The 55,918-nt window shown below is 71.4% G+C and carries 45 protein-coding genes and 1 tRNA gene (1 of these 46 running past the window's edge); 16 read left to right on the top strand and 30 right to left on the bottom strand.

Features of this window, described 5'->3' with window-relative positions; genetic code table 11:
- The 4 genes from GVV76_RS03750 to GVV76_RS10575 all read right to left on the bottom strand — a co-directional run.
- Window positions 1–170 carry the 5' end (the start) of an ABC transporter permease gene (locus tag GVV76_RS03750; protein WP_159625041.1) on the bottom strand. It extends 997 nt beyond the left edge of the window, so the window shows 170 of its 1,167 coding nt (coding positions 1–170); its start codon is at window positions 168–170; the stop codon falls past the left edge of the window.
- Window positions 171–173: 3 nt separating this feature from the next.
- The gene (locus GVV76_RS03755; RefSeq protein ID WP_159625043.1) at window positions 174–1,568 is read right to left on the bottom strand and encodes an ABC transporter permease; all 1,395 of its coding nucleotides are present in this window, start codon (window positions 1,566–1,568) and stop codon (window positions 174–176) included.
- Between the two features lie 381 nt (window positions 1,569–1,949).
- Window positions 1,950–3,062 (bottom strand): redox-regulated ATPase YchF, encoded by a 1,113-nt coding sequence (gene ychF, locus GVV76_RS03760; protein ID WP_159625045.1) that lies wholly within the window; start codon window positions 3,060–3,062, stop codon window positions 1,950–1,952.
- A gap of 132 nt (window positions 3,063–3,194) precedes the next feature.
- Window positions 3,195–5,105, bottom strand: coding sequence for an alpha/beta hydrolase (locus GVV76_RS10575; RefSeq protein WP_159625047.1), 1,911 nt, complete (start codon window positions 5,103–5,105; stop codon window positions 3,195–3,197).
- An 87-nt stretch (window positions 5,106–5,192) separates the two neighbouring features.
- On the opposite strand from GVV76_RS10575, the gene rmuC reads away from it, so the two are divergent.
- Window positions 5,193–6,488, top strand: coding sequence for a DNA recombination protein RmuC (rmuC, locus tag GVV76_RS03770; protein WP_159625049.1), 1,296 nt, complete (start codon window positions 5,193–5,195; stop codon window positions 6,486–6,488).
- A gap of 52 nt (window positions 6,489–6,540) precedes the next feature.
- On the opposite strand, the gene GVV76_RS03775 is transcribed toward rmuC, so the two are convergent.
- On the bottom strand, window positions 6,541–7,596 hold the full coding sequence (locus tag GVV76_RS03775; protein ID WP_236263192.1) for a 4-hydroxy-3-methylbut-2-enyl diphosphate reductase: 1,056 nt from the start codon (window positions 7,594–7,596) through the stop codon (window positions 6,541–6,543).
- A gap of 52 nt (window positions 7,597–7,648) precedes the next feature.
- Between GVV76_RS03775 and xseA the strand changes: the two genes are divergently transcribed.
- The 3 genes from xseA to GVV76_RS03790 all read left to right on the top strand — a co-directional run bounded on the left by xseA (window position 7,649) and on the right by GVV76_RS03790 (window position 10,358).
- Window positions 7,649–8,959: an exodeoxyribonuclease VII large subunit gene (gene xseA, locus GVV76_RS03780; protein WP_201292188.1), complete on the top strand. Its 1,311-nt coding sequence runs from the start codon at window positions 7,649–7,651 to the stop codon at window positions 8,957–8,959.
- Window positions 8,960–9,089: 130 nt separating this feature from the next.
- Window positions 9,090–9,329, top strand: a complete 240-nt coding sequence (locus tag GVV76_RS03785; RefSeq protein WP_159522035.1) for an exodeoxyribonuclease VII small subunit — start codon at window positions 9,090–9,092, stop codon at window positions 9,327–9,329.
- A gap of 45 nt (window positions 9,330–9,374) precedes the next feature.
- Window positions 9,375–10,358 carry a PfkB family carbohydrate kinase gene (locus GVV76_RS03790; RefSeq protein WP_159625052.1) on the top strand — a complete coding sequence of 328 codons (984 nt, stop codon included), beginning with the start codon at window positions 9,375–9,377 and terminating at the stop codon, window positions 10,356–10,358.
- A 63-nt stretch (window positions 10,359–10,421) separates the two neighbouring features.
- On the opposite strand, the gene GVV76_RS03795 is transcribed toward GVV76_RS03790, so the two are convergent.
- The gene (locus tag GVV76_RS03795; RefSeq protein ID WP_159625054.1) at window positions 10,422–11,210 is read right to left on the bottom strand and encodes an isoprenyl transferase; all 789 of its coding nucleotides are present in this window, start codon (window positions 11,208–11,210) and stop codon (window positions 10,422–10,424) included.
- Between the two features lie 179 nt (window positions 11,211–11,389).
- Between GVV76_RS03795 and trhA the strand changes: the two genes are divergently transcribed.
- The 3 genes from trhA (at window position 11,390) to msrA (ending at window position 13,745) form a co-directional block, all read left to right on the top strand.
- The gene (gene trhA, locus GVV76_RS03800; protein ID WP_159625056.1) at window positions 11,390–12,127 is read left to right on the top strand and encodes a PAQR family membrane homeostasis protein TrhA; all 738 of its coding nucleotides are present in this window, start codon (window positions 11,390–11,392) and stop codon (window positions 12,125–12,127) included.
- 335 nt (window positions 12,128–12,462) lie between these two features.
- Window positions 12,463–12,954: a GreA/GreB family elongation factor gene (locus tag GVV76_RS03805; RefSeq protein ID WP_159522029.1), complete on the top strand. Its 492-nt coding sequence runs from the start codon at window positions 12,463–12,465 to the stop codon at window positions 12,952–12,954.
- A 92-nt stretch (window positions 12,955–13,046) separates the two neighbouring features.
- Window positions 13,047–13,745, top strand: a complete 699-nt coding sequence (gene msrA, locus GVV76_RS03810) for a peptide-methionine (S)-S-oxide reductase MsrA (RefSeq protein WP_159522027.1) — start codon at window positions 13,047–13,049, stop codon at window positions 13,743–13,745.
- 163 nt (window positions 13,746–13,908) lie between these two features.
- Here the strand turns inward: msrA and GVV76_RS03815 are convergent, their stop codons facing one another.
- Window positions 13,909–14,523, bottom strand: coding sequence for a LysE/ArgO family amino acid transporter (locus tag GVV76_RS03815; RefSeq protein ID WP_201292189.1), 615 nt, complete (start codon window positions 14,521–14,523; stop codon window positions 13,909–13,911).
- 116 nt (window positions 14,524–14,639) lie between these two features.
- On the opposite strand from GVV76_RS03815, the gene GVV76_RS03820 reads away from it, so the two are divergent.
- Window positions 14,640–16,463 (top strand): ABC-ATPase domain-containing protein, encoded by a 1,824-nt coding sequence (locus tag GVV76_RS03820; RefSeq protein ID WP_159625060.1) that lies wholly within the window; start codon window positions 14,640–14,642, stop codon window positions 16,461–16,463.
- Window positions 16,464–16,594: 131 nt separating this feature from the next.
- Here the strand turns inward: GVV76_RS03820 and GVV76_RS03825 are convergent, their stop codons facing one another.
- Window positions 16,595–17,149, bottom strand: a complete 555-nt coding sequence (locus tag GVV76_RS03825) for an NADPH-dependent FMN reductase (RefSeq protein WP_159522021.1) — start codon at window positions 17,147–17,149, stop codon at window positions 16,595–16,597.
- A gap of 329 nt (window positions 17,150–17,478) precedes the next feature.
- Complete coding sequence (locus tag GVV76_RS03830; RefSeq protein ID WP_159625062.1) at window positions 17,479–18,018, bottom strand: NADPH-dependent FMN reductase; 540 nt, start codon at window positions 18,016–18,018, stop codon at window positions 17,479–17,481.
- A gap of 236 nt (window positions 18,019–18,254) precedes the next feature.
- On the opposite strand from GVV76_RS03830, the gene GVV76_RS03835 reads away from it, so the two are divergent.
- A complete protein-coding gene (locus GVV76_RS03835; protein WP_159625065.1) occupies window positions 18,255–19,334 on the top strand; it encodes a hypothetical protein in 1,080 nt (359 codons plus the stop codon).
- Between the two features lie 206 nt (window positions 19,335–19,540).
- Here the strand turns inward: GVV76_RS03835 and ilvA are convergent, their stop codons facing one another.
- From ilvA to GVV76_RS03855, 4 genes are all read right to left on the bottom strand, one after another.
- Window positions 19,541–21,127, bottom strand: coding sequence for a threonine ammonia-lyase, biosynthetic (ilvA, locus tag GVV76_RS03840; protein ID WP_159625067.1), 1,587 nt, complete (start codon window positions 21,125–21,127; stop codon window positions 19,541–19,543).
- A 203-nt stretch (window positions 21,128–21,330) separates the two neighbouring features.
- Window positions 21,331–23,214, bottom strand: a complete 1,884-nt coding sequence (gene ilvD, locus GVV76_RS03845; RefSeq protein WP_159625070.1) for a dihydroxy-acid dehydratase — start codon at window positions 23,212–23,214, stop codon at window positions 21,331–21,333.
- Window positions 23,215–23,943: 729 nt separating this feature from the next.
- The gene (locus GVV76_RS03850) at window positions 23,944–24,351 is read right to left on the bottom strand and encodes an FKBP-type peptidyl-prolyl cis-trans isomerase (protein WP_159524416.1); all 408 of its coding nucleotides are present in this window, start codon (window positions 24,349–24,351) and stop codon (window positions 23,944–23,946) included.
- A gap of 138 nt (window positions 24,352–24,489) precedes the next feature.
- Window positions 24,490–25,473, bottom strand: a complete 984-nt coding sequence (locus GVV76_RS03855) for a Bax inhibitor-1/YccA family protein (protein WP_159524417.1) — start codon at window positions 25,471–25,473, stop codon at window positions 24,490–24,492.
- A 466-nt stretch (window positions 25,474–25,939) separates the two neighbouring features.
- Between GVV76_RS03855 and GVV76_RS03860 the strand changes: the two genes are divergently transcribed.
- From GVV76_RS03860 to GVV76_RS03875, 4 genes are read left to right on the top strand one after another with little or no spacing between them, the layout of a single operon-like run.
- Window positions 25,940–26,887 (top strand): ABC transporter ATP-binding protein, encoded by a 948-nt coding sequence (locus tag GVV76_RS03860; protein WP_159625072.1) that lies wholly within the window; start codon window positions 25,940–25,942, stop codon window positions 26,885–26,887.
- A gap of 26 nt (window positions 26,888–26,913) precedes the next feature.
- A complete protein-coding gene (locus tag GVV76_RS03865; protein WP_159625074.1) occupies window positions 26,914–27,750 on the top strand; it encodes an ABC transporter permease subunit in 837 nt (278 codons plus the stop codon).
- A gap of 10 nt (window positions 27,751–27,760) precedes the next feature.
- On the top strand, window positions 27,761–29,395 hold the full coding sequence (locus GVV76_RS10365; protein ID WP_236263195.1) for a sensor histidine kinase: 1,635 nt from the start codon (window positions 27,761–27,763) through the stop codon (window positions 29,393–29,395).
- Window positions 29,377–30,126 (top strand): response regulator, encoded by a 750-nt coding sequence (locus tag GVV76_RS03875; RefSeq protein WP_268891766.1) that lies wholly within the window; start codon window positions 29,377–29,379, stop codon window positions 30,124–30,126. The genes GVV76_RS10365 and GVV76_RS03875 overlap by 19 nt, the downstream gene beginning before the upstream one ends.
- 57 nt (window positions 30,127–30,183) lie before the next feature.
- On the opposite strand, the gene pth is transcribed toward GVV76_RS03875, so the two are convergent.
- The 15 genes from pth to GVV76_RS03950 form a co-directional block, all read right to left on the bottom strand.
- Window positions 30,184–30,780: an aminoacyl-tRNA hydrolase gene (gene pth / locus GVV76_RS03880; protein ID WP_159625076.1), complete on the bottom strand. Its 597-nt coding sequence runs from the start codon at window positions 30,778–30,780 to the stop codon at window positions 30,184–30,186.
- 23 nt (window positions 30,781–30,803) lie between these two features.
- Window positions 30,804–31,409 carry a 50S ribosomal protein L25/general stress protein Ctc gene (locus tag GVV76_RS03885; RefSeq protein WP_159524421.1) on the bottom strand — a complete coding sequence of 202 codons (606 nt, stop codon included), beginning with the start codon at window positions 31,407–31,409 and terminating at the stop codon, window positions 30,804–30,806.
- 213 nt (window positions 31,410–31,622) lie between these two features.
- Window positions 31,623–32,570, bottom strand: a complete 948-nt coding sequence (gene aroD / locus GVV76_RS03890) for a type I 3-dehydroquinate dehydratase (RefSeq protein ID WP_159625078.1) — start codon at window positions 32,568–32,570, stop codon at window positions 31,623–31,625.
- Entirely contained in the window at window positions 32,563–33,543 is a 981-nt protein-coding gene (locus GVV76_RS03895; protein ID WP_159625080.1) for a Ppx/GppA phosphatase family protein, read from the bottom strand. Before GVV76_RS03895 ends, aroD begins: the two co-directional genes overlap by 8 nt.
- 26 nt (window positions 33,544–33,569) lie before the next feature.
- Entirely contained in the window at window positions 33,570–34,148 is a 579-nt protein-coding gene (locus GVV76_RS03900) for a DUF501 domain-containing protein (protein ID WP_159625082.1), read from the bottom strand.
- Window positions 34,145–34,855, bottom strand: a complete 711-nt coding sequence (locus tag GVV76_RS10655; protein ID WP_159625084.1) for an FtsB family cell division protein — start codon at window positions 34,853–34,855, stop codon at window positions 34,145–34,147. The genes GVV76_RS03900 and GVV76_RS10655 overlap by 4 nt, the downstream gene beginning before the upstream one ends.
- 219 nt (window positions 34,856–35,074) lie before the next feature.
- A complete protein-coding gene (gene eno, locus GVV76_RS03910; RefSeq protein WP_159524426.1) occupies window positions 35,075–36,361 on the bottom strand; it encodes a phosphopyruvate hydratase in 1,287 nt (428 codons plus the stop codon).
- Window positions 36,362–36,620: 259 nt separating this feature from the next.
- Entirely contained in the window at window positions 36,621–37,208 is a 588-nt protein-coding gene (locus tag GVV76_RS03915; protein WP_159625086.1) for a hypothetical protein, read from the bottom strand.
- Between the two features lie 911 nt (window positions 37,209–38,119).
- Window positions 38,120–41,803, bottom strand: a complete 3,684-nt coding sequence (gene mfd / locus GVV76_RS03920; protein ID WP_159625088.1) for a transcription-repair coupling factor — start codon at window positions 41,801–41,803, stop codon at window positions 38,120–38,122.
- A 94-nt stretch (window positions 41,804–41,897) separates the two neighbouring features.
- Entirely contained in the window at window positions 41,898–43,292 is a 1,395-nt protein-coding gene (locus tag GVV76_RS03925) for a hypothetical protein (RefSeq protein ID WP_159625090.1), read from the bottom strand.
- 109 nt (window positions 43,293–43,401) lie between these two features.
- The gene (locus GVV76_RS03930) at window positions 43,402–44,058 is read right to left on the bottom strand and encodes a DUF4352 domain-containing protein (RefSeq protein ID WP_159625092.1); all 657 of its coding nucleotides are present in this window, start codon (window positions 44,056–44,058) and stop codon (window positions 43,402–43,404) included.
- A 103-nt stretch (window positions 44,059–44,161) separates the two neighbouring features.
- Window positions 44,162–47,413 (bottom strand): PKD domain-containing protein, encoded by a 3,252-nt coding sequence (locus tag GVV76_RS10580; protein WP_159625094.1) that lies wholly within the window; start codon window positions 47,411–47,413, stop codon window positions 44,162–44,164.
- A gap of 351 nt (window positions 47,414–47,764) precedes the next feature.
- A complete protein-coding gene (locus GVV76_RS03940; protein ID WP_159524432.1) occupies window positions 47,765–48,748 on the bottom strand; it encodes a ribose-phosphate diphosphokinase in 984 nt (327 codons plus the stop codon).
- 58 nt (window positions 48,749–48,806) lie between these two features.
- Window positions 48,807–49,826, bottom strand: a complete 1,020-nt coding sequence (locus GVV76_RS03945; protein WP_159625096.1) for a bifunctional UDP-N-acetylglucosamine diphosphorylase/glucosamine-1-phosphate N-acetyltransferase GlmU — start codon at window positions 49,824–49,826, stop codon at window positions 48,807–48,809.
- 109 nt (window positions 49,827–49,935) lie between these two features.
- Window positions 49,936–50,007: transfer RNA gene (locus GVV76_RS03950), tRNA-Gln, on the bottom strand.
- A 221-nt stretch (window positions 50,008–50,228) separates the two neighbouring features.
- On the opposite strand from GVV76_RS03950, the gene GVV76_RS03955 reads away from it, so the two are divergent.
- A complete protein-coding gene (locus GVV76_RS03955; RefSeq protein ID WP_159625098.1) occupies window positions 50,229–51,527 on the top strand; it encodes an acyltransferase family protein in 1,299 nt (432 codons plus the stop codon).
- A 111-nt stretch (window positions 51,528–51,638) separates the two neighbouring features.
- The gene (locus tag GVV76_RS03960; RefSeq protein WP_159625100.1) at window positions 51,639–52,442 is read left to right on the top strand and encodes a YveK family protein; all 804 of its coding nucleotides are present in this window, start codon (window positions 51,639–51,641) and stop codon (window positions 52,440–52,442) included.
- 141 nt (window positions 52,443–52,583) lie between these two features.
- Here GVV76_RS03960 and GVV76_RS03965 read toward each other — a convergent pair whose 3' ends face one another.
- Window positions 52,584–53,624 carry a glycosyltransferase family 2 protein gene (locus GVV76_RS03965; protein ID WP_159625102.1) on the bottom strand — a complete coding sequence of 347 codons (1,041 nt, stop codon included), beginning with the start codon at window positions 53,622–53,624 and terminating at the stop codon, window positions 52,584–52,586.
- A gap of 11 nt (window positions 53,625–53,635) precedes the next feature.
- Window positions 53,636–54,664, bottom strand: coding sequence for a glycosyltransferase family 2 protein (locus GVV76_RS03970; protein ID WP_159625104.1), 1,029 nt, complete (start codon window positions 54,662–54,664; stop codon window positions 53,636–53,638).
- Between the two features lie 165 nt (window positions 54,665–54,829).
- Between GVV76_RS03970 and GVV76_RS03975 the strand changes: the two genes are divergently transcribed.
- On the top strand, window positions 54,830–55,846 hold the full coding sequence (locus GVV76_RS03975; protein WP_159625106.1) for a glycosyltransferase family 2 protein: 1,017 nt from the start codon (window positions 54,830–54,832) through the stop codon (window positions 55,844–55,846).
- The last annotated feature ends 72 nt before the right edge of the window (window positions 55,847–55,918 follow it).

Raw genomic sequence — 55,918 nt, forward strand, 5'->3', positions numbered from 1 at the left:
AAACCGGGCGTGACCTGGTTTTCAGCGACGGCGGTGACGGTGCTCAGGGTGCTCGTGATAACTCCTTGCAACACGAACACAGCCGAGATCAGCGTAATGATGAGAGCAAGGACGAGGCTCTTCGTGCGTCGCCGAGCGATGGCGAAGCGTGCTTGTTGCCAGAACGTCATTGACTATCCAATCTGCGTGAGGAGCCGCTTGGGCTTCTTCATCAGCATCGGGAAGGACGCGATGAGAGTGGCCACAATGATGAGTACGACGCCGGCAATGCCGATCGTGATGAGGTGACTCGGCTCGATGGTCACCGTCACGTGATCGATCGTCTTCTGGAAGGTCGACGTGGTGTAGTCGGCCCCCAGGTTGTAGCCCCCACGTATACGGCTGGCAGCTTGAGATGATGCCCTCGACACGATGTTGTTCCCCAAGGCCTGCGCGACCAAGTGGGCAGCGCCAAATGAGGTCCCCAGGGCTAGGACGAATACTATGAGGTTCTCAGTGACATACTGGGCGAAGATCTTCGTCTTGCTCACGCCGACCGAAAGCAAGATCCCTGTCTCCTTGCGGCGCTCATTGAGCCACAGGAAAAGCACAAGGGCAAGCGCGGCGACTGCGAAGATGGACGTGCCAATAAAGGTGGCTCGCAGCAACGAGTTGATACCGGTCAGTGCAGCGCCGATGCCACCGAAGATGTCGGAGTTCTTGTGGACCAGATAGCGGTTCCAATCAAAAGGAAGTTCCCGCACCTGCTTGATCACCTTATCAAGGTCGCCGACGCTCTTCACGAAGAAGACGGCATCGTGGTAGTACTCGTTCTCCGGCGTCAAACCGAAGAGCGAGCGAGCGGTATCGAGATCGGTGAAGAGAGCGTTCTGGTAGAGCTCCGTGCGCGAAGTCGCCCTGCCGTTCCCCTCACCAGTGAACAGCCCCACGATCTCAGATTCGACGGTGGCATTTGAGTGGAAACGATTCTCCGCGTCGTGCTCGTTAGCCTTGAACGTGACCTTGTCACCGATCTTGAAACCGTTCTTCTCCGCGAACTCCTTGTGCACAAGGATCTTGTGGTGATCATCCTCTTTGAGGTGACGGCCCTCAACGAGCGTGAACGTGCCCGCACGGAAAGCGTTGTCCAGGTCAGAACGGTTGACAGGATTGAGGGGGAGCGCCTTGCCGAATTGCTCCTCGTTCTTCTTGGAGTAGTCATTGGCCTGGCCAGGGAGACGGAAAATCTCAGCGTTGACCACGTCAGCGACCGCGGAGTTCATGTTCACCACATATGAGGTGATCCCCTCCAGCTTGGCGACCTGCTCAACCATCGCGCGCGTGACCGTGCCGCCGCCGCGCGCTGTACCCAGGTTCGTCGCCCGATTGTTCTCAAGCAGGAACCCCGAAAGCACCTGGGAGTTGAGCTCATCACCCGTCTTAGCAACCGATTCACGCACCGCGAATGTCGACAGAAGCAGGGTGGACGCGGTGAGGAGAACCAAAAAAATGGTTAACGATTTCACCAGCTTACGAGTGGCGTGAAGCCATGCTCGTCTAAGAAACGACACCAGAAATGTACCTTCCACAACTAGTTCCGATATTGATCGGCCTCATTATAAGGTACAAGTCTATGAACCACCTATGAGCGGGCAATGATCTGCCATAGAAATAAGCGATCACAGTGTGCGCCGGAACACGTGAAGTATTTCTTCAACCCCGAGCTCCGCACTTACACGAGGTGGCGTCATGCACACCACAAAGGCGTCATCCTTATCATGCGACAAAGCATCGAGATCGTCAATAATGGCGTCACGGATACGCCCCTGCGCCCCGATCGTGATGCCACTGCCCGTCAGAGGGCATTGAATCGTCACATGCGAGGCGCGGCGGCACCGCCGAACTGAGTCCTCTCCACGCCCATCGATGGCGCGCGGCCGTGAACCATATCCTCACGGCCTTTCATCGGCCTACTTCTTAGACGTGAGCCCGCTGCGGAACTCGACGACATCGCCGTCGGCCATGATGTAGTCCTTGCCCTCCATCCGGACCCTGCCGGCGGCGCGGGCATCGGCCACGGAGCCGTACTCCATGAGGTCTTCGAAGGAGACGATCTCCGCCTTGATGAAGCCGCGCTCGAAGTCCGTGTGGATGACGCCGGCAGCCTGGGGCGCCGTCGCTCCCTTGCGGATCGTCCAGGCGCGGGCCTCCTTCGGCCCCGCCGTCAAATATGTTTGCAGGCCCAGGGTGTCGAAGCCGACCCGCGCCAACTTGTCCAGGCCGGACTCCTCCTGCCCATTTTCACGCAGCATTTCCGCGGCCTCCTCGGGTTCCAATTCCACGAGTTCGGCCTCGAACTGGGCATCGAGGAAGATTGCCTCGGCGGGCGCCACCATCGCCCGCAGCTCAGCCTGGCGGACCTCGTCCGCCAGCCCGGCATCATCCATGTTGAACACGTAGATGACCGGCTTGGTCGTCATGAGTTGGAAGGAACGAAGCGCCTCCTCATCCACACCCGCCTTTTCCGCGGCGCCTGAGACCACGGCGGCGGACAGCATTGTCCCCTCCTCCAGGATCGTCAGCGCTGCCTTCGCCGTCTCCAGCACCACCGGATCTGTCTTCCTGCCGCGCACCTCCTTCTCCAGGCGCGGGACCGCCTTCTCAAGGGTCTGGAGATCGGCCAGCACGAGTTCGGTAGCGATCGTCTCGATGTCCGAGGCCGGGTCCACCCTGCCATCCACGTGCACGACGTCCGGGTCATCGAAGGCCCGCGTCACCATGCAGATTGCGTCCGCCTCACGGATATTGGCCAGGAACTGGTTGCCCAGCCCCTCGCCTTCGCTCGCGCCGCGCACGATCCCTGCGATGTCCACGAAGGAGACCGTCGCAGGGACCTCCCGCTCGCTGTGGAAGAGCCCCGCCAGGCGCCCCAGCCGCTCATCGGGCAGGGGGACGACGCCGACATTCGGCTCGATCGTCGCGAAGGGGTAGTTGGCGGCCAGGACGGTCGCGCGGGTCAGGGCGTTGAACAGGGTGGACTTGCCGACGTTGGGCAGTCCGACGATTCCGATAGTGAGTGCCACGAGCCGAGTCTAAACGCGCCCACTGACACGCTCGCGCCACTGGCGCCCAACCCGCGGCTCGCCGTCCCCGTCCCGCGCCGCCGACGACGACGTCGCGAGCCTCGCCGAGGCCCGGAGGAGCGGCGCCTCCCCTCAGGCCAGCGCGAGCGCGAGGTCCTGGATGGCGATCGACCACGTCGGGAAGAAGCCGCCGATCCGGTTGCTCACCAGGGCGATCGCGAGCGTCCCCGCCACGCAGGCCAGCGCGAGCACGACCAAGCGCGCGCCCACCGGGCGGGCGCCCCGCAGGAGGGCGCGGGCCTTCTTCAGGCGACCGGGGTCGGGCGAGGCCACCGGCGCGCTGCCCTCAGCATCCTCCGGCGCCTCCAGCGAGGCTCGCGATTCCCGCGCGCCCCGGGGCTCCGCCGCCGTCTCCGCCGCCGCCTCCGCGGGCTTATCTACCGACTCCGCCTCCGCCAGCTCATTCGCCTCCGCCGTCTCCACCGGCTCATCCGCCTCAGCCGAGCGCGCGCGGCCCGGCAGCAGGCCACCCAGGCCCCGCAAGCGGCGCAGCGGCCCCGGGAAGCCTCCCCCGCGCCACGGGGCGATCGCCGCCACGCTCAGCGCCAACGCCACAATGCACATGAGGATGATCACCCCGATCCCCCGGATGCCGGTGAACACCTCCCGGAAGCTCCCCCAGGCACCCGTATCGGCCCCGTCTCCGGCACCCGTCGCGGACTCCCCTCCGGACAGCCCGTGCGTCTGCCGGGCGGAGGAGGGCTCCTCAGCGGTCGGCTCCGACAGCGGCGCATCAGCGGCCACCGGGGACTTCAGCTGCTCGCCCCACCAGGACAGCGCCGTCGGGAAGGTCTGGCGCCACAGGGTGGCTGAGTGCCCGCCGGTCTGCGGGGTCACCATCTCCAGGGTGTCCGTGGACGGCACCGCCGAGGGCAGATCCCTGCGCAGGTCCGCGGTGCCCGTGTCATCCTTCGCGGCCATCTGCCACATCCGCAGGCGCTGGTGGGCGCGGGTGCGCAGGAGGGTGCTCAGGGTGTTGGCGCTTTTGAGTTCACGGTTTGTGGACATCGCCCCGGTGAAGGGGACGTCGAAGCCGGACATGGCGACCACGTAGCCGAAGGCGTCCGAGCGCATGATCGCCGTCCAGGTCGCGCAGAAGGCCCCTGAGGACACGCCGCCGATCGCCCAGCCCGAGCGATCCGGGCTCACGTTGGGGAAGGAAGCGCGCACGACAGCGGGAATATCGTCCTGGACCCACGTGCCCACCTGGGCGTGCCCGACGACATCGGCGCAGTCGGGCATCGCGGTCTGGCGGCTGTCGGCGCTCAGATTCGGCATGACGAGGATCGCGGGGGGCATCTTGCCAGAGTCGATCGCCGCCTGCATCGCCGAGGCCGCCTTGAGGGCGGTGGTGACGCCGTCGGGACTCCCGGGATCACCGTGGAGCATCATGAGCACGGGGTAGGTCCGGCCGTCATTCGGCGAGTACCCGCGCGGCGTCCATGCCCAGACCTCCTGGGTGACGCCGCTGCGCCGCCCCGTCACGGTGGCCTTCGAGAAGCCCGTGTAGTCCGAGCCGCCCTTGATCGGCGTGAAGGCGGCGGCGTCGGCGGGCATGGGCGAGGGCTGGCTGGTGGGGATCGACGTCGGCTCCTCGGGGAGGGAGAGCACGGCCGGCCCACCGGCGAAGGAGCCCGATCCTCTGACCTGGGCGAGAACGTCCCCAATGGTCCGCACGAAGCCGAGGTGCGCGTTGGCCCGCGCGCTGACGGCGCCGACCACGAGAACCTGGGTGAGGACGACGGCAAGCAGCGCTCCGAGGAGCGAGGCGCGGGGGAAGCGGCGCCGCCCCGGGCGGATCCGCGCCCAGAGGAGAACGGCGGTGGCGAGCATGACGATGACGGCGACGATGCCGATTCCCTGCACGAACGAGGGGGCCACGACGCTGATCTCGGAGATCCCCACACGTTCCAGGCGCGTGGCGGCGGGGCCATTCAGGGATGCGGCCAGCGGTGCGGATACGACGAGAGGAAGATCAGGCACGGGGCACATGATGCAACACCCGCACCGCGACGAAGGGGGACCTTACGGCCTCTCATTGGTGTCAGATCCCTGTGGTGCCATAGGTCCATGACCGATACCCTCCCCCACCTGGCAGCCCTCATTGTCGCCCTCATCGTTGGCCTCATCGTGGGGTTGATCACTGGGGTCGCGCTCGGCAGTGCCCGGGCGCAGGCCCGCTCCGCCACCCTCGCCAATGGCGATGACACCACCTCCCGGCTGCGCGCCGAGGCCGCCGGATGGCGCGCCCGCGCCGAGGAACTGGAGTCCCGCGCCCAGATCGCCGAGGAGCGCTCTGATCGGGACGCCTCCGTTCTACGGGCCCTGGCACCGGTGAGGGCCCAGCTCGAGCGGGTCGGGGCGAGGGTGGAGGAGATGGAGCGCCAGCGCGCCGCCCAGCACGCCACCCTCACCGAGCAACTGCGGGCCGGCGCCGCCTCCGAGAGGGAGCTGCGCCGGGCCACCACCGCCCTGGAGGGGGCGCTGCGCTCCCGCAGCGCCCGGGGCCTGTGGGGCGAGGTGGAGCTCTCCCGCGTCCTGGAGGCCTCGGGGATGATGCGGCATGTCGACTTCTCCGAGCAGCGCGGTCTGACCGGCCTGGCCCCTGCCGGGGCGCGCGGCGCCGGGGGCGGTGCCACCGGCCGGCCCGACGTCGTCGTCCACCTGCCAGGGAAGGCGCACGTGGCAGTGGATGCGAAGGTGCCGCTCGATTCCTACCTGCGAGCCTGCGGCCTGGACGGCTCGCGGCGCGCCGCGGCTAAGACCGTGGATTCCTCGCGGGCCGAGGATGGGGCGGGCGAGGCGCGCGGCATCTCGCCGGATGAGCGCGGCCGCCTCCTGCAAGCCCACGCCAAGGCCCTGCGCTCGCATATTGACGCCCTGGCCGGCCGCCACTACGACCGCTCACTCGAGGGCTCGCCCGAGATGGTCGTGCTCTTCATCCCCGCTGAGCCGATCCTGTCCGCCGCGCTCGACGCCGATCCCACGCTCATGGACCACGCCCTCGATCGCGGCGTCGCCCTGACCACACCGGCCTCCCTCCTGGCCCTGCTACGCACCTGCGCCCTGGCGTGGGCGCACACGGCGGTCAATGAGGAGGCCGGCGAACTCCTGACCCTGGGGCGCGTCCTCTACCAGCGTCTGGAAACGGTCGCCGATCACCTCACCGCCCTCGGCAAAGCGCTGACCCGCTCGGTGTCCGCCTACAACAGGGTGGTGGGCTCCGTGGAGTCCCGTCTGCTCGTGACCGCCCGCGGCTTCGAGTCCCTGGGTGAGGGCCTTCCCAGTCCCTCCCCCATCGGCTTGGAGGACGCCCAGGTGCGCTCCTTCAGCGCCCCCGAACTCACGGGCGGGCAGGATGAGTAGGGCCCTGCGCCCCGCTCCCCCTCACCGGCCCACTGGGGAGCGTTGCCGGGCGTCAGCAGGTGTGGTTGGCGACGGGCTCGCGCCGGCGGTGCTCCGGCGCGGAGTCCCCGGCAGCGGCCTTGAGGTCGGCGCGCAGGTTCTTGGGAAGGGAGAAGGTGATCTTCTCCGTGGCGGTGCGCACCTCCTCCACGTCCGTGAAACCCAGGGCCCCCAGGTGCTCGATGACCTCGCGCACGAGGATCTCGGGCACCGAGGCGCCGCTGGTCAGGCCCACGGTGCTGGCGCCGTCGAACCAGGCGTCGTCGATCTCGCGCGCGTAGTCCACGCGGTAGGCGGCCGGGGCGCCCGCCTCCAACGCCACCTCTTTGAGGCGCACCGAGTTCGAGGAGTTCCCCGATCCCACCACGAGCATGACGTCGGCTCGCGGCGCGATCGCCTTGACCGCGGCCTGCCGGTTCTGAGTGGCGTAGCAGATGTTGTCCGTGGGCGGGTCTATCAACTCAGGGAAGCGCTCGCGCAGGAGGCGCACCGTCTCCAGGGTCTCGTCCACCGACAGCGTGGTCTGGCTGATCCAGGCGACCTTCGAGGGGTCGCGCACCACCACGCGGTCCACCTCCTCGGGGCCGTTGACCACCTGGATGCGCTCGGGCGCCTCTCCCTGCGTGCCCTCGACCTCCTCATGGCCCGTGTGGCCGACGAGGATGATGTCGTAGTCGTCACCAGCGAAGCGCACCGCCTGCTTGTGGACCTTGGTCACCAAGGGGCAGGTCGCGTCAATCGTCTGAAGGAGGCGGGCAGCGGCCTGCTCGTGCACCTCCGGCGCCACGCCGTGCGCGGAGAAGACGACGCGCGCGCCCTCGGGCACCTCATCGGTCTCGGAGACGAAGATCGCGCCGCGCTTGGTCAGGGCCTCCACGACGTACTTGTTGTGGACGATCTCCTTGCGCACGTAGATCGGCGTCCCATAGTGGGCCAGCGCCTGCTCGACGGCGTCGACCGCCCGGTCCACGCCAGCGCAGTAGCCGCGCGGGGCGGCCACGAGGATCCGCTTCGCCCCGCCCGCGGGCGGGATCACGGGGGCGGTGGGGGGCGCGGGAGAATCTGTCACGGTCTCACTGTGCCACAGCGCCGCCCCGGCCCCCAGGCGGGAGCGTGGCACAGTGGTGCATGTGACACAGCCCCCCGCACCGGGCCAGGCCCGGCCGCTCGCCCGCCTCGCCCGCGAGACCACCGCGGAGAACCCGTGGCCCCTGCGCCTGCTGGCAACGAAGATCGAGGAGTACGTCTCCAAGATGACACGGGTGTGGGTGGAGGGGCAGGTGGTCCAGCTCAGCCGCCGCCCCGGCGCCGGCATGCAGTTCCTCACCCTGAGGGACACCGACGCCGATGTCTCCCTCTCCGTGTCCCTCTACACGCGCACCCTGGCGGCCATCGACCGCGCCCTGCCCGAGCCCCTGGACTCCGGTGCCCGCGTGGTGGTCCAGGGCCGCCCCACGTACTGGACCAAGCGCGGCACGCTCCAGCTCCTGGCCGAGGACATCCGGCTGGTCGGCGTCGGGGACCTCCTGGCGCGCATCGAGCAGCTGCGCCGGATGCTCGCCGCCGAGGGCCTGTTCGACGCCGAGCGCAAGCGCCCCCTGCCCTTCCTCCCCCGGCGGGTCGGGCTCGTCTGCGGGCGCGGTTCCAAAGCTGAGGACGACGTCGTGGTCAACGCGCGCCTGCGCTGGCCGGGCCTGCCCTTCGAGATCCGTGAGGTCGCCGTGCAGGGCGCGAGCGCCGTGCGAGAGGTGACGGCCGCGATCCGGGAGCTCGACGCGATGGAGGGGATCGATGTCATCGTCGTGGCGCGTGGCGGCGGCGCCGTCGAGGACCTGCTGCCCTTCTCCGATGAGGGGCTCGTGCGCGCGGCAGCCGCGGCCCGCACCCCGCTGGTCTCGGCGATCGGGCACGAGACCGACTGCCCTCTGCTCGACCTCGTGGCTGATTACCGCGCCTCCACCCCCACCGATGCCGCCCGGCGGATCGTGCCCGACCTCGCCCAGGAAACCGTCGGCTTGGACAGCGCCCGAGCCCGCCTGCGGGAGATCCTCGCCCAGCGGCTCGACGCCGAGCAGCGGGGGCTCGATCAGGTGCGCGCCCGCCCGATCATGACCGATCCCTCCGTCATCGTCCGCGACCGCCTCACCGAGCTCGACGCCGCCCGCGAGCGCATCCGCCGCGGCCTCGACCACGCGCTGACGCTGGCCTCCTCGGACCTGAGGGCGGAGCGGGCGCGACTGGCGGCGCTGTCCCCGCAGGGAGTGCTCGATCGCGGCTACACGATCCTGCGCCGCCCGGGGGGCGCCGTCATCACGAGCGCGGAGGATGTCAAGAAGGGCGATCTCATCGAGGGGATCCTCGCCTCTGGGCGACTCGTCGCCCAGGTGGTGGGCGCCACGAAGCCCGCCTCGCAGGTCCTCACGGCCGACTGAGCCGACGGGGCGGCCGCCCCCTCATCCTTCAAGGCTCGCGCCGAGCGGGCCTCGGGGCGCCCCCGCCATTTCTCCGCCACTTCTCCGCGATACCGCGCTTCTGGGCCCACTGACGTGCGAGAATCACGCCATGAGCCTGAGCCCCGACTCCCCCGTCTCCGGCGACGACGTCGCCACGCTCTCCTATGAGCAGGCCCGCGAAGAACTGATCGGCGTCGTGCAGCGCCTGGAGGCCGGTCAGGTCCCGCTGGAGGACGCGCTGTCCCTGTGGGAGCGGGGCGAGGCCTTGGCCGCCCGCTGCCAGGCCTGGCTCGACGACGCTCGCGCCCGGCTGGCCGCCGTCGCGTCCCCGGATCAGGATCAGGGCTGATCCCCCGGCCCACCAACCGCCGTCACTGGAGCGAAGGAGCCCATCATGACCACTGCTACCGCTGAGAACGCCGCTGTCACCCCCTCCGCTCCTGGACCCGCCGGGACCGCGCTCGTCATCGGGGAGGCACTGGTCGACGTCGTCATCCACCCCGGCGCAGAGCCGGTGGACATCCCGGGCGGCTCGCCGGCGAACGTGGCGCTCGGCCTGGCTCGCCTTGGCCGTGACGCCGAGCTCGACTGCTGGATCGCCGACGATGAGCGCGGCCGCGCGATCCGCTCACACCTGGTCTCCGACGGTGTGCGCCTCACCCCGGGCTCGGACGGCGCCGAGCGGACCTCCACAGCCCAGGCGACCATCGGCGAGGACCGGGCGGCTACCTATGTCTTCGACCTCGACTGGAACCCGCCCTACCCGGCCCCCGCTGAGCCGCCGATCCTCGTCCACACGGGCTCGATCGCGGCGATCCTGGAGCCGGGCGCGCTGACGGTGGAGCAGGTGCTGCGCGACTTCCGCGCTTCAGCGACCGTCTGCTATGACCCCAACGCCCGCCCCCAGCTCATGGGAGAGCCCGGCGAGGCGCGCGCGATCGTGGAGCGCCTCGTGGCCCTGTCCGATCTGGTCAAGTGCTCCGATGAGGACGTGGCCTGGTTCTACGACATCGATGAGGCCGACGATCACGCCCTCGAAGGCGTCCTTGAGGGCTGGCTCCGGACGGGGCCGGCGATCGTCGTCGTCACCCGCGGCAAGCGCGGGGCGCTGGCCCTGACCTCCTCGGGGCTGCGCTTGGAGGTGCCCGCGGACCCGGGCGTCGTCGTGGCGGACACGGTGGGCGCGGGCGACTCCTTCATGGGGGGCCTGGAGGATGGCCTGTGGTCCGAGGGGCTCGTGGGCGCCCATCGGCGCGAGGCCCTGCGCGCGATCGACGCCGACGCGCTGGAGCGGGTGGTGCGCCACGCCTCGCGCATCGCGGACATCACCGTCTCCCGGGCAGGAGCCAACCCGCCCACCCGCGCCGAACTCGCCTGAGCCCGCGAGATCGATTCGGGCGCCGCGGAGCCGTCAATGGCCCCGGTCCGCATCGAGCGCCCTTCAGCGCCCCATGCGGCGCTCGCGCCCGGCATAGTCGCGCAGGGCGCGCAGGAAGTCGACGCGGCGGAAGGCCGGCCAGTTGACCTCGCAGAAGTAGAACTCAGAGTGGACCGACTGCCACAGGAGGAAGCCTGAGAGCCGCTGCTCGCCGGAGGTGCGGATGAGCAGGTCGGGGTCGGGCTGGCCCTTGGTGTAGAGGTGCTCGGTGATGTCCTCCTCGCTCAGGGAGGCAGCCACCTCCTCCAGGCTCGCCCCAGCGGCGGCGCGCTCGCGCAGGATCTCGCGGACGGCGTCGGCGATCTCCTGGCGCCCCCCGTAGCCGACGGCGATATTGACCTCCATCCGCCGATCCGCCTCCCCGGCCTGGCCGGGCTCAGCGCCAGAAGTGGTGGTGGCGACGGCGGCGCGCAGTCGCGCTGCGACCTCGGCGGGCAGGAGGTCAACGGCGCCCACGAGGCGCACCCGCCACCGGCCGCTTCCCGACAGGTCCTCCACGGCCTGGGCGATGATGTCGAGCAGGGGGGCGAGCTCGGCGGGATCGCGTGAGAGGTTGTCCGTGCTCAGCAGCCACAGCGTGACCACGGTGACGCTCGCGTCGTCCGCCCAGCCGAGGAACTCCTTGATCTTGTCCGCCCCGCGCTTGTGCCCCTGGGAGGCGCCGATCCCCAGGGCCTTGGCCCAGCGGCGGTTGCCGTCGAGGATGACGCCGACATGGCGGGGCGCGCGGGAGGAGTCGAGGCGCGCGGACAGACGGCGCTCATAGAGCTGGTAGAGGAAGCCGTCCGCCATGTCTCTCCTTCGCATGCGCGCGCGGGCCCGGCCGTCTGGGGCGCCGGGATGCGCCGTGGAACCAACGTTATCGCGCGCGCCGCCCGCGGGCGGCCGTCCTTCCTCCCCACTCGAACCTACGGTACCGTAGGTTCGGGCGCCGCCCCCGATACCCCCATCGGCGCCCGCCAGGAGGTTCCATGCGCGCAGACGCGGATCCGCGCCGTGACGCGCCTGAGGCCGCCCCGCACCAGGAGCGGGCCACTGGCCGCCGCCCCACGCGGGCACCGGCCCTCATCACACCCATCAAGCCCAGGCTGCGGGGCTGGATCCACGCGATCACGGCGCCCTTGGCCCTGGCCGCCTGCATCGTCCTGACCGCTCTGGCCGACGGCGCCGCCCTGATGTGGTCCAGCGCCGTGTACCTGGTGTGCTCACTGCTGCTGTTTGCCAACTCGGGCCTCTACCACCTGGGCAAAGGGCGCTTCCCATGCTCAGTCTCCGGCGCCCTGCAGCGCGTCGACCACGCCAATATCTACCTGCTCATCGCCGGGACCTACACGCCCCTGTCGGTGGCGCTGCTCGACGCGGCGACGGCGCGCCTGGTGCTCGGCATCGTCTGGGGAGGCGCGGCGGCCGGGATCGTCATGTCCCTCATATGGACGGGCGCCCCGCGTTGGCTGAGGACAGCCCTGTACATCGCCCTGGGCTGGGTAGCGATCTGGTTCCTGCCCTCCTTCTGGCGCTCGGGAGGGCCCGCGATCGTGTGGCTGCTCATGGTCGGGGGCCTGGCCTACACGGTCGGCGCGATCGTGTACGCGCGCAAGCGCCCCGACCCCCTCCCCGGCTGGTTCGGCTTCCACGAGGTGTTCCACGCCTGCACGGTGGTGGCATGGGCCTGTGATGCCGTGGCCTGCTACATCGCGGTTCTCAGCTGATCCCAGTCAGGCCGGGAGCACGAGACCCCCGGCCGCCACAGGCGCGACACGCACCCACAGGCGCCATCCGCGCCGAGCGGTGCGCGCTGCCCGCACCGCTGGGAGCGAACGGCACCACTGGGCGCGAAAAGCGCCTGTCGATGAGCCGCCACCACCGATCTCGCGAGCCGCGAGCCCGGCTGGCGCTCGATTCCCAGGGCACTCGCAGGCGCGGAGGGGTAGACTCGCCCCTCATACACGCCGCCCCGGGCGCCCACCGCGCATCGGGGCATTGCCACGGCACCGTCGTCGGCGCGTCACCGATCAACCAGATCACCACAATCGAGGAGAACCCCATGGCCGCGGACACCGAGAAGCAGGGAACCTGGCTGACCCAGGAGGCCTTCGACCGCCTGAGCGCCGAGCTCGAGCACCGCAAGGGCGAGGAGCGCAAGGAGATCGCCCAGCGCGTCGAGGCGGCCCGTCAGGAGGGCGACCTGCGGGAGAACGCCGGGTACCACGCCGCCCGCGAGGAGGCCGCCCTCAACGAGGCCCGCATCATCGCCCTGACCGAGACGCTGGAGAACGCCCAGATCGGCGAGGCCGCCGACGATGGCACCGTCTCCGCGGGCACGATCGTCACCGCCAAGGTGGCCGGCAAGGAGCAGCGCTTCGCCCTGGGCGGTCAGGAGATCGCCGAGGACGTCCCCGAGGGCGTCAAGGTCTTCTCCCCCGACGCCCCGCTCGGCAAGGCCCTCATGGGGCACGCCGCGGGTGAGAAGGTCTCCTACGACGCCCCGAACGGCAAGAGGATCACCGCGGAGATCCTCAAGGTCGGCCGCGTCTGACACCGCGCCGCCGTTCATTCCCGCTCCTCGCCTTGAGCGAAGGGAGCGGGGATGGGGCGATTCGGCCAGCAGCGGGGCGGTAGCCTTCTCCTATGAACACTCCGTCCCGCAATCACGTCATCCCCGGCCGCGAGGAGCCCGTGCTCCCCGAGCCCGGCAGCCACGTCGTCCTCGGCGCTCCCCTGACCGGCCCCTGGCCCGAGGGCACCGAGGTCCTCTACCTCGCTGGCGGCTGCTTCTGGGGCGTGGAGCGGATCATGTGGCGTCAGCCCGGCGTCGTCGCCACCTCGGTGGGGTATATGGGCGGCACCACCCCCAACCCCACTTACCAGGAGGTCTGCACAGCGCGGACCGGCCATGCCGAGACCGTCCTGGTGGCGTACAACCCGGCGGTCGCGGGGCGCGGCGGGGAGGCGCTGCTGCGCGCCTTCTGGGAGAACCACGACTCCACCCGGCTCAACCGCCACGGCAACGACATCGGCCCCCAGTACCGCTCCGCCGTCTGGACGACGACACCCGAGCAGTACGCGGTGGCGATCGCCACTCATCAGGCCTTCCAGGGCGAGTTGAGCCGGCTCGGGCTGAGGCGCTCCGTGACGACGATCGATCCAGCGTCGGCGCAGTACGCGGAGTTCGGCGGCCCCTACTACCTGGCGGAGGACTACCACCAGGGCTACCTGGAGAAGAACCCCGGCGGCTACTGCAACCACGGGCCCAATGGCGTCACCTGCCCCGTGGGGATCGCGAACCTCCCCTCGCAGGTGGATGTGCTGCCCCCGCAGCAGGTGTGAGCCGGAGAAATGGCGCGGTTTGAGGATTCCTTTTTCTGACGCCTAGACACACCCAGATAGTCGCAGGTCAAAGCGGTACACGCTCGCCTGTCGCTCGCGCGCAGGCCGATTCGACCCCGAGCAATCCTCAAAGCGCGCCATTCCGGCGAGCAGGGGCGCCGGATCAGGCGCCGGTGGCGAGGCCCCAGGCAACGAGGAGCATGACGACGCCGACGAGCGCGTCGATGATCCTCCAAGTGCGGGGGCTCGCGAGCAGCCCGGACAGCGCCCGCGCCCCGAGGCCGAGCCCGGTGAACCAGATGACGGAGCCGGCGATGGCCCCAGCGGCCGCCCACCAGCGATCGGGGCCGAAATGGTTGGTGACCGTGCCGAGCATGAGCACGGTGTCGAGGTACACATGGGGGTTGAGCCAGGTCAGCGCGAGTGTTGTGAGGGCCACTGAGCCCGCGCCCCGCGAGGCGGCCTCCTTCAGGGCGCCGGGCCGCAGGGCCGAGCGGAACGAGTTGATCGCGAACAGGACCAGGTAGGCGACGCCTCCCCAGCGCAGGGCCTCCAGCACCCAGGGAGCCAGGGCGGACACGGCCCTGATCGCGCCCGTCCCCACGGCGATGAGGATGGCGTCGGAGAGCGCGCAGATGAGGATGACGAGCCCGATGTGCTCACGTCGCACGCCCTGGCGGAGCACCCAGGCGTTCTGCGCGCCGATGGCCACGATGAGCCCCAGCCCCGTGCCGAGTCCGGCGAGGGCGGGGGCCAGGCAGGAGGGCAGACCAGTCATGGTCCGGGATGGTAGAAGATGCGGGCGACCGCGTACCGCGCCCACTCGCATGGCGGTCAGCGGCGAGGACCACGCGCGCTCAGGCGCCGCCCCACGCCATGTGCCAGGATCAGCCCATGAGCGATGACAGGCACTCGGGCGGGAACGGACACCGCGCCAGGCACGACGGCGGCGATCGGCGCGGGGGCGACCGCGGTTATCGGGGCGGGCGCCGCCGCTACGACGACGAGCCGCGCGACGGGGAGTTGAGCGACCTCATCGGCCACCTCCACGCCCTGGACGGGCGCGCCTACCCGGCCTACCGGGCGATCCTCGGGCGCTACCTGGCGCCCGAGGGATGGGCGCTCCACATCGACCGGGTCCAGGCCGACCCCTATGCCCCGCCGACGCGCATCCGGGTCACCGCGCCCGCCTCCCTACCCTCGCTGGCACTCCTGGCGCGAGAGGGCCTACTGGCGACGGCGGACCGCCGCCTCGCGCTCGCTGATTTCCTCACCCGCGAGATCCACGCGGGCTTCAAGGGCACCGCCCTGTCCATCGCGGCGCCCGGCCAGGAGATCCTGGAGCGCTCCGCCGTCGTCCTCCTCCCGGCCGCGACCGGTGCTGAGGACGCCGGGGCCTGGACCATCGAGGTCCGCGCCCGCATGGCCCTTCCCGCCCAGGGCCGCTCCATCCAGGGCCATGAGGCCGCCAGGATCGTCGGCCGGGATCTCGTCCGCGAGATCGAGACGGCCCTGAGCCTCACGGGCGCGCGCGCTGAGCGACTCCTCGCCCATGTGGAGGCCCTGGAGGACCACCGGGCCCTCACGGCGGCGGTCCGGGAGGCGGGCTGGGTTTCCTTCCTCGCCGATGGCTCCCTCCTGCCGCGCCGATCCGGGGTGAGCGATGAGCCGCTGCGCTCGGGCGGCGTCGCCCTGAGAGCACCGGAATCCCTGGCCGCCACGGTCGTCCTCCCCCATGCCGGGGCGGTCCGCGGCACGGCCGTGCCGAAGGGCGTGACGGTGATCGTCGGCGGCGGCTACCACGGCAAGTCGACGCTGCTGGCGGCGATCGAGAGGGGCGTCTACCCGCATGTGCCAGGCGATGGGCGCGAACTCGTGGCCACCGTCCCCGACGCCGTCAAGGTGCGGGCCGCCGATGGCCGGGCCGTCACGGGCGTCGACCTCACGCCCTTCATCTCCCACCTGCCCGCGGGCCGGGACACGACCGCCTTCACCACCCGCAACGCCTCGGGATCGACCTCCCAAGCCGCTGCGATCGTCGAGGCCATCGAGGCGGGGGCCACGGCGCTGCTCCTCGATGAGGACACCTCGGCCACGAACCTGCTCATCCGCGACGCGCGCATGCGCTCGCTCGTGGCCGCCGAGCGCGAGCCGATCACTCCGCTGGTGGACAGGGTGGGGGCGCTGTCCTCGCGCTTGGGCGTCTCCACGGTCATGGTCATGGGCGGTTCCGGCGACTACCTGGACGTGGCCGACCATGTCCTCCTCCTGGACTCCTACGAGCTGCGCGACGCCACCGAGCAGGCGCGAGCCGTCGTCGTGGAGCAGCCCCGGGAGGGGACCGCGCTGGAGGACTTCCCGCTCGGCTCCGGCCGCATCCCGGCCCCCGCCCCGGCGCGCGCTCGGCGCGGTCCGATCCGCACCCGCGCCCGGGGGACCGACGCTCTGACCCTGGACCGCGAGGAGGTGGACATCTCGGATGTGGCCGGGATCGTGGACCCGGGTCAGGCCGAGGCGGCGGCCCATGCCCTGCGCGCCCTGCTGGAGCGGCGCTTCGACGCCGCCTCCACACTGCGCGAGTGCCTCGATGACCTGGAGGCCCTGCTCGACGACGAGGGCCTGGACGCGCTTGACGAGGGCGGGGCGTTCCTCGTACGGCCCCGGATGGTGGACGTGGCGGCGGCCGTCAACCGCTACCGGCCGCTCGAGGTGGGCTGACCGAGCGGGCACCGCCCAGTCCCCTGCCCCCCCAGGAAGCGGGAAGCGGGCCCGGTGATCTCGCGGTCACCGGGCCCGCTCGCGGGCAGGAGCGCCGTCTGAGCGCGGTGGTCCGGCTCAGGGGCTCGCGCTCAGCGCAGGGTGGCCAGGGCCTTGTCCTGGGCGACGAGGGCCTGGACGAGGCTGGCGGCCTCGCCGTCGTGGAAGGCCGCGGGGGCGAAGGCGCCGCCGGAGAAGTCCGTGGCGAGGTGCAGGTTGACCTGGGCGCTGACGACGCCGGTGGTGAAGTTGGCCAGGATGGCGCGCAGGTGCTCGATCTGGCGGTGGCCCGCGGAATAGGAGTAGCCGACGAGGCCGACGGCGCGGTTGGCGAGCACGGAGGGGGTGATGAAGTCGATGGCGTTCTTCAGGCCGCCGGGGACCGAGTGGTTGTACTCGGGGCTGACGATGATGAAGGCATCGAATCCGGCCAGGGCCTCGTTCCAGGCGACGGCGGCCGGGTCCTTGGCCGGGGCCGCCATGGGAGGAAGCTCTTCGGCGAAGATGGGCAGGTTGAAGGAGGCGAGGTCGAGGATCTCGGCCTGGACGCCCTCGGCCTCGTTCGCCTTGGAGGCGATCCACTCGGCCACGGAGGCCCCGGCGCGGTTGGGGCGGACGGATCCGAGGATGACGGCGATCTTGGTCATGGCAACTCCTTGGCTTCTCTGGGTACCGCGCGGTACTTGAATTGTTAAGTATTCTAGGCCTTAGTGCCCACCCTGAGCACCTCCGAGACCATGACTCGCACCACAGGCCAAAGCGCCGCCACCTCCCACAGGCGCTCGCACCCACCCAGGACCCCCGGCACCACCAGACCACCAGCGCCACAAGAGCCGAAAACGCCCCTCGCGCGGACCAGCAAGCGCTGGTCCGCGCGAGGAGCGCGACGCCCAGGGGGGCTGATCGCGGCGCTTCACCCTCATGTCAGGTCACCGGGATCCGCGCGGTGTGATGCGTCAGGGACAATCAGGGCGCATCAGTTCGTGGCGGCGACGATCGCTCGGACCATCGCCGGGACCTCCCCTTCATGGAAGGCCGCCGGGGCGAACTCGCCGTCGGTCCAGTCGGTCGCGATGTGCAGGGCGACGTGCGGGCCGACGACGAAGGAGTTGAAGGACGCCAGGACCTGGCGCAGGTGCTCGATGGCGCGCAGGCCGAGCTGGTAGGAGTAGCCGACCACGCCGATCGCCTTGCTCTCAAGCACGGAGGGGGCGAGGTAATCAATGGCGTTCTTCAGGGCCCCGGGGATCGAGTGGTCGTACTCGGGGGTCACGAAGATGACGGCGTCATAGGAGCCGAGCCTCTCGTTCCAGGCCACCCCGGCGGGGTGCTGGGGCATGGCGATGGCCGGCGGGAGCTCCTCGGCGAAGAGAGGGAGCTTGAAGTCGGCCAGGCGGAGGACCTCGGCCTCAACGCCGTCGACCAGGGAGGATTGGGCGGCGACCCAGTCGGCGACGGCGGCACCGGCCGAGGCGGGGCGGATGGAGCCGTGCACGACGGCGATGCGGATGGTCATGAGGGGCTCCTTGCGGGAACGGCAAACACTTAGAGTGTTAGCCGATGAGTTCGGCACCATCTAGTTGATACGCGTATCAGTGTAGCGGTCTGCCCCCACTTGTCAAAGCCTCATCGCATAGCACGAAGACCACACATAAGCTCGTCGTGACCCACATGTCCCGAGGCGCTCCGGTTCGATGCCCTGTTGGGGAGGGCTCAGCCGCGGGCACGCGCTGTCGGCCTAGCGTCGTCCACATGAGCACAGTGAGACCAGCACGACACTATTCCCACCTCCGGCGCCCCTCCGCCCGATCATCACGCTCGCGGCGGTCCGCAGGCGCCGCATCCCGCGCCGCATCCCGCCAGGCGCCACCGCATTCCTCCCCGCCCGATCCGTTCCTGCCCGAACTGTCCGTCCGCGACGCCGACTGGCTGCGCGCGCAGATGCTGCGCCAGGTCTGCCTGCGCTTCCCCGGGAGCCGGCTCGACTCGCCCGTCTCGCTGCGCACGCCCCAAGGCGCGAGACTCGTCCTGCACCGGATCGCCGCGTGCCTGGCCCGCACGGAGCGGGAGTTGTGGGAGGAGGCCGTGGGCCATCACATCAGCGGACTCATGGCTGCCGTGCGCCCCGACGGCACACCGCGCGAACTCGAGGACTACTCGGATGAGGAGGTGCTGGGGGCCCTGCGGCTGCGGCTGGTGCCGCCCAGCAGGGGCATCCCCGCCGAGGCCGATGAGCCGGAGATCGCCCCGGGCCTGCGCCTCACGCGCGTCATGGACATCGGCGGGCTCCTGGTCTCCCAGCCCTCGGCCCGCCTCTATGAGCGCCTGGGCGAGGAGCGGGTGGACGCCGCCGCGCTCGCCAATGCCCGCATCGTCCTGGACAGGACGGAGCACGTGGGCGACGGCGAGGGGATCCATCTCATCGGCTCGGACTCGATGCTGACGGCGGCACTGGCGATGAGCCTGACCGAGGTGTGCCAGCAGCGGAACGTCCCGCATCCGCCCGACGGCTTCGTCCTGGCGCTGCCCGAGCAGGAGTCGCTGGGAATCCTGCCTCTGGCCGAGGGCATCGATGAGACTCATCTCAGCGCCCTGCTGACGTGGTCGCTGACTCGGTGGGGGCACGCGGAGCACCCGCTGTCAGCCCTGCTCTACCACGTGAGCGCCGATGGCGCCTGGTCACCGCTCATGGCGCCAGGGCCCTCCATCGAGCGCCCGCTCATCACCTTGAGGGATCTGCCCGAGCCGATCTGGCGCCACTTCGCATGGTTCTTCACGCCCTACGACGAGTACCCGCCGGAAGCCATGCCCGGCATGGCCTTCGGGCTATGAGCGCGCACCCGGCGGTGCTGGGCGAGCGGCGGGGTCCGCGCGGACGGCGGGGTCCGCGCGGGCCGCAGTGGCGGCACTGGCCGCCCTGGCTGTGTCGGCCGCCCTGGCTGTGTCGGCCGCCCTGGCTGTGTCGGCCGCCCTGGCTGTGTCGGCCGCCCTGGCTGTGTCGGCCGCGCTGGCTGTGTCGGCCGCCCTGGCCGCCGGCCTCAGCGCGCCAGGAAGAAGGCGGCGGCAGGGTCCTCCGTCTCCTCGTGGTAGGCGTAGCCGAGGCGATTCATGTGCTCACGCAGCTCGCGGGCCTCCGCCTCCGGGCTGAGGCCGCGAACCCCCACCTGGAAGGCGCACAGGATGCGGCCGTAGTCGGCGCCGTCGGTGCGGTAGTGGAAGAGGGTGACGTTCCAGCGAGTGCCGAGCACCTCGAGGAAGTGGACGAGCGCCCCGGGGGACTCGGGGAACTCGAAGCTGAAGAGCCGCTCGGTCAACCCGGCCGGAGCCCGCCCCCCGATCATCGAGCGCACGTGGACCTTGGCGAGCTCGTCGTCGGTGAGGTCGACGACGCCATACCCGGCCCTCTCCAGGTCCGCGACGATCTCGGCACGCTCCTCGCGCCCGCGGCTCAGCCCCACGCCCACGAAGATGCGGGCGGGGCCGGGCTCAAGGGATCCGTCGAGGCCCGGTGCCGCCCGGTAGTTGAACTCGGTGACGCTGCGCCCGCCGAGGATCCGGGCGAAGCGCAGGAAGGAGCCGCGCTCCTCGGGGATGGTCACCCCCAGGATCGCCTCGCGCTGCTCACCGATCTCGGCGCGCTCGGAGATGTAGCGCATCTGGTGGAAGTTGAGGTTGGCCCCCGAGACGACGCACGCCAGGCGCTCCCCGGCCAGGCCGTGCTCGGAGGCGTAGCGCTTGAGGCCGGCCAGGGCGACGGCTCCGGAGGGCTCGGAGATGGCGCGCAGGTCCTCAAAGAGGTCCTTGACGGCGGCGGAAACCTCGTCGGAGGAGACGGTGATGACGTCGTCGAGCAGTTCGGAGCACAGGCGGTAGGTCTCATCCCCGATGCGGCGCACGGCCACGCCCTCGGCGAAGAGCCCCACCCGGCCGAGCGTGACGGGCCCGCCCTGGGCCAGCGCCGCGGTCAGGCAGGCGGATTCCTCATGCTCGACACCGATGACGCGCACATTCGGAAGGAGTTGCTTGATGAGCACGGCGACGCCGGAGGCCAGGCCTCCCCCGCCCACGGGCACGAAGACGCGGTCGAGCCCGGCATCCTGCTGGATGATCTCCAGGCCGATGGTCCCCTGACCGGCGATAACACGGGGATCGTCGAAGGGAGCCACGTAGGTCAGGCCGTCCTCGTCGGCCAGGCGCTGAGCCTCAGCCTTAGCGGCGTCGAAGTTGTCGCCGTGGAGCAGGACCTCCCCGCCCAGGGCGGCAACGGCATCGACCTTGATGCGGGGGGTGACGGTCGGCATGACGATGAGGGCGCGGCAGCCGAGCAGCGCCGCGGAACGGGCGACGCCCTGGGCGTGATTCCCCGCTGAGGCGGTCACCACGCCACGAGAGCGCTCGTCGTCGGAGAGCATGCGCATGCAGGTGTAGGCGCCTCGGATCTTGAAGGAGTGGACCGATTGCAAGTCCTCTCGCTTGGCGGCCACCTCGCAGCCCAGGCGCGCCGATAGGGCGTCCATGCGCTGCAGGGGCGTGTGCTCGGCGGCCTCGTAGACGGGGGCGCGCAGGATCGCGCGCAAGTACAGGGAGGCGTCCCACGGGGTATCGGTGCCGTCAGGTTCGTTCACGCCGTCAGCCTAGAGGAGTCGGCTCGCGGCCCCGTCGGCGCCACCAGTCCGTGGTCGCCGCGCGGGCGGCCTCCGACTGGCGCGAATCACCCCGAGCAGTGCCGTTCGCACCCACAGGCGCGTCCTACCCGCACCAGTGGGGGGAAACAGCACCACTCGGCGCGGATGGCACCGCTGGAGCGCACCAGGGGCCCGCCCGAGCCTCACATGCCGAGTTTGCTGAGGTCCCGCACGGCGCCGAGGTCGGCGGATGTGGCCAGCATGGCGTAGGCGCGAAGCGCTGCGCTCACACGGCGCGGGCGCTCCTCGTGCGGCGTCCAGGCGGCCTCACCCCGAGCCTCCTCAGCCGCGCGGCGCGAGGCGATCTCATCATCGGACAGGCGCACGGAGATGGAGCGGCCCGGGATGTCGATGTCGATGACGTCCCCCGTGCGCACGAGCCCGATCAGCCCGCCCGCCGCGGCCTCCGGCGAGACGTGCCCGATGCTCAGCCCCGACGTGCCGCCGGAGAATCGGCCGTCGGTGAGCAGCGCGCACTCCTTGCCCAGGTGCATGGACTTGATGTAGGTCGTCGGGTACAGCATCTCCTGCATGCCGGGGCCGCCGCGCGGGCCCTCGTGGCTGATGATGACGACGTCGCCGGCCTTCACCTTCCCGCCGAGGATCCCCTCGACGGCGGCGTCCTGGGATTCGAAGACCACGGCCGGCCCGGAGAAGGTGAGGATGGAGGCGTCCACCCCGGCGGTCTTGACGATGCAGCCCTTCGTCGCGATGTTGCCGAAGAGGACCGCCAGGCCGCCGTCGCGCGAGTAGGCGTGCTCCAGGTCGCGGATACAACCGGCCTCGCGGTCCAGATCGTGGGCCTCCCAGCGCGAGGCCTGGGAGAACATCTCCGTGGTGCGCACGCCCGCGGGCGCCGCGAGGTAGCGAGTCCGGTCCGCCTCGCTCACACCGGAGCCGGGCACGCCATCGGCACCGGGGCGGGCCAGGTCGAAGGCGGCGAGCTCGTCGTCGAGGGTGCCGCGCAGGACCGTGCGCGTGGATGTGTCCAGCAGGCCGGCGCGGTCGAGCTCGCCGAGGATGCCCATGATTCCGCCGGCGCGGTGGACATCCTCGATGTGGTAGCGGTTCGTTGACGGCGCGACCTTGCACAGGTGCGGGACCTTGCGGGAGAGGCGGTCGATGTCGGCCATGTGGAAGTCGACCCCGGCCTCGCGGGCCGCGGCCAGCAGGTGAAGGACCGTGTTCGTGGAGCCGCCCATGGCGATGTCCAGGCCCATGGCGTTCTCGAAAGCTGCCTTGGTGGCGATGGAGCGCGGCAGGACGGTGGAGTCGTCGCCCTCGTAGTAGGCCCGAGTGATTTCGACGATCTGGCGGCCGACGGCATCGAAGAGCTCGCCGCGGTCCGCGTGCGTGGCCAGCAGCGTGCCGTTCATGGGCAGGGCCAGGCCCAAGGCCTCGGTGAGGCAGTTCATGGAATTGGCGGTGAACATGCCCGAGCAGGAGCCGCACGTGGGGCAGGCCAGGCGCTCAATGGCGCTGATCGTCTCATCATCCACGGTGGGGTCGGCGGCGTCCATCATGGCGTCGATGAGGTCGAGCTTGCGGGTGGTTCCGTCCGCGGCCGTCATCTTGCCCGACTCCATCGGCCCGCCAGAGACGAAGATCGCGGGGATGTTGAGGCGCAGCGCGGCCATGAGCATGCCGGGGGTGATCTTGTCGCAGTTGGAGATGCACACCAGGGCGTCAGCGCAGTGGGCGCCCACCATGTACTCCACCGAGTCGGCGATGAGGTCGCGGGACGGCAGGGAGTAGAGCATGCCGTCGTGGCCCATGGCGATGCCGTCGTCAACGGCGATCGTGTTGAACTCCTTGGCGATGCCGCCGGCCGCCTCGATCTGCCGGGCAACGCGGCGGCCAACATCGCGCAGGCCGACGTGCCCGGGGACAAACTCGGTGAAGGAGTTGGCGATGGCGATGATGGGCTTGCCGAAGTCGGAGTCCTTGACGCCGGTGGCGCGCCAGAGCGCGCGGGCGCCGGCCATGTTGCGGCCGGATGTGGAGGTGGCGCTGCGGTACTGCGGCATGAGGGCTCCTGTTCTCGGCTCGGCAGGGCCGAAGACGATGACGCGATGCCCAGATTAGCGGCCACCATGTCATCTCGATGCGAATGGTCACTGTGCGGTCCGCGCACGCGCCTCCCGCGCGCCGGGCCACGGCCCTGGCTTCCTCCCTGGCTCCTCTCCACGCGCCTCCCGCGCACCGGGCGCCACCCCAGCAGGGCGGCACGCACGTAAGAGAGTCTCCCTCGCCGCCAAGATCCGCATGATTCCGCGGTTCCGCCTCGCCGAATCCCGCAGCGGATCCTCTCCCATGTGCATCCAGGGGGGTGGTTGCACATGGGAGAGGAGCAGCCCGCGCGGGCCTTCGGGAAGAACCCCGGAATCATGCGGTTTCCAGCGCCTGCCAAACCATCTGAGCGTGCGAGGTGCCTCGGGCGAGGCTGGCAGTCACACGGAGGGTGGGGCGCCCAACTGACGCGTGGTCGGGGGCTCGACGGGCATCAGGCCGGTCAGACGCTCCATGGGCCGCCCACGGACCGCCGCGAAACCCTGTGCCGCCAGGGATGACGAGGGAACGGCGATGCGATCCCCCTGGGGCGCCAGCAGGGCGCCCGGGACGCTCTCACGCGCCCGGGCCCCTGATGCCGCGCCCACCCTCCGCCCCGGACCGGTCTCGCTCCTAATTTCGACCGGTCTCGCTCTTGATTTCGACCGGTCTCGGCGAGGGGAGGGGGGGGGAGGGGTGGGCGCTGCTCACATGACGCCGAGAATCTCCGTGACGAAGACGAGGGTGGCGCCGCCCTTGATGCCGGCCTGCGGCACGCCGCGCTCGCCGTAGCCGAGCTCGGCGGGGATCGACAGCAGGACGCGCGAGCCGACACGCTGGCCGACGAGGCCGTCGTCCCAGCCGCGGATGACCATGCCAACGCCGATCTGGAAACTCAGCGGCTGGCCGCGGTCGTAGGAGTTGTCGAAGACGTCGCCGTTCCAGGACTGGCCGAGGTAGTGGGCGACGATGGTGTCGCCGGCCTCGACGACCTGGCCTTCACCAGCGTCGAGCACCTGGACCTGGAGGCCCGCGGGGGCATCCGGGCCGGGGAAGGTGAGGACCGGCTTGGTGCCCTTGGCACCCTCAACAGTGGGCATGTTCGAGTTGATCATGCGCGCCAGCCTACGCGATGAGCCCCGAGGCTGACTGATCGGGACACCGCCTCTGCGCCGGCCGCCCATGCGGCGGGGCCGGCCGGGTCATGCCCGGCCGGCCCCGCGCCCCCGCAAACGGGGAGGACTCTGAGAGGATCAGTCGTCGTAGAAGATCGCCAGGATCCGCAGGATCTCGACGTACAGCCACACGAGGGTGACGACGAGCCCGAAGGCCCCGGCCCACGCGTAGCGGGTGGGCAGGCCAGCCTCGACGCCCCGCTGGATGGACTCGAAGTCCATCGCCAGGCTGAAGGCCGCCATGACGACGGCCAGCAGGCCCACGATGATGCCGAGCGGAATGCCCGCGATCTCCAGGGAGCGCAGGCCGAAGGGCCCGCCGGCGTCGGAGAACAGCATGACCCCGAGGTTGAGCAGGCAGAAGACGAGGTAGCCGCCCATGGCGAGCATGAGGATCCGCTGCGCCTTGCCGGACAACCGGAAGCCGCCGAACTTGTAGGCGCCGAGCATGACGGCGAACACCGCGACGGAGGCCAGCACCGCTTGGATGACGATCCCGGGGAAGCGCGCCTCCATGACGCCGGAGAAGGCGCCGAGCATGGCGCCCTCGAAGGCCGAGTAGGCCAGGATGAGCGCGGGCGAGGGCACCTTCTTGAAGGAGTTGACCAGGCCCAGGGCGAGGGCGCCGATCGCCCCTCCGACCATCAGGAGGTAGCCGACGGGGGCGGTGGAAGGATTGGTCGCCAGGATCCAGGAGACGGCGCCGACGGCGAGAATGACCGCGAACATCGCGGCCGTGCGCATGATGACGTCGTCGTAGGTCATGCGGCCGCGGTCCACGTTGGTGGCGGCCGGGGCCCCGTACTGGGCCTCCATCCGGTCGAGCTGGGCCGGGGTGACCTGGCCGTAGCCCGCCTGCTGGGGAGCGCCGTATCCCACCGGCTGGCCGTACTGCGCCTGCCCGTAGGGCGCGGCCTGGCCGTACTGCTGGGCCTGGCCGTACTGGCCCGGCTGGTACCCGGGCATCGCGGGGTAACCGGCGGGGGTGGTCTGGGGCGTCGCGACGGCGGTGCGCGCCCCTCCGTTGAAGGCCGGGTTTCGATCGAAGAAGGGGTTGCTCAAGGGTATGTCCTCTCTGGACGGGGACTGCCGACGGCGCGGCCCTACTTGGGCCCTCCATCTCAACACCCCCATCCTGCCGCACATTCCCCTTCCCGGTCGACCGCCGCCCCGGGCAGGAGTACCCACCTCCGCCGCGTCCCCTCGCGCCCTGGCCGCGCCTCCTCGCGCCTTGGCCGCGCCTCCTCGCGCCCTGGCCGCGCCTCCTCGCGCCCTGGCCGCGCCTCCTCATCGAGCCGCGTCTCCTCCTTGAGGAGGAGACGCGTCCTCCGCGGGTCCTGCCCCACTCCCCTCGCAGGATCATCCCGCGCGCCGATGGGCCGGCGAGGGCCGTTGACTAGCCTGGTGCCACGCCGTCGGGACGAACGCAGTCACCTCTCCGGCCCCGACGGCTCCCATGGACCCGCCGGGCCGCGCGGGCAGCGCGGGCAGCGCGGCGATCACCCCCCAACCTAAGGAGCCAGGAACCATGATCGAGGCACGTGGATTGACGAAGCGCTACGGCGACAAACTGGCCGTGGACAACATCTCCTTCACCGTCGAGCCCGGCACCGTCACCGGCTTCCTGGGCCCCAACGGCGCCGGCAAATCCACCACGATGCGCATGATCATGGGCCTGGACAAGCCCACCGCCGGCACCGTGACCGTCGCCGGTAAGAAGTACAAGGACCTGAGCGCCCCCCTGTGCTCCGTCGGCGCCCTCCTGGACGCCAAGGGACTGCACGGATCGCGCTCGGCCCGCGCCCACCTCACGCAGCTGGCCGTCTCCAACGGCATCCCCACCAGCCGCGTCGACAAGGTCCTCGACATCACAGGACTGACCCAGGTGGCCAAGAAGCGGGTCAAGGGGTTCAGCCTCGGGATGGGCCAGCGGCTGGGCATGGCCGCGGCCCTCCTGGGCGACCCCGGCATCCTCATCTTCGACGAGCCCGTCAACGGCCTCGACCCTGAAGGCGTCTTCTGGGTGCGCCAGACCTGCCGCGCCCTGGCCGCCGAAGGACGCACCGTCTTCATCTCCTCCCACCTCATGAGCGAGATGTCCCAAACCGCCGACCACCTCATCGTCATCGGCCGCGGACGCATCCTCACCTCCGGCCCCGTCAGCGAGGTGATCGCCTCGGCCACCACCGACACCGTGCGCGTGGCCTCCCCCCAGGCCGCGGACCTGGCCACCCTGCTCGCCACTGAGAACATCCCCACCCAAACCCCCGAGCCCGGCGTCCTGACCCTCACCGACGCCCCCGCCGCGCGCGTCGGAGAACTCGCAGCCGCCCACGGCATCACCCTGCACGAGCTGACCACCATCAAAGCCAGCCTCGAAGACGCTTATCTCGAGCTCACCGGCAGCGCCACCGAGTACAGCACCACCCCCGCCCAGGCCAACCAGCCCACCAAGCGCGCCGCCCACCGGGCCTGACCCCGCCGACCCCAAGGAGAACCCCCATGACCGCCCCCAGCACCCCCGGCGCAGCGCGGCGAACCACCCGCGCCCAGCGCATCAACGGCAAGCAGACCTTCGGCCGCGCCCTGCGCTCGGAATGGCTCAAGCTCCGGACCCTGCGCTCGACCTGGGTCACCTCCGCCATCACCATGATCATCACCGTCCTCTTCGGCGCCGGCATCGCCATCGTCTTCGGCAGATCATCGCAATCCGATCTGACCGCCCAGGCGGCCGACACCATCATCGCCGGGACGTCCTTCGGGCAGATCGCCGTGGCCGTGCTCGCCGCCCTGATCATCACCGGTGAGTACGCCTCCGGCCAGATCCGCTCCACCCTGACCGCCATCCCCCACCGCTCACAGGTTTTAGCGGCCAAAGCCCTGGTCACAGCCGCCTTCTCCTTCCTCCTGGGGGCCGTGTCCATCCTCCTGGCCTGGGCGATCTCCGCTCCGTTCATCGGGGACCACGCCGTGTCCCTGACCAACGCCGAGTACGCCGGCTACATCTGGGGGGCCGGCCTCGGCTTTGCCGCCATCGCACTGATGAGCCTGGCCCTGGGATTCATTTTCCGCTCCACCGCTGGGGCGATCTCATTGGCGGTCGTCCTCCTGTTCGTCATCACCATCCCCCTTAGCCTCTTGTCGGCGCGGTTCGAGTGGGCGAAGAATCTGGCCGAGCTCCTCCCGGGCAACGCCGTGCTCGCCCTGACCGACCCCTTCTCGCGGGCCCGGTCCTGGAGTGGCTTCCTCGACCACTGGCAGGCCGCCCTCGTGGCCTGCGCCTGGTTCATCATCCCCATGATCATCGCTTACGTGATCTTCTCCCGGCGCGACGCCTGATGACCGCCCGATGAGCGCGACACCCCTTAACGAGCCCGCCGCGGCCCTCCCGGAGGCCGCGGCGGGCCTCGCCTCCACCGGGCCCGAAGCCGTCCCGGAAGCCTCGCCCCAGTCCCCCTCCCCCAAGGGCGGCCAGGGACGAGCCCCCCGGCGCTGGCGCCCGCGCGCCACCGGGGCGCCCGTGCCGCCGATCGTGGTGGACCTGCTCATCACCGTGGCGGTCGCGGGGCTGGCCCTGACGCTCACCCCCAACGCCCTCATCGTCCCCAAGGCCCTCGGCGCTGGCTCCACCGCTCAGCCGTGGCTGCCGTTCTCCGTCGCCATCTCAGCGCTGTGCCTGACTTGCCTGCTCCTCAGGCGGCGGGCCACCCGCCTCGCCTGGGCCCTGGTGACCCTGGCGCTGCCGATCCACCACATCGGCATGCTGCTCCTCTGGCTCGACGACCTCCGCGCGGCCCCCGTCCTCGACATCGTCCCCAACTTCTTGCTGCCGGCGGCCTCGATCATCCTCGGGACAATCGCCGCCCGCTCTCCCTTGCGCCACGGTTGCGGCGCCGCCCTGATCACGACCCTGATCGCCATCATCAGCCAAGCCGGATTCGACGCGGTGATCAATCGGATGGACCCGGTTGAGATCCTCTCCTCGCGCGTGATGATGCATAACTCCTTCGTCCTCGTGGTCTTCAACCTGGGCGGCGTGGTGGTCGGCCTGACGATCCACACCCAGCGGGCCCGGCTGACCCGTGAGCGCGAGCGGTCCAATCGGATCGCCCTGGAGAGGGAGCAGGCGAGCCTCCTGGCGGTCTCCGCTGAGCGCTCCCGCATCGCCCGCGAGATGCACGACGTCGTCGCCCACTCCCTGGCCGTCATGGTCACCATGGCCGACGGCGCGGCGGCCGCGCTCGACCGGAATCCCGAGATGGCCCGGCAGGCCATCGCGGCACTGGCGGAGACGGGCCGCGGCGCCCTGGCCGACACGCGCAGGCTCGTCGGCGTGCTGCGCGAGGACCCGCAGGTCGGCGCCCTCACGACCCGCGCCACCGGCGGGGCGGGCGGCTCGACCGACATCGACGGCAAGCGCATCAAGGACCTCCCCGTCCCCGAGTTCGCCCCTCCCGGCACGGTCGCGCCACGCGAGCCCACGACCGCCGTCGCCGACCTGCGGCGCGCCTCCGCGGCCTACGCGGACGGCGCTACCGGCGATGCCGTCCCCATGAGACCGGCCCCCGAGCAGGCGGATCTCCAGATCCTCGTCGACCGCTTCGCCTCCGCGGGAATCCCGATCACCTACTCCTGGCGGGGGCGCGACCTTCCTGAGGACCGGGGCCTCCAGATGACCCTCTTCCGCCTCGCCCAGGAGTCCCTCACCAACGTGCTTCGATACGCTCCCACCACGAGCAGGGTGAGCGTTGACGTCGAAAGGCACATCGGGACCGCCGTGCTCACGGTGGACAATGAGGCCGCCCCGGGCACCACCCCCATGCACGGCTCAGGAAAAGGACTCATCGGCATGAGGGAGCGCGCGGCCGTCTATGGTGGGAGCGTCCAAGCGGGGCCCCACGCCTCAGGATGGCGCGTGCGCGCGGTCCTGCGCTGGGATGAGGAGGATCAGGAGGGATCCACGCCATGGCAGATGCCCATGTGAACGGGGCCGATGTGGCAGAGCGGACCGACCCCACGCCCCAGGCGGCATCACCGGAGGGCTCCGGAGCCACGGTGCGCGTGGTCCTGGCCGATGACCAGTCCCTCATGCGCATGGGCTTCCGCATGGTCCTCGACGCCGAGGACGGCATCGAGGTCGTCGGCGAGGCCGCCGACGGCGCGGCCGCCGTCGCCCAGGCCCGGGCCCTCAAGCCGGACGTCATCCTCATGGACGTGCGCATGCCTGGCATGGACGGCATCGAGGCCACCGCGAGGATCACCGCCGAGTGCCCGCGCACGCGCGTCCTCATCCTGACCACCTTCGACCTCGACGAATATGCCTTCGCGGGCCTGCGGGCGGGGGCCTCGGGGTTCCTGCTCAAGGACACCCGGCCCACCGAGCTCGCGGAGGCGATCCGCACCGTGGCCGGCGGGGAGGCGGTGGTCTCGCCCCGTATCACGCGCCGGATCCTGGAGATGTTCGCGGGCGACCTGCCGAACTCGGTCAGCGCCCCCGACTCCGAGGACCCGCGCCTGACATCGCTGACCCCCCGCGAGAGGGAGATCCTCATCCTCATGGCCCAGGGCATGAGCAACCAGGAGATCGCGGACGAACTCATCGTCTCCGCGACCACGGTCAAAACCCATGTGGGCAACATCCTGGCCAAGTTGGACGTGCGGGACCGGGTGCAGGCCGTCGTCGTCGCCTATGAGACGGGGCTCATGACGTCCTGAGTGAGTCAGGGGCCGCGGCGGGCCTCGAAGCCGCCCGCTGCTCTCTCCCCTTCCCCCTCAGGCGGAGTGGAGCCTGAGTTGGGCGGCGTCGAAACCGAGGATCACCAGGCTCTCGACGGCGTCGGCGGCCTCCTCGCAGGTGACCGCCCAGTCGGAGCGCTCACGCGCCGGGAAGTCCGAGAGCACGAAGTCGGCCGGGTCCTGGCGGCCGGGCGGCCGGCCGATGCCCACGCGCAGGCGGGCGTAGTCGCGCGTGCCCAGGGCCTGGGAGATCGACCGCAACCCGTTGTGCCCGCCCTCGCCGCCGCCCCGCTTGAGCCGCATCTCATGGGGGCTGATGTCGAGCTCGTCGTGGATGACGAGCAGGCGCGCGGCGGGGTCGACGCCGTAGAACCGCGCGAGGGCCTTGACCGGGCCGCCGGAGACGTTCATGAAGGCCTCCGGGCGGGCGAGGATGACGCGCGGCCCGGGCGCGCCGCCGGGCAGGAGGCCGAGGCGGGCCTCAGCGACGCGGGCGCGGGCCTTGTGGCGGGAGAGCCGAGACCCGGTCCGCCCCGCCAGTGCGTCGATCACCATATGACCGATGTTGTGGCGGTTGTGGGCGTACCGGGCCTCGGGATTCCCCAGCCCGACGATGAGCCAGGGGTCACTCATGGGTGATCAGCCGCGCGTGCGCGTCACTCGGCGGCCGGGGCGGCCTCGGAGCCGGCCTCATCCCCGGCGGCGTCGCCCGCATCGCGGGCCGTCGGGATCGTCACGTTGACGACGGCGAGCTCGGCGTCGGAGATCGCCTGGACGTCCTTGGGCAGCGCCAGGTCGGCCACGGTGATGATGGTGCCGCCCTCGACGCCGGTGATGTCGACGTCGATGGCCTCGGGGATGGCGACGGCCGGCGCGGTGACCTCAACGTGGTCGAGCTCGATCATGTGAATGGTGCCGGGGGCGGGGGTGCCGATGACGTTGACCGGGACCTCGACGTCGACGCGCTCGTTGCGGTTGACCAGGAGGAAGTCGACGTGCTGCACGCCGGGGCGGATGGGGTGGCGCTGGATGTCCTTGGCGATGGCGAGCAGGTCCTCGCCCTCCAGGTCGATGTTGATCAGGGCGTTCTCGTTGCCGCGCAGAGCGAGGCGAGTGGCGTGCTCCTCGAGAAGGATGTGGCGGGGCTCGGAGCCGTGGCCGTAGATGACGGCGGGGCACCGGCCATCGCGGCGGGCCTGGCGGGCGGCGCCCTTGCCGGAGCCGGTGCGGACGGTGGCCTTGAGGGTGATGGCGTTGGACATCTGGGTCTCCTGGGGAGGGCGGGGCGCGCCCCGCGCGTCGGTGGTCCGGCGCGACGACGCGCGACACGCTCCGGTGCCACCACGTCGATCACGGATGCACGCGCTCGCGCGTGTCCCTCGCCGGGGTTTCGGGCCAACAGTACGGCACGGCGCCGCGCGCGGGCCAGGCGGGAGGCGGTGAGGCGGGCCACCCCGGGAGTCTGGGGACGGGGCTCAGCATCCGTCGGTCTGTGGAAAACCGCCCGGTTTCGCTCTTGTTTTCGACCGGTCTCGGTGGGAGAGGGGGAGGAGGGCGGCGATGGTGGGCTGGCCAGGGGCGGAGGCCGCGGCGGGATCGGCGCTGAGGGTGGCGAAGGTGAGGGCGGAGCCGTAGCGCCAGCCCTCCAGGCGACTGCGCCGCCCCCGCTCCCCCATGGAGATGACCGCCACCGGGATGCTGAGGGAGGCCCGGGCCCGCGCCGCCACCTGGAGCGCGCGGTCGACGTCCTCCTCGCTGCGCGGCATGACGGCGATCTTCGCGCAATCGGCGCCGCCGGCCTCCATCCGCTCCAACCTGTCCAGCATCTCCCCGTCCGGCGGGGTAGCGGTGAAGTCGTGGTTTGAGGCGACGACGGCGATCCCCTCCTGGTGGGCTCGCTCGGTCAGGGCGGGCAGGGCGCCGGTGGACAGCTCAATGTCGAGCGCGTCAGCGATCGCGCGCCCGGCACGATGCTCGGCCTGGAGATCGATGAGCGCTTCCAGGGCCTCAGCCTGCTCGCGCGGATCCATGGCCGCGCCACCGCCCTCGCGCCGGCTGCGCACGGTTGCGAGCAGAGGCGTGCCGGTGGGGGCCAGGGCCGCGGCAACTAAGAGGATGGCCTCATGCCAGAAGGCGGCCTGGTCCTGCGGGCTGGCTGCCCGCGGCGGTGAGAGCAGGTCGAGCCGGAGCTCCACGAGATCCGCTCCCCCGGCCGCGGCCGCGAGCGCCTGGGCGAGCGCGGAGCCTGAGCCCCCGGTGCCACCGGCGCCGCTCGTGCCGTCGATGGTGTCGGCCGTCGTGGCCACGGCGATGACCACGCGCTCCCCGCCGAGCTCGGCGGCCCCGATCCTCGCGGGGCGCGAGCAGAGCGGCGAGCCGGGCGGCGGGGTCCGGCCTCCCCCCGGCGCGGGAGCCTCAGTCACGGCGCTGGTCCGCTCGATCGGCCAGGGACAGGGCGATGCCGTCGAGGATGTCGGTGAGCGAGGTGACCGCGGACTCCAGGGGGCGCCCGGCCTCACCCGTGCGCTCGGCGACCCGGCCGATGACCTCGGACCACACGAGGGCCCCCGCGGCGATGACGTCGCGCCGCCCTGGGCGCAGGTAGTCCCAGGACTCGCGCTCGGCCGCCGTCGAGCGAAGGATCGCCTCGCAGGAGGCCAGCACGGTGCCCAGTGGCAGGCGGGAGCCGTGGATGGAGTCGGGCTCGAAGTCGGCCAGACTCAGGGCGTGGGCGGTGATCGTGGTGATCGTGCCGGCCAGGCCCACGAGCTCCTCGGTGGCGCCCAGGTCCATGACCTCCTCGGCGCGGTCGAGGAGGTCGCGCACATGCGCCCGGGCGGCGGCCTCGGCCGCGCTGGTGACGCCGTCGGCGAGGTAGCGCTCGGTCACGCGCACGGAGCCGGTGTCCAGGGAGATCGCCGCCTCGGGCGCCCGCGCGCCGAGGACCAGCTCGGTGGAGCCGCCGCCGAGGTCGACGACGAGGCGCCGCGCCCCGCCCCGTGCGCCCAGGAGCGAGCCGGCGAAGGACAGGCGGGCCTCCTCCTGGCCGGAGACCACCTCGGGCTCGATGCCGAGGCGCTGGCGGACGCCATTGACGAAGACGTCCCGGTTGCTCGCGTCCCTCGTGGCGGAGGTGGCGACGAAGCGCGTGCTGCGAGCGCCGGTGGCCCGGATGCGCTCGGCATAGTCGGTCACGACATCCAGGGCGCGTTCGAGGGCCCCCTCATCGAGGCGGCCGGTCCTGTCCACGCCCTGGCCGAGGCGCACGATCGTGGAGCGCCGTTGGACCCGCTCCAGGTGCCAGCCGGTGGGTCCGCCGTCGGGGTGGGCGTCGGCGATGAGCAGGCGGATCGTGTTGGTGCCGCAGTCGATCGCGGCGACGCGGGTGGGCGCCATGGGTCCTCCGGACGGGGTTGGCAGTGTCAGCAGCTGCAGCGGCGATCGTCCCACAGGCCGCGCTCGCGCAGGGCCTCCAGGGTGAGGTCGCCGATCGGGTTGATGCCCGGGCCGGCGGCCAGGGCGTGCCCGAGGAGGGCGTGGAGGCATTTGACGCGGGTGGGCATGCCGCCGGCGCTCACTCCCTCGATCTCGTGGGGGGAGCCGAGTTCGGCGCGGGCGGCCAGGTAGTGCCCGTGGGCGCGCCGGTAGGCGTCGGCGAGAGCCTCGTCCCGACCGAGGCGGGCGTTGAGGTCCTCCATGAGGTGCTCGGCCTCGAGGGTGGAGCAGCCACGCACGGCGGCGGGGTGCGTGAGGTAGTAGCTGGTGGGGAAGGGCGAGCCGTCAGGGAGGCGGGGCGCCGTGCGCACGACGGTGGGGCGGCCGCACACGCAGCGCGCCGCGATGGAGACGACGCCGCGGGGCACGCGCCCGAGCTGCTCGGCCAGGGCGTCGAGATCGGCCTGGGATACCGACGGTGGGGATGGGGGCGCGGGGTTCTCGCCCGCCGTCGTGCTCTGCTTCGACTGGGCCTGCGCGCTCCGGCCTGTCTGTTCCGCGCTCATCTCGTGGCCTCCGGGGTAGCGGGCGCCGCGGGGGAGGCGCTCGGGCTCGCGGAGGGGCCCGCGGCCGGCGGCGCCGCACCACCGGCAACGGCGGCGGACTCCGTGAGGGCGTCGTACCAGGGGGCGCGGGTCTCCTCCTTGGCGGCGGCCCGCGCATCGGCATCGGCCCGCGCCTGCGCCTCGTTGGCGCCGACGACGACGTAGCTCCTCTCCCCCGGCATCACGTAGGAGAGGCGCTCGCGCGCCTGGGAGCGCACGTAGGCCTCGTCCTGCCACCGGGCCGCCTCCTGCTCGAGGGCGGTGGCGGTGACCCTGGCGGCGTCGATCTTCTGGGTGACGGCGTCGTACCGGGCGCGCTGCGCCAGGTAGTGGTTGAGGGTGGGTAGGACGACGACGAGCGCGACGACGAGCACGGTCGCGAGCACGAGCAGGCGGGCGGGTAGGGCGAGCCCCTTCGGGCCGCCAAGGCGCAGGACCATGGGGGTCGGCACCGGCTCGGCGGCGGCCCGGGCTGAGCCGCGGTCGGGCGTCGTGCTGGGCCCTTCTGGGTGGTCGGGGCGCTCAGGCCGTTCAACGCGGCGGGGACGAACGGCGTCGCCGGTCTCGGTGAGGCGCCCGGGCCCGATGCTGCGGACGGTCGTGCGCGGGGCGGGGCGCGCCTCGGAGCGGGCCCTGGGACGGGCGGGGGTCGGGCGGCGCGGGCTCATGGGGCGATCCTGCCGCAGGGCCGGGCCTCCTCCAAGCCGGCGCACCCGGGAGTGGCACGGGCCATGGGCGCGGAAGGCGCACGGGGCCCCGGATCGAAACGGGGCCTACGGGACCGCGGATCGAAAAGGCCTCGCGCGGGCCAACGGTCGCTGGCCCGCGCGAGGCGGGGGCTTCAGATCGTCATGATCCCAGGCCGGGCACCGCGCCCGGCCCCGGGATCAGGCCTTGAAGCGCGGGAAGGCGGAGGCGCCGGCGTAGACGGCGGCCTCACCCAGGGACTCCTCGATGCGCAGGAGCTGGTTGTACTTGTTGATGCGCTCGCCGCGGGCCGGGGCGCCGGTCTTGATCTGGCCGGAGTTGGTGGCCACGGCGAGGTCGGCGATGGTGACGTCCTCGGTCTCACCGGAGCGGTGGGAGGTCATCGACTTGTAGCCGGCGCGGTGGGCCATCTCGACGGCCTCAAGGGTCTCGGTGAGGGAGCCGATCTGGTTGACCTTGACCAGCAGGGCGTTGGCGGCGCCGAGCTCGATGCCCTTGGCCAGGCGCTCGGGGTTGGTGACGAAGAAGTCGTCGCCGACGAGCTGGACACGGTCACCGATCTTGTCGGTCAGGGCCTTCCAGTCCTCCCACTCGTCCTCGCTCAGCGGGTCCTCGATGGAGACGATCGGGAAGTCGGTGATGAGCTTCTCGTAGTAGTCGACCATGAAGGCGTTGTCGCGGGCCTCGCCCTCGAACTGGTAGGTCTTGGTCTTCTCGTCGAAGAACTCGGTGGAGGCGACGTCCATGGCCAGGGCGACGTCGGCGCCGGGCTTGTAGCCGGCCTTCTCAATGGCCTCGACGATGAGCTCGAGGGCCTCGCGGTTGGAGTCGAGGTTGGGGGCGAAGCCGCCCTCGTCGCCCAGGCCGGTGGACAGGCCGCGGCCCTTCACGACGGCCTTGAGGGAGTGGTAGACCTCGGCGCCCATGCGCAGGGCCTCGCGGAAGGTCTTGGCGCCGATGGGGGCGATCATGAACTCCTGGATGTCCACGTTGGAGTCGGCGTGGGAGCCGCCGTTGAGGATGTTCATCATCGGGACGGGCAGGACGTGGGCGTTCGGGCCGCCGACGTACTGGAAGAGCTCGAGGCCGGCGGAGTCGGCGGAGGCGGCGGCGGCGGCCAGGGAGACGCCGAGGATGGCGTTGGCGCCGAGCTTGCCCTTGTTGGGGGTGCCATCCAGGTCGATCATGAGCTGGTCGAGGCCGCGCTGGTCGGCGGCGTCGTAGCCGATGATCTCGGGGGCGATGGTCTCGTTGACATTGGCGACGGCCTTCTCGACGCCCTTGCCGAGGTAACGGCCCTTGTCGCCGTCGCGCAGCTCGACGGCCTCGAAGGCGCCGGTGGAGGCGCCCGAGGGGACGGCGGCGCGGGCGAAGGAGCCGTCCTCCAGGAGGATCTCGACCTCGAGGGTCGGGTTGCCACGGGAGTCGAGGATCTCGCGGGCGTGAACGTTCTCGATGAGGGCCACTTGGTGCTCCTTTGTCGTGTGAACCGATCGGGGTGATCCGGATGCGAGCCCAAGCCTACCGGGACGGGCGGATCCCCACGAGGGCCATGGTCCTCGGATGGGCGCCGTTCACGCCGGGCGAGAACGCAGGCCGCGCCCGGAGCCGGGCGCCAGGCGAGAACGCGGGCCGGGTCAGCGCGCGCCCGGAGCCAGCCGCCAGGCGCCAACACAGGCCGGGTCAGCGCGCGGAGTCAGCCGCGAGGCGCGAACGCGGACTGGGTCAGCGCGCGCCCGGCTTCCGCGCGCCGGGCTCCGGTGAACCGGGCTCTGCCACGGAGGGGTCGAGGATCCAGGGGCGGGCGCTTGAGTAGCGCGGGGAGACCTCGAGATCCGCGGCGTTGTTGATCCGCTTGATGTCGCTCAACGCCTGCGCGGCCCGCGAGGCGTCGATGCCGCCCTGGTCGGGCTTGGAGATGACGCCGTACAGGTAGGTGGCGCGCATCGCCCGCCGCGCCTGGGCGGAGTACTCGCCCTTGCCGACCTGGTCGTTGAGCAGGAGGTCGATCTGCTCGTCGCTCACGGTGAGCCCCTGGGCCGCGCTGACCTCCTCGATGAGGTCGGCCGAGACCAGGAGCGTGAGCGTCTTGGCGACGGGCCAGTTCAGCGGCTTGAGATCTTTGGCGGCCCTCTGCAGGTCCTTCTCCGTGATCGTCGTCGAGTGCGTGGCGCCGTCGAGCCCCGTGTAGGAGGAGGTGGCGGCGATGCCGGGCTGGGCGGAGCAGGCCCCCAGGGCTGAGGCGCCGAGCAGGAGGGCCGCGGCGGCGGTGAGCAATCGGGGCGCGCGGGAGGCGATCCGGGGAGTGGTCACGGTGCTTCTCCTGTTCTCACGGCGAGTCACCAAGTCATCGTATCCCCGAGTGGAGCCGTCTGCACCGACTGGCGCCATCCACACCGAGCGGAGCGTCCTGCCCGCACCAGTCGGTGAAACTCGCACCACTCAGGGCCAAGCGCACCACTCGGCGCCAGGCGCGCCACCCGCACCAATTCCACCGAGCGTCGCCATCCACACCGACCGGTGCCATCTGCACCGAGTGGAGCGTCCTGCCCGCACCAGTCGGTGAAACTCGCACCACTCAGGGCCAAGCGCACCACTCAGGGCCAAGCGCACCACTCGGCGCCACCCCGCGCCACCCGCACCAATTCCACCGAGCGTCGCCACCCACACCGACCGGAGCCATCTGCACCGACTGGCGCCATCCACACCGAGTGGAGCGTCCTGCCCGCACCAGTCGGTGAAACTCGCACCACTCAGGGCTAAGCGCACCACTCGGCGTCAGGCGCACCAATTCCACCGACCGGTGCCATCCACACCGAGTGGAGCGTCCTGCCCGCACCAGTCGGTGAAACTCGCACCACTCAGGGCCAAGCGCACCACTCGGCGTCAGGCGCACCAATTCCACCGACTGGCACCATCCACACCGACCGGTGCCACCCACACCGACCGGAGCCATCCGCACCGAGCGGAGCGTCCTGCCCGCACCAGTCGGTGAAACTCGCACCACTCGGGGCTAAGCGCACCACTCGGCGCCAAGCACACCAATTCCACCGAGCGTCGCCACCCACACCGAGTCGCACCGTCTGCACCGACCGGTGCCATCCACACCGAGTGGAGCGTCCTACCCGCACCAGTCGGTGAAACTCGCACCACTCGGGGCCAAACGCACCACTCGGCGCCACCCGCACCCCCCACCCCCCCACACCGGCCGGGCCCCGGCTCGATCAGCGGCGACGGCGGTAGGCGGTGGCCTCGGCCTCATAGTCGGCGTCGCCAGCCACGACGGCGCGCAGCAGCACCTCGGCCCAGCGCAGGAGAGCCTCCCCCTCAATCGGCCCGCCGCCCATGCGCGCCGCCCCCGGCGCGGGCACCACGATGGTGCGGGTGGCGGGCTTGATCGTCGTGCCCGGGTAGAGGCGGGTGAGCCTCATCCGGCCAGATTCGGGCAGCTCCACGGGCGCGAAGCGGATGGACTTGCCCTGGGCCACGATCTCGCGCACGCCGAGACCGGCCGCGAGCGCGCGCAGCCGGGCCAGCGCGGCCAGGCGCGTCACCGGATCGGGCACGGGCCCGTAGCGATCGGCGACCTCGTCCAGCACGTCGGCCACCTGCTCATCACTGCGTGCGGCGGCGAACTTCGTGTAGGCCTCCAAGCGCAGGCGCTCGTGGGGCACGTAGTCCTCGGGGATGGTGGCGTCCACGGGCAGCTCGATGCGCAGCTCGGCCTCGTCCTCGCCCTCGTCCGCGGCCCCGGCCCGCTCCCCCATCCCCAGGGAGCGCTTGTAGGCGGCGACGGCGTCGGAGACCATACGCACGTATAGGTCGAAGCCGACCCCGGCGATGTGGCCGGACTGCTCCCCGCCCAGCAGATTCCCGGCGCCGCGGATCTCCAGGTCCTTCATGGCCACCCGCATGCCGGCGCCGAGGTCGGTGTTGGTGGCGATGGTGCGCAGGCGCTCCAGGGCGGTCTCGGTCAGGGGCTTGTCCGCGGGGTAGAGGAAGTACGCGTAGGCGCGCTCGCGCCCCCGCCCCACGCGCCCGCGCAACTGGTGGAGCTGGGATAGGCCGAGGCGGTCGGCGCGATCGACGATGAGGGTGTTGGCGTTGGACACGTCCAGGCCGGTCTCGACGATGGTGGTGCACACCAGGACGTCGATCTCCTTGTGCCAGAAGCGGTCGATGACGGCCTCAAGCCGCGCCTCGCTCATCTGCCCGTGGGCCGTGGCCACGCGCGCCTCGGGAACGAGCTCGGCGATCTGGGCAGCGACGCGATCGATGTCGGAGACGCGGTTGTGGACGAGGAAGACCTGCCCGTCGCGCAGGAGCTCGCGGCGGATGGCGGCGCCGACCTGCTTGGTCTCCCATGCCCCCACGTAGGTGAGGATGGGGTGGCGATCCTCGGGCGGGGTGGCCAGGGTGGACATCTCACGAATGCCGGTGACCGCCATCTCCAGGGTGCGGGGGATGGGGGTGGCTGACATGGCCAGGACGTCGACGTCGGTGCGCAGCGCCTTGAGGGCCTCCTTGTGCTCGACGCCGAAGCGCTGCTCCTCGTCGATGATGAGCAGGCCGAGGTCCTTGAAGCGCACCTGCCCGGTGATGAGGCGGTGGGTGCCGACGACGACGTCGATAGAGCCGTCGGCGAGCCCAGCCAGGACCTGGGCGGATTCGGCATCGGATTGGAAGCGGGAGAGCTGGGCGACGCGCACGGGGAAGCCCGCGTAGCGCTCGGTGAAGGTCTCCGCGTGCTGACTGACCAGCAGGGTCGTGGGGGCCAGGACCGCGACCTGCTTGCCGTCGGCGACGGCCTTGAAGGCGGCGCGCACGGCGACCTCGGTCTTGCCGTAGCCGACGTCGCCCATGATGAGGCGGTCCATGGGCTGGGGCTTCTCCATGTCGGCCTTGACGTCGTCGATGGTGGCCAACTGGTCGGGGGTCTCGGTGTAGGGGAAGGCCTCCTCGAGCTCGGCCTGCCAGGGCGTGTCGGGGCCAAAGGCGTGCCCCGCGGCGGCGGCGCGGGCGGCGTAGAGGCGCACGAGTTCGCCGGCGATCTCGCGGACCGCCTTGCGCGCCTTGGACTTGGTCTTGGCCCAGTCGGCGCCGCCCATCTTGTTCAGGGCCGGCGCGTCCCCGCCGACGTACTTGGTGACCTGATCGAGGGAGTCGGTGGGGACCATGAGCCGGTCGCCGGGCTGGCCGCGCTTGGAGGGCGCGTACTCGATGACGAGGTACTCACGGGTGGCGGCGCTCTTGCCGGTGCCGACGGCGCGGCGCTTGAGCTCGATGAATCGCCCGACGCCGTGCTGGGCGTGGACGACGAGGTCGCCGGGGTGGAGGGACAGGGGATCGACGGAGGCGCGGGAGCGGCGGGCGGGCAGGGCCTTGGGGCTGCGTGGGCCGGTGGTGGCGCGCCCGGTGAGGTCCGACTCGGCGATGAGGGCGAGGCGCGGCCCCTCGGCGACGAAGCCGTGGCCGGCGGAGGCCTGGGTGATGCGCACGACGCCGTCGCCCTGCGGCACATCGCCGGGCGACCACCCGAGGTCGGCGGGCTCGTCGAGCTGGGTGACGATGCGGGCGGGCACATCGCCGTCGGCGAGCAGCTGGGCCATGCGGCGGCCGGGCCCGGGCCCGTCGGTGGCCACGACGACACCCCAGCCCTCCCGGGCCATGCGGCCGAGGTCGGTGACGGCCTCGTCGAGACGGCCCCTGTAGCCGGCGGGGTCGCGCAGCGCCAGCGCCGTGGCATCCGGGGAGGAGGCCAGGGAGGTGAGCGCCCACCAGCCCAAATTGGTGGACAGGGCCAGCGCCCGGGCCTCGCTGAGGCTCGCGAAGGCGGCGGCGGACAGGTCCACGGGGACGGTCCCGCCGGAGGCGGCGGAGGTCCAGGCGGCGGCGAGGAACTCGGAGGTGGTGGCCACGAGGTCCTCGGCACGCTTGCGGATGCGCTCGGGCTCCAGGGCGACGACGAGCCGTTCCCCGACGAGGTCGAGGACGGGCACCATGCGGGGGGCGAGCACGGGGGCGAGGGATTCCATGCCCTCGCAGGGGATGCCCTCGGCGATCTTGCCGAGCATGTCGGCGGCTCCCGGGATCGCCCCGGTCAGTGCCCGGGCGCGCTCGCGCACGGCGTCGGTGAGGAGGAGCTCGCGGCAGGGGTGGAGAGTGGCGCCGTCTAGCTCCTCCACTGTGCGCTGGTCGGCCACGGCGAAGGAGGAGACGGATTCGATGTCGTCACCGAAGAAGTCGACGCGCACGGGGCGCGGCAGCGTGGGGGGGAAGACGTCGAGGATGCCGCCGCGCACGGCGAACTCGCCGCGCGACTCCACCATGTCGACCCGCGTGTAGGCGGCGTCGGCCAGTCGGGCAGCGATGGCCTCCAGGCCCTGGCTGGGGCCGGGGGCGAGCCGGATGGGCTCGATCTCCCCCAGGCCGTCGATGACGGGAGCGAGCAGAGCGCGGATGGGGACGACCAGGACGCGGATGGGGCCGTCGGCGCTCGCGGGCTCTTGGCGGGGGTGGGCGAGACGGCGTAGGACCGAGAGTCTGGTGGCCACGGTGTCGGCCCGCGGCGAGAGGCGCTCGTGGGGCAGGGTCTCCCAGGCGGGGAGGACGGCGATGTCGGTGGGCGGCAGGTAGCAGGCGAGGGCGGCAGCGAGATCCTCGGCGTCGCGGCCGGTGGCGGTGATGACGAGCAGTGGCGCCCCCTCGCCCGCGGCGGCGCCGGGCTCCTCCCCAACGGCGCGAGCGACGCCGCGCTCCCCCATCGCCATGGCGGCGAGGATCGCGGGCCGCGCCCCGGGGGCGACGACGGCGCTGTTCTCGCCTCGCCGGGTCGCGGCGGCGTCGCGGACGAGCTCGGCGATCGCGGGGTCGGCCAGGAGCGGGGGCAGGAGGGCGGTCAGTCGCACGCGCCGAGTCTAGAGGCGCCGCGGACAGGGGCCGAGCGCGGGGCGCGGGTGGGCGCCCGCCCGCTGGCCATCAGCGCGGGGCGCCGCCGCGCGCCTATCTCGATTCTGGGCGCGGCGACAGGCGAAAGCGGGCGAGGTCGGCTGATGACATCATCAGTCCTTCAGGCCCGGCGACGGCGCCACTGGGCACGGCGCCGGGCGGGGCCTGGGCGCGGTGGCCGGCGTCGGTCTGGCCGGGGCCCGGGCGCCGGCTGGGTAGCCCGGCGGCGTCGTCCCTCCCCTCGCGCTCGGCGGCGCTGGCGGCGACACTGGCCCCCGCGATCACCCAGACCACGGTGGACAGCTGGGTGATGAAGGCGACGGACACGAAGGCCGGGATCATGGAGGCGATGGCGACCTGGGCAGCGTTGCCACGGCCTCCCATCACGCGCAGGACCACGTAGAGCGCGCCGATGAGGAAGGGGATGACGGGCGCCCAGCCGTAGCGGAGGGCGGCCAGGAGCACCTGGTCGTCGATGGAGCGGAACCCCTCCCAGTACACCGTGCCGTTGCGGACGACGCGGGCGGGCGAGGCACCAATGAGCACCAGTCGTTTGACCAGAATGAGCAGTTGCCCCCGGTACTCCGCGCTGCCCTCCTGCTCATCGCCGGCCTGGGCGAAAACGTCCAGCAGCACGGGGGTGGCGATGAATATCCCGGCTCCCAGCGCGATGAGGGTGGCCGAGCGCCACGAGGGCGTGATATCGGTGCGCATGATGGTCAGGGAGAGGACGAGGGCGATGACGGCGCCGATGATGCCCGCGCGTGACAGGGAGGGCAGAGTCACGCCGACCAGCGCCATCATCCCGGCGATCCTCGCCCACGAGGGCCAGCGGGCGATGGCCACCATGGGGATGCCCGCCGCCATGGACACGCCGAAGACGATCGAGTGGCCGAAGGCCCCTTCGATGCGGGGCAGGCCGGCGCGGATTTGGATGCTCGCCCAGTCGGCGTAGGCGCGGGTGGGGAACTCGATGAGCACGAAGGGATTGATGCGGGTGATCGCCTCGAAGTATCCGAGCGCGGCGGCGATCAGCCATATGGCGGCCACGGCGGTGGCGAAGTCTCTCAGCCCGATCCTCTCCACCAGCATGCGCCCGGCGAGGTAGGCGGGTGCGGCGTCGAGGATGAGCTCGCCCAGGACCGTGTTGAGGGACGCCCCGGCCGCCAGCGAGATCGCCACGAGGGCGAAGCCGGCGCAGATGAGGATGTCGCCCGGGGTGAGGCGCCAGGAGAAGTCGGAGGCCAGCGCCAGGCACACGAGCATGCAGACCCCGGCCGCGGGCGGGATGAACAGGCCGACGTTGACGGTCATCCAGATGCCCATGAGGGCCAGTGAGCCCGCGATGAGGACCGCGCCGACGATCGGCTTGCGCCGAACCGTCCACAGGGTCATCGCGATGACCGGGTAGGACAGGAGGACGATGGCCCCGAGTAGGAGCATCTGCATGATCGGCCCCTCCTCTCTTCCCGCGGCGCCGCCCGTCAAGGGGCGCCATGAGGCTACTACGCGCTCGCCGCCACCGCGCAGGGGCGCAGGTCAGGCGGGGTGGGACCGCTCAGGCCGCGGAGCCCTGGAAGACGACGGCGGGCTGGCCCGGGACGACGGTGACGGAGACGGTCACCTTGTCGCGCGCGTCAGCGGGCACGGAGAAGCGGAAGGACCCGGTGACGGTCTCCCCCGCGGCGACGCTGCTGGGAAGCTCAGTGCCTTCGGCGTCCCTGAGCGGGGAGGCCGGGGTCGCGTCCTCGCCGTAGGTGAGGGTTGCCGAGGCGCCGGACAGGTCGACGTCCTGGGAGCCGGCCGTGACCGAGATAGTGACCTGGAGCGCGGGCCCGGCGATCTCGCCGGGGGCGAGGGAGTCACCGGAGACCTCGATGGCCTCGACGGAGGTGACCTTGACGGTCGCGTCCCCGGTGGAGGAAGACTCGTTCAGGGCGACGGCCGGGGCGGAAGCCCCCCTGTAGCCGGCCTGGCCGGGCAGGAGGCCCTCGGGATCGGTGGCCTGAGCACTCGGCGCGGCCCCGTCAGAGGCGGGTGCCACCGGGGTGGGCGCGGTGGTGGCTCCGGCCGTCTCGGTCGTGGTGACCGGCGGCACCGACTCGGTGGCCGCGGCGTCGGTCGACGAGGAGCCGTTCGAGCAGCCGACGAGGATCGCTGCCGACAGGACGAGGGCGGAGGCCTGGAGGGTACGGGCGCTTGTCCGAGGTGACATGGTGACTTCCGTGGGATTGTTGGGAACGGGTGGGGAGCATCGGCCGGCGGCGACGAGGGGATCGACGCCGCCGGCCGATGTCAGTGCCGGTTCGCGGTCACTATCAGGCGGTACGGGCCTGGAAAGTGGAGACTAGCATCTTGTTGGTCAGCGAGGTCGCCGAGCCGGAGAGATACCCGGACATGAGGACCGAGCCGGCGCCCTGGATCTCCTCGGTGGAATCCGAGGCGGTCAGGGTGGGCGCGGAGGGCTCCTCCTGGCCGTCGAGCCAGACGGTGGCGGACAGGTTGGTGGTGCCCTTGCCAACGGCGGAGGTCTTCACGTTGATGTTCTTGCCCACGGTCCAGGTGCCCGGCAGCTGGGTCTGGGCGAGGACCTTCTCAGTCCCGCCGACCTGCGAGGTGAGGAACACGAGCACCTCGCCAGTGGACTTGACGTGGATCTTCGTGCCGTAGGCGCCCGAGGCGGTGGAGCGGGGCAGGAAGGAGGCGTACACGCCGCCACCGGTGGGAACCTCGGAGAGGGAGAAGGCCGAGGAGACCTGCGTGGACTCCGAGGAGATCTTCGGCAGCATGGCCGTGGACATCCAGCCCGCCTTGTTCAGGGCGATGGAGCCGACGCCGTCGGCCGTGGCGAAGCGCCCCGGCGAGGAGAGCTTCCAGGCGCCGCCCAGGCTTGAGTCGGGCCAGCCCTTCTCCTGAGCCTTCTTGAAGGCTGCCTGGGCCATGATGCCTTCGCCCTGCGGGACGTCGGTGACGGTGATGGACTGGGTGGTGGACTTGCGGGCACCGGCGTTGTCGGTGACCGTCAGCGTGACCGTGTACGTGCCGGCCTCGGCGTAGGTGTGGTTGGCGTTGGCACCGGTGGCGGTGGTCCCATCGCCGAAGTCCCACTCGTAGGACTCGATGTTGCCGTCGGGGTCCACCGACTCGCTGCCGTCAGCGGTCACGGCCATGCCGGCGACATGAGGACGCAGCACGGCGCGGGGCCCCACGTTGCCAGCCTGGCCCTGGCGCCGGGCGATCTGATCAGCGGTCAGCTGGGAGTGGTAGATCGCGGTGGAGTCGATGGTCGCGTCGAGCGTGCTGGGGGTGTTCTCGCTCACCTGGGGCCAGCCCTTGAGGGAGCCCGTGCCGAGGCGCCAGGAGCCGTTGAATTCCTGCGCTTTGATCACCGTCTTGTCGGAGGCGACGGGCTTGCCGTCGACGTAGAGGTTCTGCCCGTCGGCCCCCAGGGTGGCGACGACGTGGTGCCACTTACCGTCGTTGAAGCCTGCCTTCGAGGACACGACCTTGGTCTCACGGGGATAGACACCGAAGTGGATGGCGCCATCGGGGGTCATGTAGAGCAGGCGGTCACGGTCACCATTCTTCTCATAACTGACGATGGCACCGCCATTCTTGGAGTCCGTCTTCACCCAGCTCTCAATGCTGAAGGTCTGGACATGGCCGTCGGTGCCCGAGGAGACGGCGGTGCCGCCGTTCCCGCCGACGCCCAGGGCCTTGGAACTGCCCCGAGAGCCCTCCTGGCCGGCCTTCACGCCCGCAGTGCCGGTCATGTGGGCGCCGCCGAGGATGTCCTTGAAGGTGGTCCCGGCCTCCTCCTCGAAGGTCCACAGGTGCTTGGCGCCCAGGTCGACGGCGCCGGTGTCAAGGCCGTCGAGCTCACTGAAGTCAGCCGCCTTGGCGACGGTGACCTTCTTCGCCTCGCTGGTCAGGGTGTTGCCGCCCGCGTCGGAGACGACGACCGTGTACGTGTGCTCACCCGCGGGGGCGCGGTTGTCGCGCAGGGTCTTGCGGAACTCCCGGTTCCAGAAGCGGTCCGAGACCGGCAGCGTGCTCACGGGCGTCTGGCCACCATCGCGGTAGAGCGAGTAGGTCAGGGTGGAGTCGTCGCGATCCCAGGTGGGGGAGAAAGTGACGTCGACGACCCCGTCAGCGGGACTGCTGACATACGGGGCGAGGTCGGCACCCTTCCCCTCGGGGGCGTGGCTCTTGCTGGCGCCGCGCTTGGGGAAGCGGACGAGTCCCTGCTGGGCCTTGCCGTCGACGGCGAGGAACTCGCCCCCGGCGACGATGTACTCGTCGTTGCCGGTGACGTCCCAGGCCCCCTGCCCCTGGCCGGTGTACTTGCCGGCGGAGAGCTCCGGGAACCAGTCAACGATGGAGGGGGAGGTGTGGCCCGACCAGTCCTTGTAGCCGTCAGTGCCCTTGCGGCCGACGGTCACCTCGCCGTTGGCGGTGAAGGAGGTGAGGCGGTACTGGCGCTGGCGGGTGGTGTTGTTCTCGTCCCTGTAGTAGGTGTCTCCCCATCCGCCGATGGTCTCGCAGGAGTGCGCGTGGCTGGCGACGTAGACCTGGTCCTTCGCGGGGTAAATGGCGTAGGAGTCACCGTGGCAGGGCTCCACCCAGGTCATGTTGCCGTTCCAGTCGGCCTTGAAGGCCCCCTCCAGGTTGGCGTTGCGCACGGAGAAGGAGTAGCCGACCCCGTACAGGCTGGTGCCGTCGGTCTTGAGGTCGGTGATGGCGCCGTAGACACCGCCGTTGCGGACCTCGGAGTTGATGGGGGTGGACAGCACGGTGCCATCGGAGGCGGAGACGAGGGCCAGGCCGTAGCCGGGGTTGCTGGAGCCGTTGAGGGTGGTGAAGGAGCCGCCGAGGGCCACCTTGGTGCCATCGGGCGAGACCTGCAGGGACCAGACCTGGGCGTTGTTGCCCTCGGCCTTAGGCGCCCAGGAGAGGGTCTCACCGGTCTTAGCGTTCACGGCTGCCGCCTTGGAGCGCTGGACGCCGTTGACGTGCTTGAAGGCGCCGCCGGCGTAGACCGTGTCCCCGTGCACGCCGATGGCCCGCACGGTGGTGTGGAACTGGGGGCGGAAGGTGGAGATGAGCTTGCCGGCGGACGTGGAGATGTCGAAGGCGGCCAGGCCGCTGTGGAACTCCTCGTTGACCTTGTTGAAGTCACCGCCGACGTAGAGGGTCTGCTTGTCCTCGGACACGGCGAGCGTGCGCCCGGCGCCGTTGAGCTCGTGGGCGAATTCCTTGATGAGCTCGCCGGTGCTCAGTTTGTAGGCCAGGATGTTGGCCCGGGGCGTCTCATTGGTCCCGGCGGGGGACCCTGCCGGGCGGGCCTGGGTGAAGGAGCCGACGACGTAGACGGTGTCACCGACGATGAGCTGGTCCCACACCACGCCGTTGATCTGAACGGTGGGCAGGGGGTCAGCGGTGTGGTTGGACTGAAGGCGGCCTGAGGCATCGGCCGCCGCGGCGGCGGCGGGGGCCTCAGCGGCGGCAGCGGGCGCCGCCGCGGGCAGGAATGCCAGGGCCATGGGGACGCTGGCGGCCAGCGCGGCCATGGCGCGCAGTGGACGATAAGGGCTCAACGGTACTACTCCGGAACTGTGTGAGGAACCAAGGAGAAACCAAGGTTCGTCGTCGATCAGGGCAAGGCGCCAGCGGATGGGGAACTTTGGCGCCCATACGATCGTAGAGCACAGGACCTCAGAATGACAGCGTGGCTGGTTATGGGTCATTCAACACCGAAAAGCGATGCCGATCACTTTCGTACTACTCAGAAGATAATGACTCGCCCACCTCGTCCGACCTGCGTCGGAGCGCCTCTCCGACCTTCGGAGGAGCCGAGATGGGCGAGCCGTCCACCACCACGCGAGCACGGCGCGATGGCGCCATACCCGCCATGATTTGCCTCACACGCCAGCGGCGTCGAAGAGCTGGGCGACGGAGCCGTCGTCGAAGACCGCCTTGATGGCACGGGCCAGGAGCGGGGCGATGGGCAGGACGGTGAGCTGCTCGAACCGCTTCTCCGGGGGGATCGGCAGGGTATCGGTGACGACCACCTCGCGGGCGCCGCAAGTGGCCAGGCGCTCGATAGCGGGGCCGGAGAGCACCCCGTGAGTGGCGGCGACAATGACGTCCCTCGCGCCGGCGTCGAGGACCACCTTGACAGCCTTGGCGATGGTGCCGCCGGTGTCGATCATGTCATCGACCAGCACGCAGGAGCGCCCCTCGACGTCGCCGACGACGCGGTTGGCCACGGCCTCGTTGGGGCGGCTGATGTCCCGGGTCTTGTGGACGAAGGCCAGCGGCGAGCCCCCCAGGGCGTTAGCCCATCGCTCGGCGACGCGGATGCGGCCGGCGTCCGGGGAGACCACGGCGGCGTTGGTCACGTCGAGCCGGCCCTTGATGTAGTCCACGAGCACGGGCTGGGCCCACAGGTGGTCCCAGGGGCCGTTGAAGAAGCCCTGCTCCTGGGCGGTGTGGAGGTCAACGCTCATGATGCGGTCCGCCCCCGCCGCGGCGTACATATCCGCCACGAGGCGGGCGCTGATGGGCTCACGGCCCAGGTGCTTCTTGTCCTGGCGCGCGTAAGGGAAGAAGGGGGCCACCACCGTGATGCGCTTGGCCGAGGCGCGCTTGAGGGCGTCCACCATGATGAGCTGCTCCATGAGCCAGTCGTTGACGCGGTCCCCGTGGGACTGCACGACGAAGACGTCGCAGCCGCGCACCGACTCGTTGAAGCGGACGTAGGTCTCCCCGTTGGCGAAGTCGTAGGCGGTCGAGGACAGGACCTCGGTGCCCAACTCGCCCGCCACGTCGTGGGCCAGTTGCGGGTGGGCCCGGCCGGAGACGATGACCAGTCGCTTCTCACCGCTGGTGATGATGCCCGTCATGAGGTGATTCCCTTCGTTCGGGCCCGTCGGGCCCGGTCGGTGCGCGGGGCCGGGGCGGTCACGCGCCTGTGGTGCCGGAGCCCTGGGCGGGAACCGGCGTCTCGGCGTCGTACTGGGCGAAGGGCGTCACGACGGCGCCCGCCGGGATATCGACGTCGGTGAGAATGGCGTAGGCGCCGATGCGGGCGCCGGGGCCGATGCGGGTGGCGCCCCTCAGGAGGACTCCCGGCTCCAGGAACGAGTCCGGGCCGAGCTCGACGGTGACATCGACCCAGGTGGAGGAGGGATCGACGACGCCGACGCCGGATTCCATCGCGCGGGCAAGGATGCGGCGGTTGAGTTCGGCGCCGAGGGCGGCGAGCTGGGCGCGGTCGTTGCAGCCCTCGACGAGCCAGTGGTCGGCCACCACGAGCGCGGAGGTGGGCCGGCCCGCGGCGTGGGCATGGGCGACGACATCGGTGAGGTAGACCTCGCCCTGGTCGTTATCCGTGCCCAGGGCGGCCAGGGCCGCGCGCAGGTGCGCCAGGTCGAAGACGTAGACGCCCGCGTTGATCTCAGTGATGGCGCGCTGGGCCTCGGTGGCGTCGCGCTGCTCGACGATCGCCGAGACCGTGCCGTCCGGCTCGCGCACGACACGGCCGTAGCCGTGCGGGTCGTCGACGACAGCGGTGAGAAGGGTCACGGCGTCGCCCCGCTCGTGGTGCTGGGCCACAAGGGCGGACAGCGTGGCGGTGTCGAGCAGGGGCACGTCCCCGCTCGTGACGACGACCGCGCCATCTGCGTCCTCGGGCAGGGCCGCCAGGCCGCAGGCCACGGCGCGGCCGGTGCCGGGGATCTCATCCTGATCGGCGGGGATGGCATCGGGGGCGACCCGCGCCAAGTGGGCGACGACAGCATCGCGCTCGTGGCGCACCACGACCACAAGGCGCTCGGGATCCAGGCCCCGGGCGGCGGTGACCGCGTGGTCGAGGAGGCTGCGCCCGCCGATGCGGTGCAGGACCTTGGGGGTGGCGGAGCGCATGCGCGTGCCCTTGCCTGCGGCCATGACAATGACGGCGGCGGGAGTGGTGGGAGCCACGAGTCCTCTTCTCGCTCAAGATGGGCGTCCTGCGGCGCTGCCGGGGACATGACGCCCCGTGCTGGCCGAGCCGGCCGGTACGGGCACATCCTACGACGCCGCGCACCGGCTCCGCCCCCAGGGTTCGAACCCGGGCCTCAAGGCTCCAAAGGCCTGCGTGCTGCCACTACACCAGGGCGGAATGCGCAGGCCGCCCCCACTTCCCCAGGAATCGGGCGCGCTCCTGCGCGGCGTACAGTCTCTCACTTTTTCGCCGCGACTTGGTCAAGAGGTGGCATCATCAGTTCCCCGGGCCCACCGGATGCGGCATCCTGACGCCCTGCGCGGGCCGATCCGGGCAGCCTCCTCTCCCAGTCCTGCCGCCACTCCCGCGCGGCGCGCCCTCATTCCCTGGAAGATCGCATGACCCTCACCCACCGCCATCCCCCGGCCAAGGGCGCCAACGCCACGCCCACCGCCACGCCCCGAAGCGCGGGCCGCCTGCGGGAACTGGACGGGCTGCGCGGCCTGGCCGCCGTCGTCGTCCTCATCCACCACTGCCTGCTCACCGTCCCCGCGCTGGCGGAGGTCGGCGCCCGCCCGGGGGCGGCGCCGGATGGCGCCCTGGAGCGCCTGCTCAGCCTCACGCCGGCGCATCTCCTGTGGGGCGGCTACGAGGCGGTGCTCATCTTCTTCATCCTGTCCGGGGTGGCGCTGAGTTACCCGATCTCCCGGCGGCGCGCCACCGGCCGCTCCTTCGACTGGGTGGATTACGCCCCCCGCCGCCTCATCCGCCTGTGGGTGCCGGCCGGCGCCTCGACGCTCCTGGCGATCGCACTCATCATCCTGGTGCCCCGTTCGAACGACGCCTCCCTGGGGGCATGGGTGCAGGCCCACTATGTGTCAGATATCTCGATCAAGCAGACGGTTAGAGAACTCGCCCTGCTGCCCGCCTACGCCTATCGCAACTCGGTGCTGTGGTCGCTGCACGCCGAGGCGGCCTTCTCCATCCTCCTGCCACTGGTCATCCTCGCGGTGGCGCTGGCCGCCAAGGCCCGCCTGAGCTGGGCGCTGGGCGCGGCGGCGATCGCGACGGCCCTGGTGAGCGGCGACCCCGGCTCCGCCCTGTTCCTGCCGGTGTTCACGATCGGGGCCGTGCTCGGCTGGCACTGGGGGGCGATGCCCGACCCCCTGCCCGCCCGACCCGTTCGTTGGGCCAGCGCGGCCGCCGTGGCCTGTCTCATCATCATGACCAGCCCGTGGTGGACCGCCCCGGAGGCCTGGCCGGGCCTACTCTCGGGAGGGCCGTCCGGGGCGCTGGTCCCCCTGGGCTCCCCCGCCTCCCCTTGGGGGCATCGGCTCGGATCGGCGATCGCCGTCGCCAGCGCGGCCGGAACGATCATCCTCATCGTGCGGGCCGGGGCGCTGCGCTCGCTGCTGCGCTCAAGGGCGGCCCAGCTCTGCGGCGAGCTGTCCTTCTCCCTCTACCTCGTCCACACCCCGGTCGTGCTCCTCGTGCGCACGCTGGCGCCGTCGATCGACCCGTGGTGGATGCTCCTGGCGGGACCGGCCGCGGCGCTGCCCGCGGCCTGGGCCTTCCACCGGCTCGTCGAGCGGCCGAGCCATCAGTGGTCGAGGGCGGCGGGCCGCTGGGCCAGTGCCCGGCTCCGCACTCTCCCCGGCGGTGCCGGCCCCTGGCGGCAGGGCAGGCACGTGGCCTGAATCCGCGCCCACCAGCACGGCAGGGGCCAGGCCCAGTCCTTGGTCTACCGTGTACCCATGACGGCTCGCGCGCGGGCCACCACTCACTCATCCTGAAGGAACCACACGCATATGGAGCCGGCCGAGATCCTCCGCTTGCTGCGCAGGCATGCCCCCGTCCTCATCTTGCACATCGTCGTCGGCGCCCTGACGGGGTTCTTCATCGCGATGATGAGCACCCCCATCTACTCCTCGCACGCCAGCGTGGTCATCTCGACGTCGAGCCGCGAGGGCGGCGGACAGGACCTCGGCACGGCCTCCGGCCCGAACTCCCTCCTCATGCCCACGCTCGTCGAGCTGGGCACCACCCAGGACGTCCTCAACGAGGTCGCCGCGAGCACGGGCCTCGACCCCGCCGCGGTCAAGGGGATGCTCACCCTGAGCGCCCGGGAGAACACCCTCTTCATCGACATCACCGCCAAGGCCCCCTCCGCGGAGCAGGCCCACGCGGTGGCCGACGCCGAGGTGAGCGCCTTCAAGAAGGCCGTCAGCAAGTGGGGGTACAAGGACGGGCTGTCCCTGGCAGTGGTGGAGCAGGACCCGGCGACGCTGCCCACCGCGCCCATCTCGCCCATCCCCGAGCGCTACGCACTCAACGGCGCGCTCATCGGCGCCGCCATCGGCGCCGCGGTGGTCATCCTGCTGCGGCGCGCCGGCTTCACGGGGCTGCGCGCGGAGGCCGTGGGCCGCGTCGGCCGCAAGACGGCCAGCGCCCCCGACTTCGACGCTGAGGCCTCCGCCGAGCAGGGTCAGGACCTCGCCGAGGACCGGGACATGAGCCCGGGCGCATCGGACGACCCCTCATCCGATGAGGGGTACCCGCCCCCGCCCGACTCCTCCGAACTCTTCCCGCCCTCGATGCGGCACCGCCGCTGAGCGGGCAGGCCCACCGGCTCGGCACTGGTCACAACCACTTATGACCGCCGGCGCCGCCATACCTACCGCGCCAGCACCGAACTGATGCTCAACTGATACTGGCCCCCGCGCCGGCAGACCGCCGGTGCGGGGGCCAGCCCCTCAGGAGCGGCCGTACTCGGCGTGGCCCGAGCCGCCCAGCGCGGCCGAGGCCAGGCCCGCGCCACGGGCCATGAGCCGGGCGCCCCTAGCGCGGTGGGAGGTGGAGCGCAGGATGACCCCCGCGGCCCCGCGCCCCGCGCCCGCGACAACGCGCGCCGTGCCCCCGACGAGGGCCCTGCCCCGGATCCGCGCGCGAGCGACGCGGCTCCCCGCGCCCGCGAGGGCGAGATCGACTCGGACGGAGTTGGCGGCGTGACTGCGCTGTCGGCGCAGGATCCAGGCCCGGTCCAGGCGCTGCGCGGGCACATGGTCGACCACTTGGGCCTCGGCGCACCACAGGAGCGTTCCACCGGCGGCCACGAGTGAGCGGGTGAGCAGCGTGTCCTCCCCGCCGGTGGCGCCGAAGCGCTCGTCGAAGCGCAGACCCCGCGCGCGCAGGAAGTCCAGGTCGAGCAGCAGGCAGTTCGAGGCGGCGGCGGGCCGGGCGGTTCCGGTGGGCCAGGTGGCGCGCACGAAGAAGCCCCCCTCGCGCACCCAGGCCTCGGGCTCGGCGTCGTATGCGGGCAGCACATGACCGGCCACCGCCTGGGCCCCCTCGCGCGCCCAGAGCCCCACGAGGGAGGAGAGCCAGTTCTCCAGGGCCTCCTCGTCGTCGTCGATGAACGCCAGGAGGCGGGCGCCGGCGGCCTCATCGAGGGCGCGGTTGCGCACGGCGGCCACGCCGGGGCGCTGCTCGACGATGTAGCGCATCGCGCTGCCCCCGGGCCCGGCGGCGAGGCGCTCGGCGGTGGCGCGCGCGCTGGCGGCGGGATCGTTGTCGATGATGAGCAACTCGGCGCGCGCGACAGGACTGGAGAGGTCCGAGACGATGGCGTTGATCTGGGGCAGGACGGTGCCGACGGCGCGCTCCAGGCCCTCCGGGCGCTTGTGGGTCGGGATGGCGACGACGAGGGACACCCCCTCGCCAGGCGGCGGACCGCCAGCCGCTCCGGCACCGCCGGTAGCGCCGCCGAAGCCCTCCTCCGGGGCGGGCCCACGCATGGCCCCGGCGCTCACTTCTTCCTCCAGGGCAGTCGGGGCCCGCGACTGTACTCCTGGATCCGCCCGCCGACGGCGCCCAGGACCATGCCCAGCGCTCCGGCGCAGGCGGCCTCATGGCGGCCCCGGCCCGCCTCATCCCGGCGGGCGGCGCTGACCAGCGCCAGGGCGCCGTCGCGCCCAGCGCGCAGCGCCCCCTTCGCGGCGTAGCGGGCGCGCATGCCCAGGCCCGCAGCGCCCGAGGCGGCCTCAACGCGCACCGCCGCCCAGGTGGCCCCCGAGCGCAGGGAGCGGCGCAGCACCCACGGGCGCGTGGCCCGGCTAGCCGGCACCCGCTCATCCAGGGCGGCATCAGCGGCGAAGCGGATGACGCCGCCGCCCTGCCGCAGCGCGCCGAGGAACGCGGAGTCCTCGCCCCCGCTGAGCCCGTAGCGCGCGTCGAAGCGCAAGCCGAGGCCCCGCACGGCGTCCAGGTCGAGCAGGAGGTTGTTCGTGGCCGCCTTCGTCATCACGGCCCCGTCTTCGGCGGTGACCGCGCTAAAGACACCCGAGCCCCGCACCCACGCGCCCGGCTCCGACTCGAAGCGCGGGTACCACGGCCCGGACACGGCGGCGCAGCCGTGGGCGCGCCAAGCGCGCACGAGGGAGGTGAGCCAGCCGGGGCGGGTGAGCTCGTCGTCGTCGATGAACACCAGGAGGCGGGCGTCGGCGGCCTCATCGAGGGCGCGGTTGCGGGCGGCGGTGATCCCGGGGACGGGCTCGTGGGCGTAGTGGGGGCCTATCTCGGCGGCCTCGGGCTCATCGGCGCCGGCGGCCCGGACCGCCTCGACGACCTCGCGCGCGCCCGCGTCCGGATCGTTGTCGACCACCACGACGCGCGCCCGCCCAATGCCGGCCGCCTCATCCGCGCGGGCGGCGCGGGCCTGGTCCACGAGCTGGGGAAGGAGCTCGGCGAGCCAGTCATTGCGCCGGTAGGTGGTCACGGCGACGACCAGTGAGACCGGCGGTGGGACCGGTGCGGGCGGCGTCGAAGACTGACTCATGCGTCCTCCTGGGGGCGGGTCGACGGGCAGGGCGTCGAGGGGAGGGAAGGGGTGGGGTCAACGCTACTATGCAGGCGCACGGGCCCCGCCCGCGGGCGCCCGGGACGACGGCGCGCCCAGGGGACGACGGCGCGGCACCCCTTGATGAGGACCTGAGAGGATCCCATGGCCGACTTCCCCCCCGATCTCTTCTCCCCCGGCGAGCCCGGGGAGCCTCCCACCGGCGCCGAGGCCGCCGATCTGCTCGCGCGCACCGCGATCATCGTCGTCAACTACGACTCCGCCGCCCTCCTGGCGCGCAACCTCGCCGAGGTGGCCCAGCGCTCCCCCGAGGCCCGGATCGTCGTCGTCGACAATCACTCCTCCCCCGAGGCCCGCGAGCGCGCCCGCGCCCTGGCCCAGGCGCGCGGCTGGGCCCTGGAGTGCCCGGAGTCGAACACGGGCTTCGGCGGAGGGATGAACCTGGGGGCCGCCCGGGCGATCGCCGATGGCGCGCAGGTCCTCGTCCTGCTCAACCCGGACGCCGTCGTCGACCGGGAGTCCCTGGTGGCCCTGGCGCGGCAGGCGCAGGTCGATCCCCTGGCGCTCGTGGGGCCGGTCATCCGGGACTCCAGTGGGGCGATCGTGTCCGATGGCCACGTGGTCTGCCTGGCGGACGGGTCGATGCGCTCGCGCCGCTCCCGGCGGCCGATCCCGTCCGGAGGCACCGCGCCCTGGCTGAGCGGGGCGTGCCTGGCGCTTTCTGCGTCCCTGTACCAGCGGATTGGGGGCTTCGACGCCCGCTACTTCCTGTACTGGGAGGATGTGGACTTCTCCGCGCGGGTGCTCGCCGCAGGGGGGCGGCTGGTCCTGGAGCGCCGGGCCGCGGCCGTGCACGACGAGGGCGGCACCCACGGCTCCTCAGCGGGACAGGTGGCGAAGTCGGACACCTACTACTACTACAACGCGCGCAACCGGCTCCTGTACGCGGGCCTGCGCCTGGACGCCCAGGGGCGTCGTCAGTGGCGGGCGACGGCGCCGGGCGCGGCTCGCGAGATCATCCTGCGCGGGGGGAAGCGCCAGTTGCTGCGCTCACCCAGGCCGGTAGCCACGGCGCTGCACGCGACCCTGGATGGCCTGCGCCTCGCGCGCCGGGCCGCCCGGGGGCTCCTGCCCTCCCAGGACGAGCCGATCCTGCGATAGCGGGGCCGGCCCCGCGCTCACCGGCGCTGCCGGCGGCGGCCCCGCGCTCACCGGCGCGGCCGGCGGCGGCGC

The organism is Actinomyces sp. zg296 (assembly GCF_009829695.1).
Taxonomy (GTDB): domain Bacteria; phylum Actinomycetota; class Actinomycetes; order Actinomycetales; family Actinomycetaceae; genus Actinomyces; species Actinomyces marmotae.

Excerpts from the sequence above, each read along its gene's own strand:
- rmuC (WP_159625049.1), top strand. The coding sequence starts at position 5,193 with ATGACCGATACCCTCCCCCACCTGGCAGCCCTCATTGTCGCCCTCATC.
- GVV76_RS03785 (WP_159522035.1), top strand. The coding sequence starts at position 9,090 with ATGAGCCTGAGCCCCGACTCCCCCGTCTCCGGCGACGACGTCGCCACG.
- GVV76_RS03790 (WP_159625052.1), top strand. The coding sequence starts at position 9,375 with ATGACCACTGCTACCGCTGAGAACGCCGCTGTCACCCCCTCCGCTCCT.
- GVV76_RS03795 (WP_159625054.1), bottom strand. The coding sequence starts at position 11,210 with ATGGCGGACGGCTTCCTCTACCAGCTCTATGAGCGCCGTCTGTCCGCG.
- trhA (WP_159625056.1), top strand. The coding sequence starts at position 11,390 with ATGCGCGCAGACGCGGATCCGCGCCGTGACGCGCCTGAGGCCGCCCCG.
- GVV76_RS03805 (WP_159522029.1), top strand. The coding sequence starts at position 12,463 with ATGGCCGCGGACACCGAGAAGCAGGGAACCTGGCTGACCCAGGAGGCC.
- msrA (WP_159522027.1), top strand. The coding sequence starts at position 13,047 with ATGAACACTCCGTCCCGCAATCACGTCATCCCCGGCCGCGAGGAGCCC.
- GVV76_RS03815 (WP_201292189.1), bottom strand. The coding sequence starts at position 14,523 with ATGACTGGTCTGCCCTCCTGCCTGGCCCCCGCCCTCGCCGGACTCGGC.
- GVV76_RS03820 (WP_159625060.1), top strand. The coding sequence starts at position 14,640 with ATGAGCGATGACAGGCACTCGGGCGGGAACGGACACCGCGCCAGGCAC.
- GVV76_RS03825 (WP_159522021.1), bottom strand. The coding sequence starts at position 17,149 with ATGACCAAGATCGCCGTCATCCTCGGATCCGTCCGCCCCAACCGCGCC.
- GVV76_RS03830 (WP_159625062.1), bottom strand. The coding sequence starts at position 18,018 with ATGACCATCCGCATCGCCGTCGTGCACGGCTCCATCCGCCCCGCCTCG.
- GVV76_RS03835 (WP_159625065.1), top strand. The coding sequence starts at position 18,255 with ATGAGCACAGTGAGACCAGCACGACACTATTCCCACCTCCGGCGCCCC.
- ilvD (WP_159625070.1), bottom strand. The coding sequence starts at position 23,214 with ATGCCGCAGTACCGCAGCGCCACCTCCACATCCGGCCGCAACATGGCC.
- GVV76_RS03850 (WP_159524416.1), bottom strand. The coding sequence starts at position 24,351 with ATGATCAACTCGAACATGCCCACTGTTGAGGGTGCCAAGGGCACCAAG.
- GVV76_RS03860 (WP_159625072.1), top strand. The coding sequence starts at position 25,940 with ATGATCGAGGCACGTGGATTGACGAAGCGCTACGGCGACAAACTGGCC.
- GVV76_RS03865 (WP_159625074.1), top strand. The coding sequence starts at position 26,914 with ATGACCGCCCCCAGCACCCCCGGCGCAGCGCGGCGAACCACCCGCGCC.
- GVV76_RS10365 (WP_236263195.1), top strand. The coding sequence starts at position 27,761 with ATGAGCGCGACACCCCTTAACGAGCCCGCCGCGGCCCTCCCGGAGGCC.
- GVV76_RS03875 (WP_268891766.1), top strand. The coding sequence starts at position 29,377 with ATGGCAGATGCCCATGTGAACGGGGCCGATGTGGCAGAGCGGACCGAC.
- pth (WP_159625076.1), bottom strand. The coding sequence starts at position 30,780 with ATGAGTGACCCCTGGCTCATCGTCGGGCTGGGGAATCCCGAGGCCCGG.
- GVV76_RS03885 (WP_159524421.1), bottom strand. The coding sequence starts at position 31,409 with ATGTCCAACGCCATCACCCTCAAGGCCACCGTCCGCACCGGCTCCGGC.
- GVV76_RS03895 (WP_159625080.1), bottom strand. The coding sequence starts at position 33,543 with ATGGCGCCCACCCGCGTCGCCGCGATCGACTGCGGCACCAACACGATC.
- GVV76_RS03900 (WP_159625082.1), bottom strand. The coding sequence starts at position 34,148 with ATGAGCGCGGAACAGACAGGCCGGAGCGCGCAGGCCCAGTCGAAGCAG.
- GVV76_RS10655 (WP_159625084.1), bottom strand. The coding sequence starts at position 34,855 with ATGAGCCCGCGCCGCCCGACCCCCGCCCGTCCCAGGGCCCGCTCCGAG.
- GVV76_RS03925 (WP_159625090.1), bottom strand. The coding sequence starts at position 43,292 with ATGCAGATGCTCCTACTCGGGGCCATCGTCCTCCTGTCCTACCCGGTC.
- GVV76_RS03930 (WP_159625092.1), bottom strand. The coding sequence starts at position 44,058 with ATGTCACCTCGGACAAGCGCCCGTACCCTCCAGGCCTCCGCCCTCGTC.
- GVV76_RS10580 (WP_159625094.1), bottom strand. The coding sequence starts at position 47,413 with ATGGCCGCGCTGGCCGCCAGCGTCCCCATGGCCCTGGCATTCCTGCCC.
- GVV76_RS03940 (WP_159524432.1), bottom strand. The coding sequence starts at position 48,748 with ATGACGGGCATCATCACCAGCGGTGAGAAGCGACTGGTCATCGTCTCC.
- GVV76_RS03955 (WP_159625098.1), top strand. The coding sequence starts at position 50,229 with ATGACCCTCACCCACCGCCATCCCCCGGCCAAGGGCGCCAACGCCACG.
- GVV76_RS03960 (WP_159625100.1), top strand. The coding sequence starts at position 51,639 with ATGGAGCCGGCCGAGATCCTCCGCTTGCTGCGCAGGCATGCCCCCGTC.
- GVV76_RS03965 (WP_159625102.1), bottom strand. The coding sequence starts at position 53,624 with ATGCGTGGGCCCGCCCCGGAGGAGGGCTTCGGCGGCGCTACCGGCGGT.
- GVV76_RS03970 (WP_159625104.1), bottom strand. The coding sequence starts at position 54,664 with ATGAGTCAGTCTTCGACGCCGCCCGCACCGGTCCCACCGCCGGTCTCA.
- GVV76_RS03975 (WP_159625106.1), top strand. The coding sequence starts at position 54,830 with ATGGCCGACTTCCCCCCCGATCTCTTCTCCCCCGGCGAGCCCGGGGAG.